This is a genomic window from Myxococcales bacterium (genome assembly GCA_023898405.1).
In the GTDB taxonomy this organism is placed as follows: Bacteria; Myxococcota; UBA727; order UBA727; family JABDBI01.
In genome coordinates this window covers 1,038,087-1,095,757 of record CP060221.1, presented here as the reverse complement: position 1 = coordinate 1,095,757, position 57,671 = coordinate 1,038,087, and the positions used below count along the sequence as shown (strand labels likewise).

The window sequence follows — 57,671 nt, the reverse complement described above, 5'->3', positions numbered from 1 at the left end:
AGCATCCACCACAAAAGTTGGTACGGCTAAACCAGAGGTGTGGCCTCGAAGTTTTTCCATAATATCGAGTCCAACCTGAATAGGAGTTCTAAAATGGCTGATACCTTGTGAAAGATCACATTGATAGATGTAATAAGGCCGCACACGCATAAGCAGTAATCGATGATTTAATTCTTTTACGATGCGGTAATCATCGTTGACACCTTTTAACAGCACCATCTGATTGCCAATCACGCACCCAGCGTCAGCAAGTTTTCTACATGCATCGAGTGTTTCAGCGCTACATTCTTTAGGGTGATTAAAATGAGTATTAACGAAAACAGGTTGATGTTGCTTGAGCATGTAGACAAAGTCGTCGGTTACTCTCTGCGGTAAAGTGACTAAGTTCCTTGTCCCCATACGAAAAATCTCAACATGAGGTATGGCTCTTAGTCGGCTTAAAATATAATCCAAACGTTCATCGGACAAGGAAAGGGGATCACCTCCGGAAATAACAATATCTCGTATAGATTTGGTGCGAGCAATGTAATCGATAGCTTCTTCAATCTGCTCCTTAGCGGTCATTGATGTCGGGTCAGATACTTTGCGCTTGCGTGTACAGTGGCGGCAGTAAACGGGGCAATTGTGCGTGGTGTAGAACAACACTCTATCAGGGTAGCGATGGGTAATTCCCTTAACAGGCATGTCAGCTTCTTCGCCCAAAGGATCTTCTAAATCTGACGGCAAAATATCTAACTCTCCCATTTGAGGAACGGATTGCAGTCTGATTGGGCAGTTGGGATTATCTTTGTCCATCAAAGAGGCATAGTAGGGAGTGACGCCCATATGAAAAAGCGAATCAGATTTTTCAAAAGCAAGCCGCTCTTGTGGGCTTACATTAATAATTCCTTCGAGCTGATCTATGCGCCTGAAACGTTTTCTTTGTTGCCATCGCCAATCATTCCACTCTGCATCTGTGATCGGTCCAATCCCTGCCTCAATGCGAGAAATAGGAGCATGCATGAAACGATCATAAAAGTGTGGAGGAATTGGCCTGTTTTTATCTGTTCCTTCTCCTCCAATGTCTGATGCATTTTTTGTTGATTCGGGTGGGTTGAAAACAAATCTAATGTCAAAAGAATCTTTTTTGGCTTGAGAAGAACATGATTTTATTTTGTGAGAGTATTTTGACTTTTTTTCTTTAACTTTATCGATAATTTCTGACACATTGATCCCCTATTTTTTGCTGTTTTTGTGGTGAACAAATTTATTTATGCTTGGGAACTTTATGTTTTTGTGACAATTCTATTAAGTATTGTTTGCTTGATTGTTCATTTGTGTGAGTGAGAAACAATTATGGAGTTTTGTGCATGAGCGATTTTAATTTGAGTGAACAGCTTGCTATGGCCTTGCAAAATAACTCAAGCGTTCTTCCGCTTACTTTTGCTTTTATCGCAGGCTTAGTAAGTACGCTGTCACCGTGCATTTATCCGCTCATTCCCATCACTTTGAGTGTTATGGGGGCTCGACGATACGAAAATCGTCTCACAGGATTCTTGGTGGCAAGCTGTTATGTTTTGGGGATGAGTATTGTTTATTCATGCTTAGGCATCATAAGTGCTTCTTTGGGAATTATTTCAGGCTCCCTGATGCAAAATTCACTGGTTCTTTTCATTATTGCCGGCATTTTTATTATTTTTTCCATGGCCATGTTTGGAGTGGTGAATATTGTTTTGCCACAAACATTTCTAAATAAACTGAGTTCATTGGGGGGAGCGGGTTTTAAAGGAGCTTTTATTATGGGTTTGGTAGCTGGAGTTATTGCGGCTCCATGCACGGGCCCAGTTTTAGGTTTTATCTTGACCTTGATTGCTCAAGAACAGCATATAAGTGCAGGTTTTTCATTAATGGCCTTTTTTTCCTTGGGAATGGGTTTGCCTTTTCTTTTGCTGGGAACTTTTTCCTCTCTGCTATCGCACATGCCCAAATCAGGTTTATGGATGGAAAAAGTTAAACAAGTCTTAGGGGCGCTTATTTTAGGAGCAGCTTTTTATTATCTTGGACTGGCAAACAGTTATATTAAAAATTTTTTCATTGTGTTTAGAGATCTTGGCGTAGAAGTTTTGGCAATGAATTTTTTAATGGGATTGTTTTTAGTTTTTGCCTCACCAAAATTTGTTATCAATACAATCTCCCGCACTGTTCCAAAAATTATTGGAGCATGTCTGATCGCCTTGAGTATTGCTGCACTGCTCAACACTCAAGACGAGAGCCACTTAGAAACTGCCCAGGATATCAACTGGCATGTTATCGATACAACATCACCTGCCAACCAATTTGATGAACTACTTATGATGGCTAAAGTGCGTAAACAAAAAGTTATGATCGATTTTTATGCTGATTGGTGTGTCGCTTGCCTTAAACTTTCTAATACAACCTTCAAGGATCCAGCGGTTAGAGAAAAATTCAAAGATTATTTTTTGATCAAAGTGGATGCAACTTCATCAAGCACGCAGTTAAATTATGTTCAGCAGCGCTACAATATAGTTGGCCTTCCTACACTGATTTTCTTGGATGAAAATGGCAAGCAGCTCTTTGATGCAAGTGTGGTTGGCTTTCTTGACTCGCAGACATTTATCGAGCATTTAAAAAGAATAGAAAGTAGATCAATTTAAGCTCAAATTTAATAACTATATTGAGCTGTTAGCTTTTTTTATTGGGCCCAATTCTTAAGCTTGCTGTCGGTTCTATTCAGAGCGGATTTGCTCAATTACACTGACCCTGGCTGTAGTGATAGCAATCTTAGGAATTAACTAGCTTTTAATTTCTTAAGATTGGTATGAGCAGCCTAAGCTTGGCATAAAATAATTTTTTAGCATCTTTGTTTGTGAATTACGCCTGCTATATGGCGTTTGATAATTATAGTTTTTGGGCAGTGAATATGGCAAAAATAATTGTAATAGGTGGTGGACATGCGGGTATAGAGGCAGCTCTATCTTCGGCGCGCATGGGAGTGCCAACCCTTCTCATCAGCGGAATGATCGATCGTATTGGAGCGATGAGTTGCAATCCTGCCATTGGTGGAGTGGGCAAGGGGCATCTGGTGCGAGAGATCGATGCGCTTGGTGGTGAGATGGCTAAGGCTGCTGATGCCACAGGAATTCACTTTAAGGTGCTCAATGCATCTCGTGGCCCTGCAGTTCAAGCGGTGCGATGTCAAAGCGATATGGAACGCTACCGGCAATATATGCACAAGGTGGTGATGACCACAGATAATTTGTTGGTCCGCCAGGATGATGTGGTTGGGCTGATAAGTGAGGATGGCAAGGTTAAGGGAGTTGAGACTCGCCATAGCGGCCATATTTATGCCGATAAAGTTATTATTACCACGGGAACTTTTTTGGGCGGCAAGCTCCATGTGGGAAAAGACGTGAGCGATGGAGGAAGAGCAGGTGAAGCTCCTCAAAAGGGACTTTCACAGTCATTGCTTTCTCTTGGATTTCGTTTGGGGCGACTTAAGACTGGTACGTGTCCAAGGCTTGATGGGCGCACTATCGATTTTAGCGTGTTAGAAGAACAGCTTCCTGAAATTCCCGCACCTCGTTTTGCTTTTGAAAATGAAGTACCGCCTTTGCCTCAGGTTTCTTGCAGAATCGCTCATACCAATGAGCGTACGCATCAGAGTATCAAGGATGGCATCAGCGAAGGTCTTGCGCCGATCTACAACGGACAGATCGATTCAAGTGGTCCGCGCTATTGCCCAAGCATTGAGGACAAAGTTATTCGCTTTGCTCAAAAAGAATCGCACTTGATATTTTTAGAGCCCCATGGGCTTGATACTCATGAGTATTATCCAAATGGATTGACGACTTCACTGCCGCCTGCTTTGCAGCTTAAATTTTTGCGCACAATGAAAGGTTTGGAAAATGTTGAAGTGACCCGCTGGGGTTATGCTGTCGATTACGACTTTGTCGATCCCACTCAACTTTATGCAACGCTCGAGACAAAAAAAATGAGCGGTCTTTATTTGGCTGGCCAAATAAATGGAACCACCGGATACGAAGAAGCTGCAGCCCAAGGATTGATTGCAGGTATCAATGCAGCCTTGTCGCTAAAAAATGAGGCACCGCTGATGTTGAGACGTGATCAGGCCTATATCGGCGTGTTGATCGATGATCTGGTCACCAAAGGTACCACCGAGCCTTATCGCATGTTTACTTCGCGCGCCGAACATCGCTTGACCTTGCGCGATGACAATGCCTATGCCCGCCTTATGCACGAGGGAGATCGCGTGGGGCTTTTGCCTAAAGAGCGCTTCTTGCGCATGAAAAATTTTGAATCTGAGGTGAGCGAGCTTATGGAAAAGTTTGCCCAACTTATGATTGAGCCAAGCGAGCACATTAATGCTTGTTTAAATGCGCTCAACTCACCTTCGCTTGTGGTGAAAACTAAACTTGCTCAGATAATTCGTAGGCCTGAAATTTCAGAATCAGCAGTGTTTTCTCTGTTGCCAGACAATTTTTTGGTGAGCGATAAGAGAGTGATTATTAGAGCTGCCATCGAAATAAAATACGAAGGCTACATCAAGCGCGCTCAGCTCAGCCAAGAAAAACAAAGGGCTTTGGAAAATAAACACATACCGAAGCATTTATTTGATAAGCAAACTCCTGGGTTAAGCAATGAAATTTTTGAAAAGCTCAAAAAATTTCAGCCCCAGACTTTAGGACAAGCATCTCGTATGCCAGGGATAACTCCCGCTGCTATCACCTTGCTTGCGGTAGAAATTCAAAGATCCTGCGAGGCACAAGATGTCTCTTGATATTGCCTGCCAAGATAGCATCTGCGCACTTTCTACTCCTCAAGGTTATGGTGCCTTGGCTATCGTGCGAATTTCTGGCCCTTTGACCATGCAGATTTTCTCGCAAATTTTTAGAAAACATAAAGGCGATATAGAAGCCATGCGAGCCATGCATGGTGCGGTGATAAGTCATGATGGCTCTATTATCGATGACGTCATGGCACTGTTATTTAAAGGAAAAAATAGTTTTACCGGTGAGGATAGTGCAGAGATACACTGTCATGGCAATCCGCTTATCATCGATCAAATCATAGAGAGAGTGTGTTCTTTGGGTGCAAGGTTGGCAAAGCCAGGAGAGTTTTCCATGCGCTCGGTGCTCAATGGCAAAATTGATTTGGTTCAGGCGGAGAGCATTGCTGATCTTATTCATGCTGAAACCACTGCGGCAAAAGAAGCAGCTTTGCAGGGCGTGCGTGGAGGTCTGGCTGACAAAACAAAGAGCATTAAAGAAATGATAATTTCCGTGCTGGCTGAAATGGAAGCGCGGATGGATTTTCCTGACGAAGAATTAGGCAGTTACGATAAAAATTTTTTGCTTGGGCGCATCGATGAAGGAGTTTTGCTCTTAAAAAAACTTCTTGATGGAGCAGATTATGGCATCAAGCTTCATGAGGGAGCACGTATTGTAATCTGCGGTTTGCCCAATGCGGGAAAATCAACTTTGCTCAATCAATTATCTGGCCAAGAGCGAGCCATAGTTCATGACAGTGCTGGCACCACACGAGATGTGTTGGAAGCTCGCATCGATCTTGATGGTGTGCCAGTGGTCTTGGTTGATGTGGCGGGCATTCGTGAAGTTGATTTAGAAAATGATATTGAAAAGATTGGGATCGATAAAGCACTTGACGAGTTAGACAAAGCTCATGCGGTGATCTGGTTGGGTGATGGTGGCAGTGAACATCCTTTTTCAGATGTTCGCATCAATGAAAAGTTAAAAGATATTCCAGCGCCTTTGCTCTACGTGCTCAATAAATCTGATGTGGCTTTGAAAAATTCGTCGGATGTGCTCACTATCTCAGCAAAATATGGCCACAACATCGATGAGTTGAAGCGTGCATTAAAAAAAATGATCGTCAAAGAAACTACTTCAGTGCGGGAAATCTATGTCACAAGGGCGCGTCAGCGTGAAGAGCTAAATGAAGCGCTCAACGGGCTTAAAGAATCGTATCGAGCATTGGAATTATCTTTGGTGGATGAGGTTGTTGCATCTGAGCTTAGAAGAGCTGGTTTAGCTTTTGAGCGGCTCTTTGGTATGGATCTATCTGAAAGCGTGCTCGATACAATTTTTAGTCAGTTTTGTATTGGAAAATAATTATGAAAAAGCCTGCAAAAATTGCCCTTGACCAACTGCTGGTGGAGCGATCGCTTGCGCCTGATCTGCAGCGTGCTCGTAGCTTGATCATGGCAGGTGAGGTGATCGTTGAAGATCATTGTGTGGATAAGGCGGGCACTAAATTTCGATCGGATGTTGTTCTACGTTTGCGTAGCCAAGAACATAATTTTGTCTCTCGCGGCGGGCTTAAACTTGAACATGCGCTCAAGCGTTGGAATATCGATGCGACTGATGCCATTTGTATGGATGTGGGAGCGTCCACTGGGGGATTTAGTGAAGTCTTGCTCCAGCATGGCGCCAAAAAAGTCTACGCCATTGACGTGGGTTATGGTCAGCTTGCGCATAAACTGCGCATCGATAAGCGCGTGGTTAATCTTGAACGAACTCATATTCTAAAACTTGATGATGAAATAATTTCTCCTAAACCATCACTTGTGGTGATCGATCTTAGTTTTATTTCGCTCACCAAAGTGCTGGGACGCATTGTAGAGCTGCTCTCAAAGCCTGCTTGTGTAATCGCTTTGGTTAAACCTCAGTTTGAAGCGAGCAAAGAAGATATCGGTGAAGGAGGTATCGTCACTGATGATGAAGTGCGAAAGGCTGCCGTGGAAAAAATTAAAATCTTCGCCCAAGAACTCGGCTTTGTGGTTAAGGGGGTAGAGACAAGCCCAATTTGTGGTGCTAAGGGAAACGTAGAATATTTGCTTGCTTTATTTATTGATTGAGAGAATTTATGTGTAAAAAAATTATCTTTTTATTTTTACTATGTGCAAATTTTTTATCAGCCTTTGAAGTTCAAGAAATACCAGAAGAAAATATTCAAAATGCAGAAGAAAATTTTTTTATTATGCTTGACAAAGAGGTTCATGAAATCAGGCCAGAAGAATTCTTTCGGTGCCTTTTTAGTTATAGTGAAAAGCTTTCAGTTATTAATGAAGAGATTAATTCATTTGTTTTGTTAGATTTGATTGCAAATACAATTAAAGAAAAGCAAAAAACACAAAAAATTTTTTCTTTGTATGAACAGTGGAAAGAAAATTTTACTCGTGATGAACAAAGTCAACAATTTTGGTTTGAATATATTTTTCTATCGCTCAATGCAAAACTTGATAATGAGGCTTTGCTCAAGAGTGCAGCCGAAAATTTAGAGCAGCTCGATCCCAATAAGGTGGGTAATCTTTACTATATAAATATCCTCTATCTTTTTTATTCAAACTCGCGTGAATATAACAACAAAGCCAAGGATTTTTTGCGAAATATAAGTATTGAAGATGTGTTCACTAAAAATGGGATGGCACGCATTGTATCGCAAATTATAACGATGCAAAATAGACTTGATTATAGTCGAGAATTCTTGGATATGGTTTTTGCTCAATTACCAAGCTTTGCAGAGAAAAACCCCCGACAATCTTTTGAAATTGTAACAGCATTTTTAATATCTCCTCACTATCAGTTGGGAGTCAAAGAATTCATAAAAACGAGCATGCCGCAGCAAGAGATAGATGGCGTCAAACCGGTAGTTTTTTGTATAAAAAATTGGCTGAGACTCAAAAACACCAAAGAAGCAGCTTGGGAGCTTTTTAATGAGTTGATCATGCAAAACCCCAAAGCAACATTTCAAGAAAAATATAATTTGATATTTGATCTTTTTCATACCAACCAGGCCTACGGGCAACAGACTTTGGGTTCATTGTGGGATTCAGCCACAAGACAAGAGCGCAGTGAGATACTTTTGTATTTGATAAACTATCGAGAAAATGGGGGTATCAAAGAGTTTCTATCCAGCACTATTGAAGATTATTTAAGCGATATCTACCTTTTTATCACAACAAAATCGCGGTGGAATCAAATGCTCAACTTGGTGGACTACCTGCTTAGGAGCCAAAGAGCAGATTTCAGTAGTCATGCACTAAGGTATTATAAAGACTCAAATCTGATACCTTTTGAGATAAAAGCCCGCATCTTATATGCAATTTTAAATGAAGCAAATAATGAGCCTTTGCTGGAACAGTTGCGATTGAACGCAATCGATATTGCACGCGAAGTTTATGAAATTTTTTCGCTGGCTAATCTGGAAATAAAACAAGAGCTTTTTGCTCAATTTGGCGCTTCAATTTTTTGCATTGATAAAAAAAATGAAAATTTTCTTATGATGAAAAATTATTTGCTCACTCAAGCCAAAGATGAAAAAAATCTTGTTTTTATGAGAAGAGATCTTGTTAAAGCCTTGAAGAGTAGTGCTGATAATGAACAAGTATTTTTTAGTGTCTGGGGAGAGCAGCTTTTTTGGGAAACAATGATTTGGCAGGAGAAATGGAATATTCATCCCAATGATGATGTCAAATATCATCCTCATACTCCAAGAACCCTTTTTAGAGCAAAATTTATCTTAGGCAAATTGACGCAATCCTTGAGAGAATTAAAAAATGAGGATGGATTTTTTGAGCAAGAAGGTGTTTTGAATAAAGCGCGCGAGCTTTTGATGGATCCAGCCTTCAAAAATAATTTTTCTCAAGAAATAGGTGCAGAGGAATTTGACCGCTATCACAGCGAAGCATTGGCTAATCTCAAAGAGAAATTGAGTAATGTTCACTTTTGGATGCTTCCGTGCTCAGAGTTTGAGGGTTATCACAACGGGGAAGTAGTGTCTTATGTGATTCGCTTTATTGCTCAGCAAAAAGATAGCGATTCATTTGCAGCTCTCCTTTCATCGCTTATGCAATCGCTCGCCAGTACTGAAGCTATGACTATGTGCAATGAAGGAGCAATTTCAGCTTTGCTTGTTGCTACTTTTGATAATTATTTCGAAAGAGAAGGGGGAGATCAAGTTCGCTTATATGAAGACCATCTAGATACGATCATAGCTCAAGCACGAAAACTTAAATCAGAGGCTATCTCATTTGCCGGTGCCTATTTTAAAGGTGATGAAAATAAACTCATGGCAGAAATCCTTGAGGATAGTAATTTAGCAGATTATCTAAAAGAAAATTTTTTGATCGATAAAGTATCCGGAAAAAATCACCACGATAAAACTTTGGCAGAAATTTTTTTGCTAGAACAAAATCAAGACCTAGAAAAAATCATTGAAAAATATCGCAACAACAAAGAGCCTCTTAGTGAACTTGAAGAAATAGTCATGGATAAATTTAACAGACTGATTTTTAGACCAATTTTTCTTCGCTGGTTGGGAGAAAAGTATCAAGACCTCGTCATATTTGACCCAGACTATAAAGGGCTTAAAAAATTAAGTTTTCCATGCTTTATCAAGGCCGTTGAAGATCTTTAAAAGTTAATGCGGACTTACAAATAAAATAACAACTTGCTATTACACGCTTTGTCTATCAACTCGAAAGGATAGCGTATGCAGCTTGTTCACAAAGTTCGTTTTGTTACTGCGGCGTCTTTATTTGATGGTCACGATGCGGCCATCCACGTCATGCGCCGTATTTTGCAATCTCAGGGCGCTGAAGTTATTCACCTGGGGCACAATCGTTCAGTATGGAGTGTGATCAAGGCGGCCATTGAAGAAGATGTGCAAGGCATTGCTGTATCGAGCTATCAGGGCGGGCATGTAGAATATTTTAGCTACATGCTTGAGCTGCTCAAAAAAAACGATGCAGCTGACATAAGTATTTTTGGCGGTGGTGGCGGCGTTATTGTTCCTGAAGAAATTACATTGCTGTGTGAGCGCGGAATCAAAAAAATTTATTCGCCCCAAGATGGTTTAAACATGGGTTTGGTCGGCATGATCCAAGATATGTTGGGGCAATGTGATAGATATGCTTCGTATCCCGTGAGCACACTCACTCTCGATAAGCCAAGCCGCAGAGAAATCGCTCGTACTATCAGTACACTTGAGCTTGGTTCAGATGAAAAAAACCCTGAATATCACACTGCTAAAAATGAATTACTAAAAGCCATAAAAGGGATTGGTGCAGCTAGAAAAAAAGCGCCGGTGATAGGTATAGCTGGTGTGGGAGGAGCGGGTAAAAGCTCATTGATCGATGAGATATTGGCTCGTTTCCTGCAGGCTTTTCCGCAAAAAAAGATAGCTGTTTTGAGTGTGGATCCCACCAAAATTAAAAGCGGTGGTGCACTCTTGGGTGATCGTATTCGTTTTAATAGCGCTGATAATGATCGTGTATTTGTGCGATCGATCGCCACGCGCGAAGCAAATATTTCTATTGCTCGCAGTGCTAAGGACATTGTTTCGTACCTAAAGGAACTTGATTTTGACCTGGTGCTTTTGGAAAGCGCAGGTATTGGTCAGAGCGATAGCAGCATCAATGAAGTGAGTGATGCATCAATCTATGTTATGACCCCCGAGTATGGTGCACAAAGTCAGCTTGAAAAAATCGATATGCTCGATAGTGCTCGATTGGTTGTCATCAATAAGTTTGACAGACCAGGAAGTCTTGATGCTTTGCGCGATGTAAAAAAAACCTTTCAAAGAAATCACAATTTATTTGATAAGAACTGGCAGGATATGCCGGTGTTTGGCACTAGCGCGCATATCTTTGGTGACTTGGGTACCAATCGTTTTTTCAACCGCTTTATAAAACTTTTGCAAGAGATCGATCCAAACAATGAGTGGCAGTGCGAGAGCTTGAGTGAAGGAGAGCCTGCATCACGAAGTCTCATTCCCAAAAAACGATCAAGATATTTATCGCAGCTTTCAGAGTGTGTTCGCGAGCACCATCAAAAAGTTGATAAGCAAGCACAGCTCTATGATCGTATCGAGAATTTGCAAGCTGTAGCTTTAGAGATCCATAACGATGCAGCCTTAAAAGAGCTCACACAAAAAATTGATGAGCTTAAAAATAATGTTGATATAGAAATGGATGAGCAGGTCGATAACTTTTTTAAAAAGCAAAAAGACTATCAAAATAATCGAGTAAGCTACCAAGTTCGTGAAAACAAAATCGATATCGATAATAACTTTGAATCGCTATCGCATTTATCCATGCCTAAAGTACAAACGCCACATATCAAGCGCAAAAGTGATGCGGCATATTTTGTTGGCAAAGAAAATTTGCCGGGATATTTTCCCTACACCGCGGGAGTGTTTCCTTTTAAGCGGGTTGATGAAGATCCAACCCGTATGTTTGCTGGCGAAGGATCGCCCGAGCGTACCAATAAGCGATTTCATTATTTAAGCCAAGGTCATGGTGCTACCAGATTATCGACGGCATTTGATTCAGTGACACTCTATGGGCACGATCCCGATGTGCGCCCAGATATTTATGGAAAGATCGGCAATGCAGGTGTTTCGGTCTGTTCTTTGGATGATGCCAAACGGCTTTATTCGGGCTTTGATCTGATCGATCCCAAAACTTCTGTCTCTATGACTATCAATGGCCCTGCACCAACCATGCTTGCTTTCTTTTTTAATGCAGCCATTGATTTTGAAGTGGAGTCGCAGCTTAGAAAGCAAGGGCGATGGGATGCTAGCAAAAAAGCGATTGATGATTGGTTTTTAAAGAAAAATATTTCTCAACCGCGCTATCGCCAACAATCCTTGCCTAAGGGACATAATGGCAATGGCTTAGGGTTTTTGGGACTTCCATCAAGTTTAATAGTTGATGAGCAGTTTTATCAAAATGTGAAGGATCATGTTTTAAAAAATGTTAGGGGAACTATTCAGGCGGACATTTTAAAAGAAGAACAAGCGCAAAACACTTGTATTTACTCGGTAGATTTTTCTTTGAGAATGATGGGTGATTGCCAAGAATATTTTATAAAAAATCAGATCAAGAATTTTTATAGTGTGAGCGTAAGCGGTTATCACATTGCTGAAGCGGGTGCTCACCCCATAACCCAGTTAGCGTTTACTTTGGCCAACGGCTTTACTTTGCTTGAATATTATCGGGCACGTGGGATGAAGGTCGATGACTTTGCTCACAACTTTAGTTTCTTTTTTTCAAATGGGATGGACCCTGAATATGCTGTGATAGGCCGTGTTGCACGCAGAATTTGGGCCATTGCTCTAAAAAATATCTATGGTGCTAACGAACGAAGTCAAAAGCTCAAATATCATATTCAAACCTCTGGGCGTTCATTGCATGCTCAGGAGATGGCCTTTAACGATATTCGGACTACGCTACAAGCATTTTATGCTATCAGCGATCATTGTAATTCTTTGCACACTAATGCATTTGATGAAGCTATTACCACTCCTACAGAAGAATCGGTGCGTAGAGCAGTAGCTATCCAGATGATCATCAATCATGAACTGGGAATGACCAAAAATGAAAATCCGCTTCAAGGATCTTATTTTATTGAAGATTTAACCAACAAAGTTGAAGAAGCGGTGTTAGGGGTCTTTGAGCAGCTGGATGCCCGCGGTGGGGTTTTGGGAGCGATGGAAACTATGTATCAACGCTCTAAAATTCAAGAGGAAAGTCTTGAGTATGAACACAAAAAACATTCGGGTGAGCTTAAAATTATTGGGGTCAATACATTTTTGCCCAAGTCCCAAGAAAAGCAGGAAAAAATTGAGTTAATGCGTTCTAGTAAAGAAGAAAAAGAGCTGCAGGTTGAGCAGGTTAGAAGAATGCATTCATGTTTTAGTGTGGAACGCAAAGATGCATTGAATAAACTTAAGCATGCAGTTTTGCATCAAGAAAATAGCTTTCCTTGTCTGATGGAAGCTGCCAAGTACGCAACTATTGGAGAAATCAGCCAAAGTTTCTTTGAGGTGGGCGGGGCCTATCGTAGAGCTATGTGAAATTTTAGAATTCGCTTGAATGCGGGCAGTAAAAGCAAGCCCAACCCCATTGCATTATACATTGGGTAGGCTAACTATGACAATGCGATCATGGAAATACGTGCCAGCAAAAGACATATTTGTTAGACATTGATCTGAATGACCAATTTTTGCTTTTGTTTAGGTTTAGGTTTAGGTTTTGGTGACTGCTTGAGGCAAAAGATTTTTAGCTTGAAATGAGCACGTATTTAAAGATTTTTAGTAAGCAAGGAGTATTATTATTATGCTTATCAGTAATTTAAGGATTTTTTTTCTAGCAGTGCTGACTGCATTTTTAGTGTCATGCGGCAATGGTGACGATGATAACCAAAACCAAGACCAAGGCAGTACTATTGAGCGGAGCTCAACTGAGCTTGGTGAAAACAGCTATAAGTTGATCGAAGAGCAAAAACTCAGTGTCGATAAAAAGAATAAGATCATAGGAGCGGTCAATACTGCCATCAAGTTGCATAAGAAAGATAAAACCGCCCGAGAAAATGCGATTAACAAAGCTGTCAAAGACAACGGTGGTTCCGATGCGCTTGCAAGTGAGTTGAATACTAAGGTAGCTGAAGAAAATCCTATCGCAGCTGAGACTGTCAAGCTTGACGATCAAGGTAGCCTCAGTAATGCTACCTACAAATTATTTAAGGATATTTGTGATGCGAACGCTGACAAATGCCAAAAACTCAATGACATTTTAGCTCAAGTAATAGAGATCAACGATCAAGAAACTGTAGCAAATGGTTCTACTCAAGTTACAAGAAATACCAAAATCGATAACTTGAACATCGTTCCTGCTGATTTGGCTGAAGGAGACGTAGCTCAGTTTAAAGGCAGACTCAAAACCACCATGCAAGCTCATGTAGGTCTTCTTTCAGGCGTGATCGAACTTACCAAAGTCGCTGATTCAGGTTTGAATCCGGATATTTACAACAAGATTATTGAACAACCCTTGAGAGGAGCACGTAGCGCCCAACAACTCAATGAAATTATAGTTGCGGTAAGAGATGCTATTACTGCTAATTCTCAGCCTAAGCCTGCTCGAAACACCGCTATCGAAAATGCTGTTGCAGCCCAAGGTGGTGCAAATGCAGCTTATTCTGACGCCATTAAAACTATTGTAGATCAAAAACATCAGGAAAATATTACGGCTGAGGCAGCTTCAGGTCTTAAGACTGCCACCTATACTGCTGTGGTAACTACGGCCAATACAAGTCTTAACAATACTCAAAGAAACGCTTTGATGGCAGCGGTTGTAGTTGCCAAAGATAAGGGCACAAGTACTGAGCGTAATACAGAGATTGAGAATGCTATCAAGGCTGTTCGTGGTATTGCTCCTGGTACTGCTTTGGCAGGTGAAGACACCACACTTGCTACAGCTATCAAGGCCGCAGTAGCAGCCGACTATCCTATCGAGGTAACAACTCAGGCAAAATCGGGTCTTGCTCAAAGTGTATGGGATGTCATCAATGCAAGCGGAAGAACAGCTGAGCAAAAAAATGCCATCATATCAGCAGTTGTAGCTGCAAAAAATTTGGCTGAAGCTCAACGCAGGACTCAGATTAGCCAAGCTGTGACTAGGAATGGTGGTACAGATGCTACACTTGCCAACAATATTATAACTGCTGTGACAGATGCATATGATCCTGCTGGCATGCTTGGGCTTGATACATCAGGTCTTGATGCAGTAATCTATTGGGCTATCAGAAATGCAGCCATCGATAATGCTCATAAAGTTACTCTGATTGGGGCTGATAATGCTCCTGGTACACTTCATCCTATTCGTGGTGCTATGGATACTCGCCCTCGTGATAAACGAACGCGCGATGCTGCGATCCTAGCTGCTGTTGATGGGTTGCGTATTGTTGATGCTACCCAAGTTTTGAACCTTAAAACTTCTCTCCTTGCTGCAGCTGATGCAGCCCAAGCTATTGATGCTTTGACCAGTGAAGCAGGATCGGGATTGGCAGCAGGCATCTACAATGCGATCGTTGGAACAGGTGATCCTGCTAATTTCCCTCGTAGTATCAGCAATGCTCAAATGAATGCAGTGATGGCTCCAGTAGATAATGCATTGAAGGTGAGACCGCTGACCCAAGATAATCGTGACAATGCTCTTAAAGCAGCAGTGCGCACAGTTTTGGGCTTGGATGCTGCAGCTGAGCTGAGCGCAACAAACAATGTGGATGCATTTAACTGGTATACCTTAATCAAAACAGCGGTCGATACAGCACATGCAATCACTGCGCTTGATGCTAAGCCTAATGATATGGCTCAGGCCATCTATGATGCCATCGTTGGACAAGCCGGCATCACCAATGCCGAGATGAACCAAGCGATCAGATCAAATGATTTGAAGAACGCTATAAAAGATAATCGCGGTGATAAGCCTGCTCGAGATACAGCCATCAAGGCGGCTTTGTCAGGAGCCGGAGTTTTGGGAAGAGCTCTTACTGGTGATACCTTGCTTTGGGCTGATGCAATCATCGCTGCAGCGGATACTACCTACGCTGATGCAGTTATCGCTAAGAATGCTGCAGCTCTCAATAGTTTGAATGAGGATGTATACAACCTAGTGATAGGCATGCCAGGAAAATCTAATGCCGAGATCAATAACGCGCTTGTAGTTCTTGCTTCATTGCTTGATCCTGCAACAATAACTCATCAAAATCGAGTGGAGGCTATTATCACTGATGCAGCGGGAAACTTTAGTGGCCTGAGTGCAGATGGAAAACGTAACTTGTTGCGCGCTATGGACCAACATCACCCTCTAACTGTTGCTGCTGGTCCTGACGTAAGCAAGGGTGTTGTAGAAAAAAATATGGTTGTTGGTGGTACGCCAGGTTTGGTAGTGCGGGTCGATGAGACCAATAATGACCTTATCAAGCCTTTTAAGATTTTTGGTGTAACTAAAAAGAAAAGAGTATTCTTGCCGAGTGCTATGCTAGCGGAGTTGCATGTTAAGGTTGGTGATGAGGTATGGTTTACCACTATCAGCCCAGCAGGTACTATGATTAATATAGGTCAAGCGGATGCAGTTAATGCTACTGGTAATGTTCCACTTATAACTGCACCTATTACTCACTATGTGATACATCCATAAGCTTTGTTGCTTGTGTGATGAAAGAGGCCCCATTTTTGGGGCCTTTTTTTATAGGCGTGCGTGTTTTAGACGCAGCGCATGATCCAAAAAAATAGTGGTGGTGGTGAGCTCTAGATCATGGGATAGGGGAGATACCACGCCTCCTACTGGAATGAGATGGTGGGCGTTTGGCAATGCGCCAAGCCATTTGCCAAATTTCATGGAACACAGGCTCACCAATCCATCGTTTTTTTCGTGACTATCAAAAGCTTGAGATGTTTTTTCTAAGAGATAACCAAACCAGTCACTGAGGCTTGTAGGAGAAGAACCAAAACTTCCCCATGAATAGAGTCTTTTATCGTGGTAATAATGCGGCCCTTCTTGGCACCAATTGCTTGATAAGCCATGAGGATAGCGTTGATTAAAATCTCTAAGAGCGCTGGTGGTGAGTGACTCAAGTGCCATCCACGCGTTTTGCCAGCCAAAATAGCCCGATAGAGCACCTATGCTAAAACCAAAAATATTGGCGAATGCCGTGGCGATATAGGCTCCAATGGGGTTTTCAGAGAGTTTTTCGTAGATGACATCGGCTACCTTTGACCCTCTGTGTGGTGAGCCAATAGTTGTGACCGAGGCTACGCTATCTGGATAATTTTCCAAAACATAACGGGCATCAAGCCCACCATGGCTATGACCGATGAGGTTGTATTTTTCATGCCCCCACATTAAGAGCTGTTGATAGAGCTGCTCTCCACGCTCATGAGTGGAGTTTGCCTGACTCACGTGAGCAATATAGACTTTGGCGCCACAGGCTTCTAGATTTTGTGGAATATCCCCCCAATAGCTCATCGATCCGATGTCACCGCCAAAACCAAAAAGACCGTGGCTTAAGACTATTGGATAAGTGGTGCTACAGTTCTCGTGCGAAGATTTAAGCGAAAGAGAAAGAATAAAGATCAAAAAAACAGATAACTTCATAGGTATCCCCCCTGAAATAAATATTCGCGAGTAAAAAATTTTGATAAAAAAAACCGCTCCAAGGAGCGGCCGATCGGTCTGCAAAAAGTTTAGAAAATTTTTATTGAATCTTAAAACGCCTAGGGATGAAGTGTTTTTCTTTTTTGGTTTCTAAAAGCAAAGTTTCAAGCACTAAAGCAATTTCTTTTGGTTTAAAAGGTTTTTTTAATACCGCAGAATCATTGTCAAAGGGAATGATTGTGGAGTTGTTGCTGCTAAAAAGCAGTACAGGAACGTTGATACCGAGCCTGCGAAGATGATGGATAGTCGTTTGGCCATCAATATAGGGGAGCTCAAGATCAAGCAAAATAACATCTGGGTGCGTGTCACAAGCAAGATCAATACATTCGTGACCGTTGCGGGCTTGTTCGGCATGAAAGCCAACTGATATCAGATACTCGAACAAAGTCATTCTTAGGTGGGGTTCTTGGTCACAGATGAGCACTCTTGGCTTAAACTTATTGTTTATGTAACTATCTACCTTCCACATGGAGGCGCCCCCTGTTAGCTTTGGACGGCGTAGATTAACAATTTTCAAAAAGCGCAACCAGTTGATTTTAGGATCGGGGACTAATGGCGGTAAAAAGCGCCTAGAATTTAAAAGGTTTTTTCAAAGTACTTAAGATCATGAGGATATTAAAGGTGGCACATGCTTGGTATTAATTCTGATTTACCTACTATTAAATTGACTAAATATTTTTTTACGCCGCTGGACAATGCTGTAGCAACAGCGCGGACGTGTTATTCATCTCGCATTATTTACGACGAAGATGTAAGCAAAAATGACCAAGCTAAAAATTTAAGAGATAAAATTGCACGAAGCACTTATTTGGCTGGCCATCACACTACTTTGCAGCATGCACATTTTCAATTCGCTATGTCTCAGGTAAGCAGGCATGCATTGTGGGGCTTTTTCCACTCCCATCCTTTTTATAATTCCGAACAAGTAAGTCAGCGCTATGTTGGTGTTAAAACAGGAAATTTTTTAATTCCACAATTTGACAATGAGCGATTAACGGCGCGCTATATCGCAGCACTTGAGCGCCAGCAAGATGCATACAATCAATTGTGTGTGATGCTGCATCCTGTGTGCGAAGAGCTTTATTTTCAAATCTACCGAGGAAGACTAAAGTCCAAAACAGATAAAAGATGGCAAAATGCTATTAAAAAACGTGCTCAGGAGGTGGCTCGTTATGTATTGCCTCTGGCTACCCATTCCCATCTTTACCACACCATCTCAGGCTTAAGTTTGCACCGCTATCATCGCTTGGCTCAGAGTTTTGACTGTCCATTTGAACAAAAAATTATCATAAAAAAAATGGTGGAAGAGGTTAACAAAATCGATCCACAGTTTTTTGCTTGGATCGAAGACTGCATGCCTTTGGAGCAAACTCTTGAAGCTCAGACCTTACAAAGACTCTCTTTGGAAAGGATCGATAGCAAAAATGCAGCATCATGCGCTTTATCGTTTGACGCATCGCTCAAAGGAAAAACAGCTCAGCTAATAAGCTCAAGTGAAAATCCCGAACAATTGATCGGTGATGCGGTGCGTCAGATTCTCTATTTGGGCAAAGAAAAATTATCAGACCAAGATGCGGTGGCATCACTGCTATCGCCCATAAAAAACAGTTATTTGGGTGAGCCGCTTAATCTGTTGAGCTTGAGTAAAATGGCTAAAGCTTTGGATATGGTGCACTTTACTTTTAATAAAAAAATGTCTCATGCAGCAGACTCACAGGCTCAGCGCCACCGCATGATCCCAGGCGCCAGGGCCATTTTTAGTCGCACTATCGATCTTGATAAACCTGACTACATTATTCCATCGCTATTTAAGCATGAAGCTGCTGCCCAGGCTTTAGAACTCTATGAACGTATACATGAGCAGACATGGGAAGATGCAAGGTGGCTTTATTCTCAGGGTGTTCAAGCAGAAGCACTACAGTATATGTTTAGCAATTCATTTCCGATTCGTTACACCGACTCAGGAACGCTGATGGACTATCTCCATAAGTGGACTACCCGCCTTTGCTATAATGCTCAAGAAGAAATTTGGGCCACTACCGTAGATGAAGTGATGGCGGTGAGAAAAAAATCTCCCATGATTGGCCAGTATTTAATGCCACCTTGTGGCACACGACAGTCTTCAGGGCATACGCCTATCTGTCCCGAGGGAGATCGTTTTTGTGGAGTTTTGGTTTGGAAAAAACCTATCGAAGAATACCATCGGGTTTTCTAATAGGATTAAAATCGCTAGAAAGAGCAAACATGCATGTAAGACTCTTTTGGTTTTTATAATCGAGAGCAACCATAGCCGGAGTTTGCATAGCATGGTTAACTTTGTTCAGGGTGCCAAAACCTCTATACATAAGTAGGACAAGTATTCGGTAGTCTTTGCCATAGCGAGCAAAATGATGGACAGCTGTATTTCCTTTATGATCTTCGCAATCGGCTCTGGCTTTGGTTTTATGCAAAATTTCAATTACCATAGGCAAATTGTTAGTCTTCACAGATTCATGCAAAAAACGACATGAGTTGCTTTGAGCAAAAGAAGCGTGGGAGAAAAAACAGAGTAAAAGTAAGGATCCCAAAAATTTTTTATAAAAGCTTTTCATGTTTTTTGTGCTTCCAAAAAAAAATGCTTACGCTGCGGTATTTCGGATTAGTCTGCTAAAAGTTGCGAGCAGATCTGGAATTTTTTATCAAAAATAATAATTCTGCCACGATGTAAGGGGATTGAGCTGCGTGTGTTTAAAAACGAGCAGTTTCATATTTTGCTATATGCATAACGGATTATATAACTCATTTTTTATTTGTTTCTTTGTAAATTTTATATCTCATTATGTGTGTTCCAAAAGCATTGTTAAATACTTTCAAAAGAGCCTCTAAAACTAATGAATGCTTTTATTTCAAATAATAATCGAGAGAGTTCATCCAGCAACACATTAGTATTTATGTCTGTTTTAACGCAGGGACCTACGCTTTCGTTTACCCAGCCATCTTTTAAGTAATCTTGGGCAATCAAGTCCTGGCGTTTAATATAGGGTTGGTTAGAAATAGTAAGAGATTTTCCTGGCAAAAGTTTTAGTTTCATAAAATCAATAAAGGTGTCTCTTGTATTTGCTCTTACTAATTTTTTATTTCCATCTAATTTCATCGGCGATGCTATTTCGATTATTTTTATTTGTTGGAAGCTTTGTTTATAAGGTTGAAATTTAATAATTTCGCGCATTAAATCGATCTCAGTTTCAGTGGTAGCCTCGGTTTTAAAATCAAACTTAAATGGTTTTACTTCGCTATTTTCATCTAATGGCCTGAGCGACCCCATCAATACTAATTTTTCAAAACTAATGCCTCTATTGATTTCCTCTACCAAAAAATCCAAACGTGACTTTATAGTTTGGTAGCTTGCTCCTAGGACAAATACATAATCATATTTTTGCGCAATAGGCCTAATTTCAGAATACAATCCTAAATTTTTAATTTCGCGGATTATTTTGCTCTGCAATTCTGGTCGAGATTCATTTAAATCTTTTCTTTCAAGGCCACTGCGTCTAAGCCATGCTTGCTGAGTGCAACTAACTACGCTCTTAAGATCTCTTGGGCAGGATACTTGGGTAAGTTTTAAAAGCTCTACAATTGGTTGAGTAACCAAGCCTCTTTCATCAACCAAGGTTCTCACATGAGACAAAGCACTTTGAGCCTGGTTTTTTTGGGTATTAAATAAGATGCTCTTGCAGCCAATAAATAATAACGAGCAAATGCCCAAAAAACTAAGTTGAAAAATATGCTTCACTTGATCTCCTATCCTAGTGCAGTAATGAAGGCTTGATAGACGAGAGCATTTTTAATATGGGCAATCCTCTAGCTGTTAGCCTTGAGCAGAGCAGGACCAAGAGCTCATAACATCAATAATGACAAGCATCAAAGGTACAAGGGCATAATTTATGATGGGCACAGGTACGATAGAATGTTCTTCAACTCCCTTATAATTTTGAAAAGCTATCAAAATAAATAAATCAACGCTATTAAATGCTTTAGAGGGCCAAAATTCGGAGGCATCATGACTAATATTATTTCAAGGAATCAAAGAATGACTACACATGGAAGCGTTTGGCCAGCGCAAAAAAGTGCTTGGGCTACATCGTTTGAAATTTTTTGTAAGAGCGTATTTAAAATCTATTGCCCTTTGCAAACTTTTGGGCGTGAAAATTTACCTTCTGTGCCTTTTATTATTTGTTCAAATCACGCAAGTCACCTTGATAGCAGTATGCTCATGGCGGCCACTGGTTTGGCGTTTCAAAAGATAGGCTTGATCGCTGCAAAAGATTATTTTTTTGATCAATCTCATCGTTTTTATTTGCACTACATGATGAATCTTGTACCCATTGCGCGTGGAAACGGTGGACGGGCTATTAAGGATAGCATTATTGCATGCCGATCTTTTCTTGATGAAGGTGGGCAGGCATTGATCATCTACCCTGAAGGGACGAGAACCATCACAGGTGTTATGGGTCGCTTTAAAGAAGGAGCAGCTATTTTAGCTCATGAACTTGATTTACCCATGGTACCTGCTTATGTGGGAGGCTCGTTCAATGCTCTCCCTAAAGGATCCTATTTCATTAAACCTCATCGCTTATGGGTGGCATTTGGTGAGCCGGTGATGGTGTCTGATTGGTTGAGTTACGACGAGAAAAATGATCGAAGGGCAACTTTCATTGCTTATCGTGAGGCGACTGCAGAAATTCAAAAACGTGTGCGTGACTTAGAGGATAAGAATGCTCATGACTAACAAACATTATTTGATAACAGGAGCTTCATCGGGCTTGGGGAGAGAGCTGGCCTTACAACTTGCCAAGGGAGGCAACGGATTAACGCTGGTTGCTCGTCGTTATGAGCTATTGTGTGAGCTCAAAGATGAGATTCTAAAAAAATCTCCCCAGCAAAAAATTTTGCTAATGAGCGCGGATGTGAGCGAAAAAGATTCGGTAAAAAAAATGGTGCAAGAAAGTATTGCTCAATTTGGCGCACTTGATTGTCTTATTGCCAATGCCGGTCGAAGTATGTGGAGTCGTTTTCGCGATGTGGATGATCCAGATGAACTTAAATCACTGATGGATTTAAATTATATGGGAGTAGTCTATAGCGCATTTTATGCTCTCGATCATCTGCGCCAAAGCAAAGGAAGTTTTGTAGCGATATCATCATTGCAAGGTGCTATTCCTGTTCCCTATCATAGTGGTTACGTGGCTTCTAAATATGCGGTCAATGGTTTTATTGAAACACTACGCCAAGAAGAGCCAGACATCCATTTTATGCTGGCAAATCCATCATGGATTGCCGGAACCGAACTGAGAAAAAAAGCCCTTGCCAGCTCGAGTAGCAACAGCATCAAAGTGAACACAACTCACGGCAAAAAGGTAATGGATGCAAAAAAATGTGCCGAAGCAGTTATCAAAGCCCTCGAGGAAAAGAAATTAAGTGTATTTTTGCCCAAAAAATATTCGCTTGTTCCATTACTGCGTTGTCTTGCGCCAGCTTTGATAGATACTATTGTGAAAACTAAGGTTGATTCTCAGTTGAGATAATAAGTTAAGAGACAGTCTCTTAATACTTTTAAATAGTCTCTAAGATTAAAAACATTAAAGGGACGCAATGCTATAAGTTCGAAGTTATCTGACGAGACGAGTCTGCAAGTTTTATAGCAAGCTCAATAGCCTTGCTGGTGGATTCGAAAGAAGCGTTGCCACTTCCTACAAGCTCATTGGCGGTGCCGTGTGCAGGACTCGTGCGTGGTACACTTAATCCTAAGGTGGCGTTGACTGCATTGTGGGCGAGCATCTTGTAAGGGATGAGTCCTTGGTCGTGATACATAGCAAGCACAACATCAGGAGCATATCGTTGATGGTAGGCAAAAAATCCATCGGCAGCATGAGGTCCGGTGATGTTATATCCTTCTTCATTACAAATTTTAATTGCGGGTATAATGTGTTCTATTTCTTCAGCCCCCAATAGGCCATTCTCACCCGCGTGAGGATTAAGCCCCAATACAGCGATGTTTATTTTTTTGGCGTTTTTGCCAAGAATTATGCTCGATTCGTGGGCTAGAGCAAAAATACGTTTTATTACGGCATCTTTATTAATAATTTGGGGGATTTTTTTTAAGGGGCTGTGAACGCTCATCATACTCATGATGAAGGGAGCGCCCAAAAAAGCCATGAATGCTTTTTGACCAGGTTTTGATAGATGATGGGAAAAATATTCAGTTTGGCCAGGCCATGGCCCATCCAAAAGCGAGGATAGGTCAGCTTTTTCAACGGGACCGGTGACGATGGCATTTATTTTTTTAGATAAAGCCAAATCGACAGCATTTTTTAATGATAAAGCAGCTCGTTGAGAAGTATTTAATGCTGATGGGTAATCGCGCAAATATTCCAAAGTTAAGCCTGGTTTTAGACAAACTTTATTGTTGCTCAAAAATTCTATGGTGCTTTTATTGCGAAACGCTGCCCGCTCCAATGATAGTTTGTCTGAGCACCATATAAAATTCGCATTAAAGTTGTGGTGTAGCAAAGAAGAGAGTAAAAGCTCTGGCCCTACTCCATTTTCTGAGCCTGGACACAATGCTAGCGTGTTGAACAATTGAGACATATTTGGCACCTAAGAGACTGTTAAAAATATCTTCAAAAATTATTAGGCAACTATTTACAAAGCAGTCTTTAAAAATATTTTTGCTAGATGCGCTTACCCATAGTTAAAAAGGCGTTAATCTACAAGTGATGCTTGTTTGTGCATGAATATTTAATTTGCCATTGCCTAAGCTGGAGTGAACTAATGTTACCTGAACTGTTTCGCATACCTTTTTTGGATTTACCTGTGCATACTTATGGCGCGCTCTATGTTCTAGGTTTGATTGCCGGTACCTTTGTAGCTTATCGTCAGGCTTTGCTAGGTAAAAAATATCACAACGATATTGTTGACTACGCATTTTGGGCTTTGGTAGGAGCGCTTTTAGGAGCAAGAGTCCTCTTTATTATTGTTGAATCCCATTACTATTTTGTGGAACAGCCTTTCACTGAGATTCCAGCCTTAGGAATTTCCATCCCTACAATTTTTGCGCTTTGGAAGGGGGGCTTTGTTTTTTGGGGGGGAGCTGTTGGCGGTGCTTTGGCGCTCGTTATTTTTTGTAAGAAAAGAAAATTGCCCATGGCTGAAATGGCAGATTTTTGTGCGCCTGGTTTGGCTATAGGCCACGCCATTGGGCGGCTTGGATGTGTGGCTGGTGGATGTTGCTTTGGAAATCCAGTCTATCATTTGGATCAGGCTGGCAATGTTATTGCTGATGTTCCTTTTGCTTTGGCATTTCCTCCAGGATCGATTGCTTTTAGTTCTCTTTATAATCAAGCTTCGGGCGAAACTTTGACGCTCATGAAAAAAATTGGCACGACTTTGCCCTTATTTCCTGTTCAGCTGGTGGAGTCTTTTGGCAATATCGCCATATTTTTCATTTTGATGTTGTTGATTCCGATGAAGCGAGCTCACGGGCAAATAACGCTTTTGTATTTCATTTTGTATTCGATCATGCGCTCTTTGACGGAAACACTTCGTGGCGATACAGCGCGTGGTTTTGTCATTGAGAATGTACTTTCAACCAGCCAGTTTATCTCAATCCTGATGTCAACTGCTGCTATAATTTTGATGGTGCTTTTGAGCAGAAGAAGTAAACAGCTCAGTTTAAGCTAAAGCTTGCTGTTCTATGAACTCTAAATAGGCTTATTGAAATATTTAGGGAACAGCTGTTGTTTTTGAAGTAACCAGGGCTCGAGCATTAACCATCGAATGAAAATTAAAAGGGAAAGCTATGAAAAAAATTGCTTTGCTTAGTGTAGCGTGCTTTTTGTTTACTTCATTAGGGCTTTTAGCAAATGGATTCCAAGAAATTCTAGATGCTACTAGCAAAATCCAAGAAAAAATAAAAACTAATAAAGAAAGTTTTTGTGCTGAATTCGGGGAATTTAAAAAGGTTAGAAACCTAATTTTATTAGATGAAGACACTGATCGATGGACCTGTAAAAGCATCACGAGCCCTTCATACCTTGATTATTTAAGTAAAATAGATCAATTTTGTGCTGACAATGAGCAAAGTGATTTGAGTATGATTAAGGATCACGTAGATAATCTTTTAGTTGAGCTTTTTTTAGAATAAATGCGAGAGCCTCGAGCGGGAGATCTTGATTAATCGACTCAGCTCTTCTTCAGCTTTCTCAAGTATTAAAATTTTTGGCCTAAATAATTTGCGAAATAAACTAAAACTGTAATACCGGGTTTAAATAATATCTTTGAATATATAAATGCCGCTTTTGAAGACCAAACTCACCCTTTTTAGGCTACGGGATTTTTACTGTGAAAATTATATTTTTATTTTTTTTTAGTTTCACACTGAAGACTCAAGATTTTAACACTTTAAACGGTGAAAGAGTCCCCAAAGTTGAATTTCAGACTGTTCAATGGGCTGGTAAATATGTTTTTCCTAATGAGCTAGAACCAGGATTATTTAATAGCGAAGCTTTGGATGAGGTAGAAAACTTATTGGTATCGGTTGGCACAATTCGTACACTTATTATGTTTTCTTGGTGTCAAAATATTACTCATCTACTGATGACAGATATAGATAAAAAAATAGTTGATTTTAATCGTGCTCACTTAGCTTATATAAAGTGGCTATCACAAATTTACCCGAATAATTTAACTGCCCAAAGAATGCATTATATGGCTAATTTTTTAGGCCATGAACCTCTAGCTGAGGAAGTAAATGAGTGGGCGCAACTAAACCTTAGCTTTAATCAAATGCAAGTGGAAATACAAAAAAAAGTTTTAGACGATATTCTGATGCCCTATTGTAATGGAAACCCTTTTTTAAAAACTAAAGTTAATCAAAAGTATCTGAACTATCATTTAAAATTTGACAATATTTTTAATTATAAAACAGTTAAAAATCAAAAAAAATATTACTGGGAAAGTGACGATTATTGGGGGAAAATTGTTAATGCTATAGAACACCAACAAATTGCTGTTACCAATCTTAATATTGTGTGTGATATTGAAACCTTGAATGTATTCATTTCACAAATAAATTTAAAAATTGGGGCAATGGATGTTTCAAATATTCCAAATTTTTGTGGGGTTAACAGCATAGAATGGTGGGAAAATTTACATAAAATAGAAGCAGATAGAGTGTTTTTTACCAGAGTAATTGAAAAAGGAAAATTTGAATATTCAGTCAAAGAGTTTATAGATTTTAGGCTTTGGCTTTATTTTGGCAATTAAGCAGCTTTATTCTCTTGTAGACGTGATGATTTTATTAACCGATAGTGCTCAAAATTTGGGCGATAGAAATAATTTAAGCTGATTGTTCGCTCTTTAGTTATTAAAAGGAGAAGAGACTATTATATAAGAGTTACAGTATGATTAGAATTATTATGTTTTTTAAAATTACCTTTATTTTAGCTATGTTGCTGCAAGCAGTTGGCGTGCATGCTGATTCAACTGAGTGGCCAGACACAACACTTACTTTTGTAAACAATAGCAAACGAGTTGTGAGTGTCAGTGTACCGCAGAAAAATGGTACTACCTGGAGCCAATCTCTCTTAAGTGAAGCAGTGAGCTCTGTTACGCTCAAAATTCCATTTGGTGCTTTTATACAGGTAAAAGAACTGTATGGCACAGCGACAACTTCATGTGAATTGAATGTCATGGAAGCAACTGAAGATGAAAAGAAAAAAAATAGAATTGAAATTACTGAAGCTGTATGCCCTCACTCACCTGTAAAGCTTAGTTGTCGACAATCATATTAAATTTAGGGGCTGTAGTAGCTAAGCGTTAATGTTTAGTGTGTTTATACCAGTATTTTAGCTGTTTTAGAAGCTGTTGGTGATTGCCTCCGTTGAAGCGCCATTCACATTCCTTAAGAAACCAATAAAAATTATCCTGTTTTATCCCATTAAACTTACGCAGATTGCGTTTGGCTTGGTTCCAGAAGTTCTCAATCCCATTGATATGGTTTTGCTTATCAGCAAACAGCTTGGAATGATTAATGCGCATATGGTGAAATGCAGATACATCTAAGGCATTATATGATTTAAAGGTATCTGTATAAACTATGCTGTCCGGAAGAACTTTCTCTTCTACAATAGGCAGAAGAGTTTCTGTTTTTGCATTAGGAATGATGGCTGTGTAAACCTTGCCACCTCGCTTAAGAAGGCCAAAAACAGCTACTTTACCTCCAGCTCCACGTCCTCTCTTGCCTTTTCGAACTCCGCCAAAATAACTTTCATCTACTTCAATTTCTCCGCTTAAGTCATAGCTTGGAAGTTTGCTGGCTATTAATTTTCTTAACCTTAAGAAGAAATTACTGGTTATTATTCAATCTAATACAGCCAGTAATTTCTCCGCTTAAGTCATAGCTTGGAAGTTTGCTGGCTATTAATTTTCTTAACCTTAAGAAGAAATTACTGGCTGTATTAGATTGAATAATAACCAGTTCTGATGCTGCTCTGGCGGTTACACCAGCAACAAATAATTTTATCAGTTCGCTCTGCTGGCGCACTGTTAAACGGCTGCGTCTCTTATACATTGAAGTAGCTTACCCTTAATTGGGCTTAGCTACTACAGCCCCTAAATTTATTTTCCAAAAAGCCACGCAACTAATTAAAGCATTCTCTTACTGTTTCATCATCCTAATAAAGCATGTGTGAAATAATTTGTCGAAAAAAATAATTTTTTTAAAACAAAATTTCAAAATTAGTTACAAATCAAGCATAAAAGTTGATTTAGCTCAAACTTTGTTGAGCTAACTATCTATAAAAGCTGGTTATTATTTAGCCATCAGTAATTCATGTGAAGTTATGAGTGATTAACTAATAGCCAAAAAAAATGAGGAAAAGATGAAACTTACAAAAATAATTTTTGTTCCAATGGCAATTTTTGCTTTGTCTTTTAACGCTCTAGCTGGTTCTGAAAATAAGGACATTAATGAAAAAACTTTTGATATCGGAGAGAAAGAATCAGCAACTCTAGGAAGGGCAATCTATATTTGGGCTCCTCCAAAGAGTTTTGATGAGTCATACGAAAAAAAATTCGATAAATAATGCATATAGCCCGAAAATATTCGGGCTTTTACTTGGAAAAATTGATGAATTGCAGGCTTAAAAAAATTATATTCTCAGCGGGTATTGTTGGAGTTTTTTTGCATAATTTTTTTATAGTTATATCGATGTTTCCACAGAATCCATTGTCGTTAAAATACGCCAATACAGCGATAGACTATAGCAATAGTATAGCTCCACAACAGTGGTATTTTTTTACTCCTGTTCCATCTAATGCATTTCGTTTAGAAATTAGATCTCGCAATCAAGATGAGGAATTTTCCATGTATAGAGCTCCAATACAAGAGGCAATTAAAAAGCATCATCGCAATTTAATTGGGGGAGCAGAAAAAGAGCTCTACATTCAGATGGAATTAGCACGGAGTTTAGGCACAGCGATCGATGGCAAAAAAGATAGTGTAACAGGTCCTCTTGAAGAACTTCTTGAAGAAAAAATGTATGAACGACTGCAAAAATTTATTAGATACTACGCAGGAAACCAGGATATCGCTCAGTGGCGATTATTTAAAGTAGTGGCCGTACCCTTTAGCAAGCGCAAAAGCCAAGAGCTCCTAGATGAAAAGCTTATCTATCAGAGTGAAGAAATGCTGCTATAAAGGAGAAGAGCAATGTTTCAACATATCAAAATATCTTTAAATCATTGGGCAGATTCATTTGTTAAACGAGATAAGGCGCTTCGTTTGTTTGAAATTTGTTTGAGTGTATGGGTCATATTTCATGCATTTAAAATATACAGCATTCGTGGATTGCTGACCTCTGAGTATGGGTTTTGCTCTCCGTATTCAGGTGTTTATCCCCTTGGTTTGAGTCCAGACTTGCTAAGCCCTTTAATAAAAAAATATTTTTACCCTCTTATTTTGGTTCAGGTTGGCATTGCTGCATCTATAATTTTTCGTCCTAGTAATATGGTTGCTAGATTAGTTTTGTGGTCATCTTCTGTGTGTATGCTCACTGCCTGTGATTCCATCATTGATGGGGGCACTATCTTACTGAGAATTATTTTATTTTTGTATATCTTTTGCGATGCAAAAGGTATTGAAAAAAGCAGAAGCGATCCATACCAAAAATGGCTATTTTGTTTGCTGGTTTTAAGCATGCAAATGCAGATTGTTTTTGTTTATATTCAAGCGAGTATTTCAAAAATTCGTGCTGATGCTTGGGTTGATGGTGTTGCCATGTATTATATTTTGCAGATTCCTGAATATGCCAACCAAGCAATCACTCAGTATCTTTTGGAGCATGACTGGATTTTGGTGAGTGTTGCTTATGGTACCATTTTCTTTCAGGCTCTATTTGCTTTTGCTATGACCTCTAGGATACTTCGTCCCTTCTGGTTAGCGGTGGGAGTCTGTTTGCATTTGGCAATTGCATTCACTATGGGGCTCTTTACCTTTGGGATGCTCATGATCATTTTCTATATACTATTTTTATCCAACCGCGACGTTGAAAAAATAGTTATGTTTTTAAAACCAAAAAATAGTATGTGGCCTAAGCTCAAACCGTTAATTAAGGTATGAAAATTAATCGAAAAATCGTTTTATAATAATTAAATTTTTTGCAAAAGAGAAAGGAAAGCAGGGCCTGCTTTATCTTTGTGCGGCATGATTTCCACGCCCCAGGGAGTGATATTTCCTAAGGGAGTTTTTAAGGGCACGAGCGAAAGCAGATCACCCTTTTTTTTCAGCACACGCTTTATGATCTCTTCGTTTTCATTTTTATTGATGCTGCATGTGGAATACATGATAAAGCCATTCTTTTTTGTAGCCATTAAGGCTGAACAAAGAAGAGCGTACTGGCGATGGGGAAGATTTTTTCTCAAACCTGAAAACTGGTTGAGCAAAGTAGGGTTCTTGATTAGGTGTGCTTCGCTTGAGCAAGGAGCATCGAGCAAAACTGCATCATAGTGCTCAGGCTGTTTAAGTCCAATCAACGAAGCATCTTTTGCTGCAAAATCTAAAGCTATGTCATTGGGCAGATAATCTTTGACAACTTTTTTTAAGCGGTGAGCGCGAGCATGGGAAAGATCATTGGCCACAAATGAAACATTTTTTACTCTGAGAAATACGGAAGCAAGCAATTTTCCACCTGGCGCAGAGCACATATCCAAGAAATTAGATCCAGGGTGTTGGGGAAGAAGGCTTGGGGCTAGTAAAGAAGATCGATCAAGAAAGTAGTGGCTGAGCAGACTGTCTATGCGTTCGGGTTTTAGGTGGCTTTGGCAAATTTTTTGTCCTAGAAAATTAGTGATGGGTGCATCGATATATGAAGTGATATTTTCTTCGGGAATAAAAGGATTGATCAGGGCTACTTTTTCCTCATGCTCCATTAGTGATTCGATAATCATTGTGGTGTCGGCCCCGTATTGGGGTTTATAGGCTTCGATAAATTTTTCAATATTGTTCATTATGTTTATGTTACTGCTTAATTTTTTGTGTGGAACGTTTTAAATGTGAGTAGCACAAAGCGCTGTGAATTAAAAAACTTACACAGAGCATGCCAAGTGAGCTGGCTATCTGAAAAGCGATAATGCAATGAAAAGATATACTGAGAATCACTGAGGCGATGCTTAAGATAATCGATGGAGCTCTCAGACAAAGAGGAAAATTAATTGCAAGCATTCCCAATAAACTGATAGGTCCCAAGGGAGAATTTTTTAGCAGTTCTGGTAAATAATTTTGTTGAGATAAAAGAAATGAGCAAAGGCAAAAAAGAGTGAGCAGACAAAAAATTAAGACGCTGCTTGCCGCCATGTCCTTGGCATTTTTTTTGTGAAGATCGAACTTGGAACCACTGGCATTACAACAATTTTCAACGGCACTGTTCATTAGCTCAAATGACAAAAGCCCAGCCATGAGAATAAGCGCCATTATCTGTTGTAGAAAGCTGAAATTGAGTAAAAGAGTTCCAAGTATTACCAATAAAGAACATAAAATCAGAATGCGAAAATTGCGTTCATTCAATAAAGCATATTTTAGGCCCATGAAGGCAAAGTGAAAGCTTTTAAGAAAGGATTTCATAATATGGCCAGAAAACAGGGGAAATAGTCGCTCTAGAAAAAACTAGAGCGACATAATGCATTTAAATTTGAGCTGCTTCTTCAGAAGAGGCAGGAAGTTTGATTGATTTCTTTTTGATTTTATCAGGCATCAAGGCTGCCTCTAATACGTCATCAACATTTTTAGCAAAGACAAATTTGATCTCTGAACGGACATTTTTCGGGATATCATCGAGATCTTTTTGATTGCGTGCAGGCATGATCACTTGTTTTATACCGGCTCTGTGAGCAGCTAACACTTTTTCTTTAATACCGCCAACAGGAAGAACCAGGCCGCGCAATGTTACTTCGCCAGTCATGGCGATATTTGCTCGAGTACGTCTTCCGGTAAGAAGCGAAACCAAGGCTGTGATGATTGTCACACCAGCCGAAGGTCCATCTTTAGGAATAGCACCAGCTGGAAAGTGAATGTGGATATCGGTTTTATCCAAAAAATGCTCATTGACAGATGAGGCCAAAGAAAAATCTGAAGCTTTACTGCGTACCCACGATAGAGCAGTTTGGGCAGATTCTTTCATTACTTCACCCAATTTTCCGGTGAGAATGAGAGAGCCCTTTCCTCCCATGCGGGTAGCTTCGATGAAAAGCAAATCACCGCCCGCTGCAGTCCAGGCAAGCCCAGTAGCAATACCAGGAATAGAAGTGCGTTCAGCGCTTTCGTTATAAAAACGCTCAGGCCCAAGTATTTTTTCCACGTAGGCTTTATCTACTACAACTTTTCCAAAAGCCTTGTCTGGGTATTCTTGCTTATGTTTGGCTACCAAAACAGCGATATAACGACAGACAGCAGCTACTTCACGTTCAAAATTTCTGACACCTGCTTCGCGTGTATAGCCATGGGCGATGAGCATGATACTTTCATCTGGTATTTCAATATCATCGTCGCTAATACCGTGGGCAAGAATTTGCTTAGGAATCAAATGGCGCTTGGCAATATTGAGTTTTTCTTCATAGGTATAACCAGGGAGCTCTATAACCTCCATACGGTCTTTTAGAGCTGCAGGAATAGTATCTGTTTCATTAGCTGTAGCTATGAATAAGACTTTCGATAGATCAAAGGGAACGTCTAAATAATGATCGCTAAAGGTACTATTTTGTTCTGGATCGAGTACTTCAAGCAAAGCGCTGGAAGGATCACCTCTAAAATCGTTGCCAAGTTTATCGATCTCATCGAGCAAAAATACCGGGTTGTGCATTCCGGCTTTTTTCATGCCCTGAATAATACGGCCAGGAAGCGCTCCAATGTAAGTCCGTCTGTGGCCACGAATTTCTGCTTCATCACGTACACCACCTAAGGACATACGATAAAACTTTCTACCCAATGCCTGAGCGATTGAGCGGCCCAAAGAAGTTTTACCAACGCCAGGAGGTCCCAAGAAGCATAAAATGGGGCCCTTCATGTCATCTTTAAGTTTTCTGACAGCCAGATACTCTATGATACGCTTTTTGATTCTATCCAAACCATAGTGATCATGGTCTAGAATCTTCTTTGCATTCGTCAAGTTGAGATTGTCTTTGCTTGACTTTGTCCAAGGTAAATCAGCAAGCCAATCAAGATAGGTGCGAGCAACAGTGTACTCGGCTTGACTAGGTTGCATATTGCTCATTCTTTTAAGTTCTCTCTTCGCAGCCTTTTGGGCTTCTTCAGAAAGTTCAGCATCTTTAAGTCGTTTTTTGAGTTCTTCTAGGCCATTTTCTTCATCGTCTTTTTCACCGAGTTCTTCGCGAATGGCTTTGAGTTGTTGACGCAGATAGTACTCTCGTTGCGTCTTGCTCATTTCACCTTTTACTTGGGTGTTGATTTTATTTGAAAGCTTGAGCACCTCAAATTGACGGTTGAGAAGTTCGAGCACTTTTACCAATCGCTTTTTGAGAGCTACCGCCTCCAAGACATCTTGCTTTTCTTCAATAGTAGCATCGATATTGGCGGTGATAAGGTCAGCCAAATGTCCAGGTGCGCTGATGGAATCGAGCAACTGTTTGGCCATAACCGGAATTTCAGGCAAAAGATCAATTACTTCTCGCGCTGTGTTCCGTAAATTTAATGACAGAGCTTCAACTTCAACATCATTGCTGTCTTCATCAACGAGGGGGGAAACTTTTGCTGTAAAAAAAGGATCTGTTTGGTTAAATTCATCTACCTTAAAACGACAGACCCCTTCAACGACAATATTGAATCCATCTTTCCCAGCTCGCGCAAGTTTGATGATACGAGCAGCGGTACCAACTTTGTACATGTCTTCTAGGCCAGGATCATCGATCTCGGGCGCACGCTGAGTGATAATACCCAATAAGCTTTTTTCTTTGGTAGCCTCTTCAATGAGTCGAATGGTCTTAGTGCGGCCAATGGTAAGTGGCATCACTGCGCCAGGAAAAAAGACGCTATTCCGCAAAGGTAAAATAGGCAGTTCGCTTGGCAAATTGCTGGGAGCGGCTGTATCAGGGTGTGGTTTTTGTCCCGTCACCATGGCCTCCATTTGATTTTATGTACTGCAGACTAAGTATAGATGGAAAGATGGATAAGGCAAGTACGCTGCTATGTCTAGCGGCAAGATCTTCATATTGTTTGATTTTTTAATTGTTAGCAAAAAGTTCATGCCAAATATTTTATTCTCTTTAGGAAAGCAGCTAAGAGCTTTATTTTGCAGATTGATTGGTACGACTTAAGCCTAAGTTCGGTGGTTCTAATTCTCTGAGATAAAAGCACGTAAGATTCCATTGGTATCAGTTATGGTGCTGGCCACTACTTTTGCTTGGCCATAAAAACTGTTTTTTGCCGAATAAATGGTGATGAAAGCATTTTTAATTACTGCTTCACGTTTTGGCGCAAAGATCTTTCCAACCAAAACCCGAGGAGAATCAAGATTTATGTTGAGTGAATTTGTTTTAGGGAAGTCGAAGGTGAGCCAATGATGTGCAAGCTTACTACCTGGAGCGGGGATAATATGAGCGAGATAACGTCCTTCATCGAGTGTTAAAGGTGAGCATTGATTTTGATTAGAGGTTTCAAAGCCAAAATTCCTTTGACAAATGTGACCATCGATATTGGTTATCGCCGTCAGCTTAAAGAGCATGTCATCAAAAATATCTTCTGTGGCAAAGTCTCCTATATTCCCGATGCGCAGGAGCTCAACTTGGGCTCCACTTACTTTGTTATTGTTGCTATCGCTAATGGTTCCGTGAAAATATTGGCGTAAAGGAAGCTCTATTTTAATATTATTTTTTGGAGCAGTTTCTAGGTTAAAGTTTTTGATAAGTTTCATAGCAAAAGGGCTGGCAAACGGCGGAATAACTGCAATGTCATATGATCCCTGATAAAGCTGATTGAAAGTTGTGAGTCCCGAGCTATCCACCTGCTTCTTGATAAAAGAAGTGCCAAGGCCAACCTTAGCCCTCATAAAGACAGTTGCATGGGCAATGACAGACTGATCGGCACCTACAATTTCTAAAGTGGCAGGAAATGGTGGATAGAGTTGGCCAAGATCAATATCGCCAATATTAATATCAGTCCCAAGTATATTTTTGTCTAATTTTATTTTTACCCTTGGCAAGGCAATCTCTGGATCCTGCGCTTCAATAATAAGGGTTAATGGGAGATCTTTAGGTGGTGCCAAAAATGTATCAGAGAGCTCTATAACAATAGTGCCATTTTTTTTAATGGACTCTACCGAAGAAACCAATCGATTACCTTGAGTGATTTTAGCTTTGATCTGTGGAATTTGAAAGTTTGCCATCAGGCTTGTATCGCTAGAGGAAACGCGTCCCATAAGTTTTGGTTTTTCTTTGGCGACGTTAAAGCTCAGATTTGTATCTTTATTGAGCGGTCCTGGGCTTAGAAAAATAGGAGCTCGGTTGTAGAGCCCATTAGGATTGAGAACAAACACATAATCGAGATCTGCCTGAACCATGATAGAAAAGCTTTGGTCACTTTTAAGTTTAGATCTTATGAGCGGCAGCGGTGGTGATAGGTAATTTAGTTTGTTGGCAACAGGAATGGCGATGATATCGGCGAAAAAGGATGTAGGGTTGTGTTCTTTTTGTGCATCAAGTTTAAGAAATGCTGAAGCTCCCTGTGCAAAACCGCTGACTGTTATGTATCTGTTGAGTTCTAGTCCTTGAGCGAGCATTTTTGGTTCTACATTGTAAAATATTTGGGGCGGTTGGCCAATGGCATCGACCTCAATGTGAAATTTTCCATACTTAAAAACATTAAGTTCGTGCTCTTTACAAAAATCTCCACAATCAAAAAATGCGCTGTCTGCATTGATATCATCGTTGAATATTCCTTTGGAGCAGGAAAGAGAAACGCCCAGGAAACACGCAAGTAAAAATCCTAGACCCAAAGGTTTTGAGTTAGCACGGATCATTATTGAAGTTGACGATCCAATACGCATAATCCACATGATTTTTTCCATCTTGTTTGCTTTCATCTAGATATCGACTTTCGGGAATTTGCCAGACCACGTCCGACACAAAGAATTCGATCAAATGAGGCCTGCTAAAAAAATCTTTTATTGCTTTAGGTTCAAAATGAGACAGCAAGAATTGCTCGTCGATAGTGAGCGTGATGATACCTGAATCACGAAATTCCGGAGCAATTGTAGACTGAGGGAGCACGAGCCGATTATCCAAAAACCATAAGTAATACAGCGTATCGTTGGGGTTTTTATCCTTGATAGGAGGTACTTTAAAAACTACACTGCAATTTTTTCCTAGACTAATAGTATTTATCAAGCTCGAAGGGTGCGGGCTTAAATATTGAGTATCGATTACCGGCGGAAATGAATGTAATTCATTTAACATGCTCTCTTCATCCATCTTTACGTAATCAACACAGCCAATCAAGGATACCTGTAAGAAGCACACTAATTCCAGGTAAAATCTCTTCACGAATTCCTCGAAAAAATAGGTCAATATTCTGGTGTTGCTTAACATCTTACAACATAAGTAATGAACAAAATTACATTGAGCAGTCTTTGGAATTCAACTGTCCAATTCCTTCTTTAATCCTTCTAGGTGCCGAAAAATAGTTCGCGGATCAACGCCAAGTTCGTGTGCAGTCTTAGTCCTGTTGTGGGCATTTCTTTCCAGCGATTCGTGGATATACTGAGAACGGAAGCGTTCAAGAGCATCTGCTAAAGGTAAGATGCCATTTTCCATATCAGCTTTGATGCCCAAGTCATTCACACTAATGCGATTGTGATCGCTCATGACTACCGCTCTTCGAATACGGTTTTCCAGTTGCCGTATATTTCCAGGCCATTGAAAATTGAGAATGGTATTTTGTGCTTCTTGATCTAAGCCTATGACTTCTTTGCCATAGATTTTGGCATATTTTTGTAGGAAAAAATTAGCAATAACCAATACATCGTTGCCTCTTTCTCTGAGAGGAGGTGCTGTTATTTGAACGATGTTGAGCCGGTAGTAAAGATCTTGACGAAAAGCCTGAGCTTTGACCATTTCCATTAAGTCGCGATTGCTTGCAGCGATAACTCGAATATTTATTTCTTCGCTTTTGTTATCGCCAATTTTGCTTATGCGGTTTTCGCTTAAAACCTCCATAATTTTTATTTGCAAATGCAATGGCAGTTCACTGATTTCATCTAAAAAGATGGTGCCGTTATGTGCCATCTGAATTTTTCCAATACGGCTTTGGGTGGCACCACTAAACGCCCCCCTGACATGCCCGAATAATTCACTCTCTAGCAAATTTTCTGGTATGGCATTGCAGTTAACAATAATAAAAGAGTTCTCTTTTCTGAGTGAGCGGTTATGTATTTCGCGTGCAATTTGCTCTTTTCCTGTTCCTGTTTCACCTGTTATCAACACATTCACATCGGTGGATGCAATTTTTTCAACCTGACGAAAAATATGCTGCATACTTGAGCAGCCGCCAATCAAACCACCAAATTTAGTGAATTCTAGGCTGTCTTGCAAAGATTTTGTATGGTTTTTGAGAGCGTTGATATGAAGAGCATTCTGCACGAGCATAGCTGCTTGGCTGGAGTAGATGGTCATGAGCTCTAAACTTTTTTGGTTAAATGCATGGGTAAAAGAGTTATTGGCAACATAGATTGCGCCAAAAATATGTCCTTGATATATCAGGGGAACGCACATCACAGAAGTCAAACGATAGTTGATAACTGATAAAGAGCTTGAAAATTCTTGATCGTTGAGGGCATCGCTAATTATTACTGGTTCTTTTTGGCTAATAACTTTTTTTACGATAGAGTCACTCATTGGGCTTAAGCATTCCATGGGTTCTTTGCTATCGATTGATTCCTGAACTTTTCTTTTGGGAACGCCATCTTCTATCAAAACTAAAAAGCCATGCTCAGCGCCTGTAAGTTGAGTAATTTCTTTGAGTAAGGTTGAAAGAAGCGTATCAATATCTTTTTCTTTGGCGATTCTTTGCGAGAAATTGAGCAATCTTTTGTAGGCGAGCACTTGATCATACTCATCATTTTTTTTGTTTTCTGTGGAGATATGTTCTTGATCGTGAGCTCTAAAAGTGAGTAGGTCTGATCCCAAACTAAAACTTTCATTATCAATTAGAGTGAATTTCTTTGATGGAAATCCTTTTACAAGGGCTGCAGGTTCGTGTTCGGGTATAGAGAGAGTAAAAGAATTTCCGCTTTGGCTAATATAAGCTGCCAATGCTGGAGCGTTGGGGTCGAGAAGCTCGATATCTACGCCTTCACCTCGGCCAACTATAGAAAGACGTTTGAACAAGCTAATACTTTTTTTGCCGCCTATAGCGTCAGAAATTTCGATAGAGGCCATGTTACATCCTTAGAGGTTGAGGTGCCGTTTAATTAATGTGTAACGAAGGAGCTATTTCATTTGTAGTTTCATGCTTTGAAGTATCATTTGAATAAGTGATGAGTGCATCGACAATCGAAGCACCCAATGAAACAACAAAGGTTCCCAGCGCGACATACTGGATAATTTGAGCGGCCTCAAAACGAGATTTATACTCAGGTTTGCTCAATCGAGAGGACCCAAATTCATCTAAATAGCTTTGTTTCCACCAATATGCACCAATATTGCCTAAAAGGCTAAGGCCTTGCAGGGATAAATAAACAGAAGCCTTGATCGGCGAGTTTAAAAGATAGTGATTGATACCAAAAGGAAACAAAGTATTGGAAATCGGCATTTTGGGTTTTGTTAAATTAATTTTTTGTTGTGTCTTAGCTTGGGCATTAACTAGGGGTTGAGAAATTTTTATAGATGCAAGTTGTTTATTTTTTTCTTCGATAACTTTTAGTTCGCGCTCAGCAAGCTGCATGACATCGCTCGGTGTATCAAAGGCATCAAAGCGATAATGAGGATCTAAAAAATAAAGTTCACGTATGTTTTCGATTGCGCCAGTTTTATCCCCACTTTCATTGAGAGAAATAGCACGAATTTTTAGAGCAATTTTCATATCGTCGCTATCATCAAAATCTTTTCTGACATCAATATCAGAAAGTTGTTCTATCGCTTGCTTGTAATGGCCTCGGTTGAAAAGTGTGGTTGCACTATGGAGATGTTCTTTGGGGCTGCTTTCACCAAAGACATTACAACAAAGCAAGCAAACAAATAATCCAAGAGAAAAAGTACGCACGGTATGCCTCTTGCTATTTAATTTTTCATCTACTTCTTAAAAGCACATGATAGCAATATTGCATGCCTGTGAATTAATAAAATCTTTTAGCTAAGAGATAAGACGCGTTATCCATGGCAGAAGGAGTAGCGTTGCAAACGAAAAAATTCAACAATAAAAATATTAAAATAATATTGTGTGGTTATTTGATGTGCGTGTTTTTTGTTTTTTTAAAAAAATACTAGATTGGTGTCAAATTTACTTTTAATAGTTTTATTTTGCCGGCGGTAAACTCTATATCATTAACGTAGGGTTTGAATCCTTCAAGATAGATTAAAACTTTTTCTTTGATAGCATGAGTTCGGTCAGGCAGTGTTATCACAATGGGTTTTTTGGTGCTTTGATGGGCTGTTCCCTTAAAACTCGAATTAATTGCAACATTGGCATCCTGTAAACACTGTACAACTAGAAATGCAGGCTTAGTTTTGTTGAGAACAATGGAAAGCTCTACGGGCTCTGTGATCTTATCGATTTTAACCAATTTTTCTACTGTTGCAGCATACTTGTGGGTAAAGCTCAATTTGTGGGAACCTAAAGGCAGCTGTAAACTTATGCTCTTTTGATTTTTGGCCAGCAGTTTTCCATCAATGAAAATATTGGCAAAAGGCCAAATAACAACATCAATTTTTTGTTTACTCTTAGTTGAAATTGTTTCTTTTTTAGGTGGCTCCTTTTTTATGGGAGGTGGTGTTTTTTCTTGTTCAGATTGAATTTGAGGAAGAGCTTCAGTCTTAGTTTCTATGATTGGCTCCGACAGCATAGATTGAGCTTCTTTGGCTGAAATAATTACTTCTTGAGTGACCATAGTTTTTGAAATATTGGGCAAGGATTGAGAAGAATTTTTGGGCCATAAGTAAAATGCCACGGCAGCAATTAGAAAAATGGCAGATAGGGCAAGGGTTTTTTTAAAAAAATAATTTGAAGTTGGGCGCTTAGAATTTGGTAGGGCATCGAGTCTGCATTGAAGTTCCAAAGCTTTTATTGTTTGCTTTTGGGCTTCGTATTCAGATTTTTTTTGGGCAATCTGTTGGCTGATAGTGCGTTTTATGTCCGATAAAGACTTTTTCATTGCCACTGCTTGAGAAAAACTTTTGTCCTCTATTGCAACTCCAAAGTCTTTCAAAGCTCGTTGGATAGCACTGATAAGTGCGCTTGCTGACTGAAAACGAAAGGAGGGATTTTTATTCATACCCTTCTCTACGAGCAAGGCCAAGCTATCAGATACAAAAGGAGATAGAAGCTGTGCTTTTGGGGCAGGTTGATCCACAATGGCTTTTAAAAGCGCGTGAGGAGAGTTGCCATTGAAAGGGAGTTTTTTGCTTAGAAGCCAAAAAAATACTACCGACAACGAATAGATATCTGAGGCAACGGATGCTTTGTTTCCATTGATAATTTCTGGAGCTAAATGGGCTAAGGATCCAAGCAAAGTTCCTGCTTGGGTAAGATTTTCTTCGCTGCCAATACTGGCAATACCAAAGTCCATAAGTTTAATTTGGCCTTCGGTTGTGAGCATGATGTTTTCAGGTTTTATATCTCTGTGAATAATAGCTTTTTGATGAGCGTGCTCTAAGGCATGTGCGATCTGAATAATAATAAGTGCAGCAAACTCTGGTGCATCCAAAATATTATTTTTTTTAGCCCAGTCTTTAAGGGTTTGTCCAGAAACAAGTTCAGTTACGATATAAAGCAAGTTATTGTCATGGTCCGAGTAGCCCATATCATAAATTTGTACGATATTTGGATGAGTTAAGCGTGCGACAACTTGAGCCTCTCTTAAAAATCTGGCTCTATATTCATCGCTTTCAGCTAAAAATGGATGAAGAATTTTAATAGCGACAGAACGCTCAAGTCTGGTATCGAATCCTTCATAGACAACGCTCATGCCGCCTTGCCCAATTTTTTTGACAAGGCGATAGTTGCCTATATTTTTCGGCATATCTTTGCTAGCTATTTCTGTGATCATCTAAGATGCGTCCTTTACTTATGCCGTTCTTCTTTGTATTGAGAGCTTAAAAGTCCTTTTATAAATGGGGTGCACATGAGCGAATCGCTTATATCGCTATTTGATGACTCTGTGGCGCGCTTTCATAAGCGCCCTGCCATCCAGTATTTTTGCACCAAAAATAACAAATGGGTAGTTAGGAATTGGCAAGAACTCTCTGCTGATGTCGCTCGTTTAGCAAATGCTTTAAAAGCAGCTTCAGTTACAGCGGGGCAAAGAGTCGCATTGCTCTCTTTGACACGACCAGAGTGGGTTATTGCTGATTTGGCAATAATAAAAACAGGGGCCATCGTTGTACCAATTTACCATTCAAGTTTAACTGATCAGGTCAGCTATATTCTGTCTGATGCTGGAGTTAAAGTTATATTTGTAGAAAACCAAAATCAACTTGATAAGCTTAGAGCTTTACAAGGAGCTGATAGTCAGCTTGATTTAGTGATTATTTTTGACAAAGTCGAAGGAGAGCTCCGTCAAAACGAGCTTTATTATCAAAACTTTGTTGAAAACCAAGCTGATGAGTTTGAATCTATATCGGTTGAAAAGGATGCTATTGCATCTTTGGTTTATACTTCAGGTACTACGGGAGAGCCCAAAGGGGCTATGATCAGCCACGATAATATTCTTTACGAAGCTCATGTTATCGATAAGTTGGGGATCATAAACGAAGAAGATGTGCAGATGCTTTTTTTGCCTCTAGCACATATTTTCGCTCGCGTGCTGGAATATGCATGGATTCGAACGGGGCATTTACTGGCCTTCGCTCAAAGCATCGATAAATTGATGGATGATATGGCAGTGGTTAGACCAACCTTTATGGCTGGAGTGCCGCGCATTTATGAAAAAATTCGAGCTAAAATAATTGAGACAGCTTTGGCTTCTTCGGGCATTAAAAAACTAATTGCTCAAGGAGCACTTCATGAAGCTGATAAGCTTGCTCTTGGCGGAGAGAGCGGCGGATGGAAGTTATTTTTAGCAAAAAAATTGGTGTTTGATAAAATTGGCAAAAGCCTGCAGGCTAAATTTGGCAATCGATTAAGATTTCTTATTTCAGGTGGGGCTCAGTTGGCTCCAGAAGTATCAACTTTTTTTCAGCTGTGTGGTGTTGTGTTGTGTGAAGGCTATGGGCTGACTGAAACCACAGCTGCTACATGCCTCAATCTTCCGTGGGCACTGCGCCACGGCACAGTTGGGCGTCCTTTGCCTGGATGCGATGTGCGATTGAGTGATGAAAAAGAAATTATAGTCCGCGGCCGTGGAGTATTTTTGGGTTTTTGGGGTAAGGCTGAGCAAACTAAAGAAGTTTTGGGGCAAGATGGCTGGTTCAAAACCGGAGATATCGGTGAGATTGACAAAGATGGCTTTGTTAAAATTGTTGATCGCAAGAAAGATATTATTGTTACCTCTCAAGGCAAAAATATTGCTCCGCAGCGTGTTGAAAATCTGATTAAATCTAAAAGCCCTAGCATTGCTCATGTGGTAGTGATTGGCGATAAAAGACCTTATCTTACAGCCTTGGTCGCTCTTGATAAAGCCAATGCAGCACAGTTGGCGTTCTCTGACGCATCTCATAATATTTTGTTGAGTGAGCTGGCTGCTCATGCCAATGTTTATCAAGAAGTAAAAAATGCTATTGCTCAGGCAAATAATTCATTAGCTAATTTTGAGCAGATCAAACGATTCTATATACTCGATCGAGAGTTTGAAGTGGGCAAACAATTAACACCGACACTCAAAGTAAAACGTAAAGCGTGTGCTGAAGAATTCAAAGCTGAAATTAAAGTACTTTACGCATGAGTGAGGGGTCTCGCTAGGGGTTTTTCGAAGTGAACTATTGTAAAAATGGCGGCTCTTTTATCAGTCGCAATCGCCTTGTTTGGTTGCTCTTGGTATTGGGTGTAGGGCTCTTTCTCGATCAAACATCTAAAATATGGGCTCAAAATACACTTGCCCGCCCTTACTCCATTGAGGAAGAAGTTGAGGTGGATGGGGTAACCCAAACAGTAACAAAAGAGGTTTTCTATCCTTTTAAAGTTATTGAGGTGGTACCTAACTTTTTTAATTTTATGTACAAAGAAAACCCTGCAGCTGCCTTTAGCTTGACCCAGAGTATCCCAGCCTGGATCAGGCGCCCTATGCTGATTAGCATAAGTGTTTTAGCAACAATATTTTTTGTGTTTTGGTATTTTCGTATGAAGTCGCAGGATGGTTTTTTGCTCGCTTGTTTTAGTTTCATTTTGGCCGGTGCGCTGGGAAATTTAGCCGATCGTATTCGCTTAGGCTACGTAATAGACTTTCTCGATGTTCATGCTGGATTATTGGGCTATCCTCATCTTCACTGGCCTACTTTTAATATTGCCGATAGTTTTATTGTGGTGGGAGCCATAGGGGTTTTGGCTGGTGGTATTTTTAGCCAAAAAAAACTGAAAGTAGCACCATAGCTACCCATAACGTACAACTAAACCACCCAGTTCAGTTGTACTTAGCAAGGAGGGAAGAGTATTGTGTGATAGCTCTTGTAAGCTAACTTCTATTTCTTTTTGTAACTCATTACAAAGGTGTAAATCTTATCGCTCAAGGTCTTTGGTAATTCAACTACATTTAAGTACCTAGCAACCTCTTTTACAGTTTCTCTAAAAGCATCTTCGGCTAGCACACTCGAGGGATCCAGGGGGTCTGCTCCAGGTAGTCCAAAATAGTTTGATATTGTGTCTAGGGTTAAATCAACAATGGCATCGGATAAACTATCACTCATAGTGCTGTACAAACCTTTTACAAAATTATCAAACGCTTGCGTGTTGGTATAGTACTTACTCAACTTAAAAAGTTTGTCATAAGTTCTTTTGCTAATATCAACAGTATAGTTCCCTAAATTATAAACGTAACTACTCGCAGACTGGATAAAACTTTGTCCCCAATAGAAATCCCCTATTTGGTCGTTTAGATTTAAACTGGGCCTCAACTCACTAGCAAGGTATTGAGTTCTTTCGTTATTAGTGGCCATCACATTAATACCTAAAGTAAGACCGAAAAATAAAACGCATAATTTTGTATTTTTATTGCTCATAAAACTCTCTAGAATACTTATTTGGTTGTGTGTGTTTATGTAGTATTTAAAGTGGAGTGATTCACTGAATATATTGAAAATGTAATTAAATAGTTGAAAATGATGAATAAAGCTTTGATTTCTTAGTTTATTTTAAATGATTAAGGGGGAATAGATCGTATAGGGAAGTTGGAGCTATTTTTCAATCTGTTAGGGAAGCAATGGCTGCGCTAATTGGCTCTAAAAATTTCGATCATGGTGAGCTAAATTAGTGGTGGCAAGAGAAATCCATGCGGTTGTGTCCAGAAAATATTGAAAGGCTTCTTAATAAATTTTTTCACTAAGTCCTCGCGTGCGCTGTGGAATCGTTCAAAAATTTATTAAGAAGCCTTTCAATATTTTCTGGACATCACCAATTCATGCTCCAGTATGGACCCTCCGACATTACTGTTTGATAAACGCTAGTTTTCGTTTCTAAAAGGAAAAGCATAAAAATTAAATTTAGTCGACGCCAAAGATTAGTGAGCACCAATCATCCTTCTGATCTTGCCTGATAAAACGAGCGCCAAGACCTTGATAAACTTTGATTACGCCTTGGGCCAGTTCCAATAAAATTCCGCTCAAGATTATGCTTCCGTGCTTTTTGCAGCTAGCAAAAATATTGTCAGCCATATGAATCAGTACTGGGGCAAGTATATTGGCTACCACAAGGTCGTAGTGATCTTTTGGGTAGATATACTCTTCATCCACATGAAGCCAGTCGATATCGACATTATTTTTTTTGGCGTTTTGCGAGGCTGTAATGAGAGCATCATTATCTGTCTCTGTACCGAGGACATGTTTTATACCAAGCTTTTTCATCAAAATAGCTAAGATACCAGAGCCAGTACCAATATCCAAAGCATCCCACCCTTTGCTTTTGGGATCAGCCGACATTATTTCATAAATATTTTTTAGGCAAAGCTGCGTGGTTTGGTGCTTTCCAGTACCAAACGCATTTTCAGGATCCATTTCGATATATAAAGATCCACGTGGATTTTTTTTGAACTCATCAATTTCAAATGATGGGACAATAAAAATATTTGGTTTGACCATAAAAGTAGTACACGATTTCACAAAATTGGCTTGCCAGTCTTCTTCTAAAAACTGACTCCACTTGATGGGTGCATAACTCAAACCACAATTACCAAAAAAATTTTTAAGCTGTTGCTCAACTATATTTTCCAAGTCAGGCGCTGGCTCAAAATAGGCTAAGATTTTTATTTGATCATCGGGATACTTTTTTTGCCCTTCAGGTCCCAGGCCATCATCGCATTCAATGCCGATAGCACCGCTCTCTAAAAAAGCATTTTGGGCCACTTCAAGTGTAGTCGAAGTAGCCCAATATTCAGCGAGTATCCAAATCTTTGGCAAAGATCGCATGTTTAACCAATTTTACCAGATAAGATAAAGGCCATGATCAAACCAAACAAAACCAAGGACTCGATCAAAGCCATACCGAGGATCATAGGCACGAAAATTTTGCCTGATGCGCCTGGGTTGCGAGCAATACCTTCAAGAGCTGCAGCAGCTGCACGACCCTGTCCAATAGCCCCTCCCATAGCTGGCAATGCTATAGCGATCGATGCTGCGATTGCATATCCCGCCAAATGACTACTGGAATCACTTCCATTACCTGCAAGAGCAGAACCAGCTGCAAAAAATACAGGAATAGCTGTTATAAAAAATTTGATCATGCTTCTCATCTAGATTCTCCCACATCAAGTGTGCTTAAGTGCAGCAACGAAATTAATGGCTTTCCTCTTGGGTGTGTAGCGATATGTACACACATGTCAAGAGACAAAAAACCACAGTTTGAATAATACAAACCAACAATCCTAAAAGATAAAAGGGTAAAGGCAATAACAGAGGAAAAACTCCAGCAAAGGCGAAAAGAACCTTGTGATCGCCGATCATATTGCCCGCCAAACGGATTCCTAAACTTAATGGACGCACCAAAAGTCCAATCAACTCAACGGGAAATAACAAAGGTGATAAAAACCATCCCCACCATGCCCCCAAGGGGTTGGCTAAGTGAGTGATATGTCCCATTCCATGGACGCGTAGACCATGAATATTAAAATAAGCAAAGACAACTAAACCACAGCCAATGGTGGTATTGAGGTTGTCTGTTGGCGGCACAAAACCTGGGACCAAACCAAGCAGGTTGGAGCACAAAATAAAAAGAGCAGAAGTGCCCACCAAGGGAACGTAGCGTTTGTAATCTTTGCCGATGATGTCGCGCATCAGTGAAAATAAAACCGTCAGAAAAACCTCAAAAAGATTGATAAGCGTAATCTTAGGAGAGGGGATGATATTTTTTTCTAGATTTTTAAGTCTTTTGTGTGCAACAAGCGAAACCAAGGCAAGAATAATAAAAACTAAAACTGATGCAAAAATATGATGCATGGTTTCAAAGATTCGATCTTTGGGAAGCAAGCCGCTGCGAAAGATCACCGTATGGGCGAAATTTTCCTGAAAGAAATCCTTTAGCTGTTCGTACCAAGGCAATAAGTGATACCAAGATAAATGATGATCCATAGCTATGCCCTTCTTGGGTGTTTTAAAAAATTTCTTTACTACCTTGGTGGTTTGACTTTATTCGCCTTTAAGGTCAAGCGGGCATCAGCCTCTTAGAGCAATTATTGTGGCAAAAATTAATGGAGAGCAAAGACCAAGAGCAAAACCTAAAAGATAATCGTTATGATTAAGTGCAAGAAAAAGTGCTGCACCGCACAAAATCAAAAATGTTAGCAGAGGCCATAGTACCACCGTTTTAGAGGATTTTTTTACAGCCACAAAGTAAAAAGCATAAGCCAAAGCAAAGACATTTATGCTTGCGAGTAAAGTACCAAGCATAGCTCCAATGAGAGTTTTGATTAAAAAATAAAAATTTAAATACCAACAAAAAAATATTGCAGTGCTCAATAAAATTAAGACGACAAGTGTTGTGAGCAGGACTGTTTTTCGATAGATCGCTATATCAGCGAGGGAATTTTCATTCATCATCTTTTTTATTCTTTTCTAAATATGCCTTGCTAAAAAGCCAAATGCGCTTTATTGCGGCAATAAGCCCAACCAACACACCTATGAGTAAGCCATAGGGCGAAGAGTTAAAGTGTTTATCTGCGAAGTAGCCAATGAGGGCTCCAATGACAATAGCAAGGCCAAACTCCAGTCCAACGGCACTCGTTTTTAGATAGATTCTATATGCTTTAGCCTGCTCTTTGCGCCAATTTTCAAGCTGCTCTTTGAGTTTGTCAGATTTTTTCATGTATTCCCTTATAGACCATTGCAGTCAATTACTTTGGTACAAAATTTAATCAAATGCCCTCTGAAAGAGGAAATACTTAAATTGGCCAGCACCTTGTTCTTGCAGCATGTCATGAAAAAATTTTTTTGGATCAAGTCATTGGTGCCCATAGGTGGGATCTTGATTTAACAGCGTCGATTATAGATAACAAGCTGTTGATTAAAACCCCTATGCTATTATTAGCCGTGCTGAAGTCAAACGTTTTTTAAGTATTTGAATTTAAAGTTAAATAAAAATCACGAAGCTGAGGCAGCAATTAAAAATTGTTCGAAAAATGTTTTCAGATCATGGGGCAAAGGCATCGATTTTTTATTGGTCAAATCCATGCACACGATGGTGATTAAGGCCGAGAAATATAGATCATGTCCGTTAGAAAATTTGTACCTGGTAAGCAAAGAAGAATTTTTTATGAGCTCAACTGCAAACTTCACAGTGATAGTATCGCCATAGAAAAATGGTTTTTTATAATCAGCTTCGATATGAACGGTGGGAAAACCAATTTTTCTCGTATTGATAAGATCCGGATAAGTGAGAGGCGCTTTTTGGTTGAAAAGATCTTCGAAACTTTTATGGCAAAAGTGAAAAAAACGAGGATAGTATACTATGCCAGCACCATCGACATCATCGAAACGCACCAGATGTTGGCAAGTAAACATGGCTACTCCTAAAGAGCTTCGGCTCCACCAATAATTTCCATGAGTTCTTTGGTGATGGCTGCCTGGCGTGCACGATTGTACTGCAGTGTCAGTTTTTCTGTCATTTCTTTGGCATTTCTTGTGGCGTTATCCATAGCGCTCATACGTGCGCCTTGCTCGGAAGCAAATGATTCAAGAAATGATTGATAAAGTCTGGTGGCAAAATGGCGCGGAACAAGAGATTCAAGCAAATCTTCCTGCGCTGGTTCGTAGAGATAATCAGTGGGCAAGTGAGCACTATCGAGCTCTTCTCGAACAATGGGTAAAAGTTGCTCTACTGCCACTTGTTGAGTGATAGCAGACTTAAATTCATTGTAGATCAGATAAACCGCATCGATTTCTTTTGATAAAAATCTTGCGCATAATTCATCAGCGATTTGATTGGCACTGCTTACATCAAATACCTTGGCATCGGGTTGATAGTGTTTGCGAATAGTAAAACCTGCCCGGGTTAAGCCTTCGAAACCTTTTTTGCCAATAGTTGAAATACTAAGGTTTTCAAATTCATCATCATGATCAATAACGAAGCGCTGTGTCATACGGACAACCGAGCTATTGAGCGCTCCGCATAATCCGCGATCAGAAGTAAGAGCTAAAATCTCAACGTTTTTTTTGTGGGGCCGATTATAGAGCAGAGGGTGCGCTTTGGCATTGCTTGCTTCTACTCTTAAGGCCAATGCGGAAATTAACTCAGAGAGTTTTTGCGCGTAGGCTCTTGGTTTTACCACCGCTTCTTGGGCGCGGCGTAATTTACTCGCTGCCACCATTTTCATGGCGCGTGTAATTTTTTCGGTGCTTTTAACGCTTTTGATGCGATTTTTGGTTTCCCTTAAGGAGGCCATAAGACACTCTCCTGAATTTTAAACTTTCTTAAAAGCTTTTAGGCCACAGAATCTCGTCTGTGGCGCGCAGTAGTTGGTTAATCTATGGAATCGGCTTTGGCCAGTTTGCCATCAAAAGAATTATCAAATTCTTTTAATGCCTTATCAATGCGCTTACGCATAGCATCATCTATTTTATTTTTAGGATTTTGCCCGATATCTTTTAGGATATCGTTATGCTCACTGCGCATAAACAAGATGAGCTCTTTAGCATAACGATAGATTTCAGATGATTGATACTTGCGTACCCAGGTAGCTTTGGTTTTAGGATCTGCTACTTGTGTCACTGCATAAATTTGGATGATCTGTTCTTCAACAGGCATAGGCTCATATTGATCTTGCTTTAGTAATTCGAACAAACGTTTACCACGAGCAAGTTGTTCAAGCGTTGTTTTATCAAGATCAGATCCAAACTGAGCAAATGCAGCCAAGGCTCGGTATTGAGCCAAGTCAAGTCGCATTGAACCTGCAAGCTGACGCATACCGGCAACCTGCGCTGAGCCACCAACACGGGAAACGGATAAACCAACATTCACCGCAGGGCGTTGACCTGAGTAAAAGAGCTCTGTTTCTAAGAATATCTGCCCATCGGTAATGGAGATAACGTTGGTGGGAATATAAGCCGATACGTCGCCAGCTTGTGTTTCTACAATAGGCAAAGCGGTGAGGCTTCCACCACCTTTTTTAATTTCAGGATAGGCTTTAAGTTCCTCTGGGTTGCTAGTAATTTTTGCAGCACGTTCAAGAAGACGAGAGTGAAGATAAAAAACATCCCCAGGAAATGCCTCGCGACCAGGAGGACGTCGCAGAAGCAAGGAAAGTTGTCGATAAGCGACTGCTTGCTTTGATAAGTCATCATAGACAATGAGAGCATGCTCACCTTGATCCCGCCAATATTCAGCGATAGCGCAACCTGTATAAGGAGCCAAAAATTGCAAAGGAGCAGGATCAGAAGCGGTAGCCGATACGATTACTGTATAATCGAGCGCATTAGCACGGCGTAAACGCTCCATCACTTGAGCAACGGTGGATTGTTTCTGACCGATTGCTACATAAACGCATTTTACTCCGGTGTGGCGTTGGTTAATGATGGTATCGATAGCGATAGCTGTTTTACCAGTTTGTCGGTCACCGATAATCAATTCACGTTGACCACGGCCGATGGGGATCATTGCGTCGATGGCTTTGATGCCCGTCTGCATAGGCTCTTTTACTGGCTCACGAGCGATAATACCTGGAGCCTTGGATTCAATACGCCTTTTTTGAGTAGAGTTGATAGGCCCTAAGTCATCGATAGGCTCACCCAAACCGTTGACGACTCGGCCTAGGATTTCGTCACCCACAGCAACATCGGCGATTCGTCCAGTCCTTTTTACATTGCTTCCTTCTTTGATACCTGCATCGGAACCCATGATAGCGATACCAACGCTGTCTTGGTCGAGGTTGAGCACCAAACCTTTTACGCCATTGTGAAATTCAACAAGCTCACCAGCTTGTGCATTTTCTAGTCCGTAAACTCGAGCGACACCGTCACCAACGGTTAAAACAGTACCAGTCTCTATGGCTTTGGTTTTGCTATCAAAATCTCTAATTTCGTCTCTAATAATTTGCGAAATTTCTTCGGCTCTTAGCTTCATAATGTAACCACCTAAAAAATCAAAAAGTTATTTTGCCTAAATTCTGAGTTCGTGACCGATAGCCATAAGTTTGGCTTTTAAACTGCCATCAAAAATAGTGCCAGCAACTTCAATGCGCATTCCGCCAAGCAAGGATGGATCCACATAAGAATCCACCAAGATAGTTTTTTTGAGTGAAGCTCCTAAAGTATCCGTGATCTCTCTGATCTCTTCTTGGCTTGCTGGGAGTGCGCTAATAATTTTCACTCTGATTCGTGCTTTTTGTGAGTCGATCAATGTCACGAGGGCCTCATACATGAGAGCAATAAGCGCAATACGATTTTTATCGATCACGAGCAATAAAAAATGATGCAGGTTTTTGTGCATTTTTGCTTGGCTTGCAATTTTATCGATCACAGCGCGGCGCTCTAATGGAGAAAAGCTCGGATCTTCAAACACACGTTTCAATTCAGCTGAAGTTTTTATCAAATCGATAAACGATTTTAATTCACTCAATACATCATCAAGCTCGTCTGTATTTAAAGACAACAGTAAGCCCTTAGCGTAACGACGAGCAATAACTTGTTGGTACATCATTAGTTTATTTCCCTCGCATGAGTAGAAAGATCATTGAGCAATTGTTTTTTAAGATGTTGATCGATCTCATCTTGCTGAGTTTGGCTAAGCTTTTTTTGGGCGCCAAGAATAGCAAGCTCCATAACCTCTTGAGCCAGCTTATGTTTGCTGCGGACATAATTAGCGCGAATAGTATCTTCGGTATCTTGCATGATGCGGGATTCAACTTCTTTAGCAAGCCGTATTTTTTCTTTTTTTTCTGCCTCAGCTTGCTCTCTAAAATGTTCCTTCATTTCATCGATCTGTTGAGAGAGACTTTTGAGTTTGTGTTCGTACTCTTCAAGCTGCTTTTGGCTTTGAGCCTTGGCTCGTTGACCTTCCTCAATAGCTCGTTTGATATCTTTAGAGCGAGTCTCAAGATAGAGTGAAAGCGGTTTTTGAATGATCCGTCCCATGGCATAAATAAAAATTAAAAATGTCAAAGTAAGCCAGCCAAGCGCCGGAGCATCTTTGTACTCAGAGCCTAAATGCCACCAATTGATGCCATGGCTCGTTTCACTAGCATAAACCAAAGGCTCTACGAGCAAGCCGAAAAGAAAATAGATTATGCTGTTCTTAGTCATTTTTGCTTTCCCTTTATGCTTTCTGAGTCGTCAGGGTCTTAATAATTTCTTGCGAGAGAAGTTCGCTCATTGAACTGACTTGTTTTCTTACATGTTGTTCTTCTTCTTTCAGCAAAAGATCAGCTTGATCGAGCTTTTCTTTTGCCTCTTTTCTCACATGGTCGAGCAGTTCATTCTGTTCTTTATCGGTTTGATGTTTGAGAGAAGCCAACATTGATCGAGCTTCGAAACGAGCCTTTTCGAATGCTGTTTCAAACTCTGTGGCTTTAGCTTGAGCAAGCTCGCTCATTGCCAATGCTTCAGTCTTGGCGCCGCTAATTCTATGTTCTCTCTCATCAAATAATGCCAAAATAGGCTTAAAAAGTGTCCGCGATAACCATAGCAAGAGGGTCATGAATATGAATATCTGCACGAAAATTGTTGCATTGAGTTCCACGAAGTTTACCTTAAGCTTTTGGATCCTACCTGCATCGGCTGTAGCGATATTCAATAATCGTGTCAAGGCAAAGACAGGTAAATCCAGTTTGAAATAATGATCTTAAAGTTTAAACACAAGAGGCATGATATTGATAGCGACAGCTAATCCTATGCTATGCCAAAGACATGGCAAATGAGTTTTTTTAATTTTATATTTCGTGGATTTTCTTCAAGTAGGCTGTGCATTTTTGCAATATTTATTTTGAGCCATTGTGATATTTCATTGTGGCTTAAAAAATGTGCGATCCCTTGGCTGTCTTCCAGATCATCTTTAAGTTGGAAGCTTTCTCCAAAAATTCTGCCAAAGACTCGAGCTTTTTCAATGGAGCTTTTTTCTACGCCAAGACTGAGTGCTGCAAGAGTAGTGCATGCCTCAAAAAGCCGCCCAGTTTTGGCTTGATTGATGCAGATCCAGTCGTCTTTAGTTTTTGGCCCTTCTTTGGTTGTCAGATCTTGTGCCTGGCCGCTTACCAGGCCATATCTTCCACAAGCAAGAGCCAACTCTTGGCATTGAAGCGCTGCATTGACTGGAGCATGGCTGAGCGCAAAAAAGGCATCAGCAAGCAAGGCATCTCCAGCTAGTATTGCGGTTGCTTCATCAAATCTTTTATGGGTGCTGAGGCGACCGCGGCGGTAATCATCGTTATCCATGGCGGGAAGATCATCGTGAATAAGCGAATAAGTATGCACATATTCGACGGCTAAAGCAGCGGGCAGGGCTTTTTTAAAAGTATTGTGCGAAGTTAAATAGTGAGCATAACTAAAGATGAGCAAAGGCCTTAAACGTTTTCCTCCAGAGCTGAGAGAGTAGTTGATACTTTCATTCAAAATTTTTGATGAAAAACCTGAGCTTTTTTGGGCTTTTCTAAGCTCATTCTCAAATAAAGATTTGAGTTCTTGGATTTCAGTTGCTGTCATTGGCCGATCCATTACAAAGACTTGGGTCAATATTTTTTTTGCTGCCGTCTGCTAAAATCTCTTCCATACGACCTTCCATAGTTGCAAGTTTTTGTTCAGCAAGACGAACAAGCTTTACCCCTAACTCATAAGCTTTCATACTTTCTTCAAGAGGCAAGTCGCCATTTTCGAGTACAGCGAGTGTTTTTTTAAGTTCATCCATTAAAGTTTCAAAACTGGCATTATTGAGATCTATCGTCATATTTACTCCATTGTTATGCGGGCTTTTCGGTGTCCGTCCTGAAATCTGATATTAATTATTTGTTGGTGATAGGTTTGGCTTGCCTTGGTAAGAACGCCACCCTCATTGCTTTCTATCAGGGTAAAGCCACGCGCAAGTACATTAAGCGGTGAAAGGGCTTCAAGCCGTACTAGTTTTTCCTGCAAAGATTGACGTTTGTTTTTTACTATCTTTTTTATTTGCTCGTTTAATTTTTCACTCATTGCCGCAGCTTTTTGATGGGATATTTCAAATTTGTGCCGAGGGTTTCTTGATAAAAGTTGGTTTTTTAAATTATGAAGCTGTTCCTGGCGAGCACGCAAAAGTTGATGAGGAGCACGTTTTTGCAGGCGCTGGCTTAGATCATCAAGCAGTTGCCAATGGCGAAATAAAAATGTTTTAGGCTCTTTGATCCGTTTTTGTTGGTTCAAAAGGCGAAGTTGATATTTAGTGAGAATAGCTTTTTGTCGAGCATGAAGTTGAAAGAGGGCTGAGGTAAAATTTTGTTGCAAGTCACTTAAAAGCGGCGTTACTATTTGGGCTGCATGCGTGGGAGTTGCAGCGCGCATATCAGCCACTAAGTCGCTGATGGAGGTATCAGTTTCATGTCCAACCGCGCTGATAACCGGTGTCTTTGCTGCAAAAATTGCCCGAGCGACCAACTCTTCGTTGAAAGCCCACAGATCTTCCAGTGAACCACCACCGCGACCAACAATGATCACATCACACTCTTGGCTTTCATCAAGCAGTTTGAGAGCCGAGGCAATTTCTTCTTTAGCACCTAGGCCCTGAACTTTGGCGAAGGCGCACAATACATGGGCTTTTGGTAAACGATTTTTAATAATGCGCAGCATATCTCTGAGGGCAGCGCCGTGCGATGAAGTAACAATGCCAATGCATTGATTGAGCAGTTTAACACTTTTTTTGTGTTCGGCTAAAAAGAGCCCTTCTTGGGAGAGCCTTTCTTTGAGTTGTTCATAGGCGAGAGCTAAGGCACCAGCGCCTAGGGGCTCCATTTTTTCTGCGATGAGCTGTAGACGAGTATTTGCCTGATAAATGTTGAGGCGGCCACTGATGATCACCTGCATGCCATCGGTGATATCGAAGGGGATGCGGGAAAAGTGAGGTTTAAACATTATGGCAGGAATGAGAGCATTTTCATCTTTGAAGTCAAAGTAGCAATGTCCAGAACGCCATATTTTCCAAGCGCTGATCTCTCCTATGACGCGAACAAAACGATGTTGCTTCTCAATATCTTTTTTGAGAAGGGCGACCAGCTCACTGACTTTAAGGGGTTTTTGTTCTTCTACTGTTTCGATAAACATTTTTTTACCCCTTGGCCAAGTTAAAAAACTATATAAGATTGCTTGTTAGCACCTGAGGCTAGCAGATGGGCTTTTAAGAGCAAGCGGTAAAAAAATATGAGTGATATGCAAGAGAAGGGAAAAAAAATCAAAATAATAAATGGGGTAGTGGTAAAAGCCACACAAGAAACTCCTGATACCTGGACTTTGGATATTTTTGTTGATGATCAGCACAAGGACTATAAGGCTGGGCAATTTATCAGTATTAATCCCCATCAATTCCCAGAGCTGCGCGATTTTATAAATTATTTTGAAGGCCAAAAATCCAAAGTTGAGCCGATTCGTGCCTATTCTTTAACCTCTGCTCCTCACGAAAAATATATATCGATCACGATAAAACCTGAAAATTACCATCCAGGTCCCGATGCTTACCCTCCTTTGCTTTCTCCATTTTTGGCATCAGACATCATGGTGGGGCGTGAAATAGAATTTACCGGTTATGCTGGAGCCTATATTATTCCTGATGATTTGAGACCAAACACCGATCATCTCATTCATTTAGTGGCAGGTTCAGGAGTGGTACCAAGTTTTTCTATTATCAAAGATGAACTGTTGGGCAAAAAAAGTTCTTTTAAGCACACTTTAGTGAGTGTTAATAAAACCAAGGATGATATCATTTTCCATCGCCAACTAGAGGAGCTGAGAACTAAGTTTCCCGAGCGTTTCCAGGTGTATTATTTTCTTACCCGAGATGAAAAGTCTAATGATTTAGCTCCTCATTATTTTATGGGGAGGCCGAAAAATGAATTCATTGAACAGTTGGTGATGGATAAAGCTAAAACACTCTTTTTTGCTTGTGGACCAGCGCTCACCAAGTGGCAAAAAAAAGCTGCTCAAGATCCTAAAAGTTTGAAGCCGCGTTTTATGGAATGGGTGCAAGACATTATATATAAAATGGAGATAGATAGACACCGCTTCAGACGCGAGATCTACGGCTGAGAGAATGTTTGAAAATAATTTTTTGCTGAGCTGAGAAAACATTTTTGTCCATGATCACTTGTCATCCTCGCGCAGGCGGGGATCCAGCAAAAACACCTAGCCTAGTTAAAATCAATAATGTAAATCGTCCTATTGATGATTATTTTCCTCGATCGATCTTAATTTCAATTACCTCCACTTTTTAATACATTTTTCCTTGTAGCTTGTTCGCTTGCCGTAAATCCTACGAGACGAGTCGTTGCTAACCCCGACACTGAGTGTGCCATTTTTTAAACATAGAATAGAGACCTAATAGTGCTCTATTGGGATCCTTGTCTGTGCGGGGATGACAAGAGATCGTGCTCAAAGCAATGGCGGTTGAACACGCTTTGGCTTGGTTAAACAAATCAATTAGTCTTTCAAAAGACTGTGAACAAATGCTTGCTTCTACTAGAATTTGATATTCAGTTAGGAATTGTAAATGTTTTGATTAAATGGCTAAATAAGGCCAATTTTTGATTTTCAATAGTCTTTTAGATCTTTTTATTAATCGGCAAGTGTTCAACTTTCTTTAGGCTTAAGAATATTACTTTTGATTCGCCAAAGAGCTTCGTCGATCACATCCTTGGTGGTATGTGGGGCGAATGAAAAGCGGATAGTAGCTTTTTGTTGTTCAGTATCTATCCCCATGCGCTTGAGAGCAAAACTTCCTTCGGGAGCAAGCCCTGAACATGCAGAACCAAAGCCAACACTTAAGCCCGCCATATCGCAGGCGATGCGCAAAGCGTCTGGGTATGGATGAGCAAAACTTATAGCGCTGGTGTTGGAGAGGCGTTTTTGTGATTGCCCAATGATGTGGCACTCGAGCGATTTAAGCTCAGTTTCAAAATAATTTCTTAAAGGTTCCAAAGCTAGATTTTGCATTCTTGTGCGCTTAATAACACGAGAAGCCTCACCAAAAGCAGCGATCAACAGAGCGCTTTCGGTGCCAGGTCTAAAACCTCGTTCTTGTCCACCGCCTTGCCACGGTGCTTTAAGATTTTTTGCTAAGCCTCGCATTACTATGCCGCCTGAACCAGCAAAGCCTCCCATTTTTTGGGCAGAAAAAGTCATCACATCAATTCTTTCATGGCAGAAAGTATTTTTACGCGCAAAACTTTGAGAAATATCTGACATCACCAAAGTGGAAGGATTGGTATTTCTGAGAAGCTCATCAAAATCAGGCATGATACCTGTTTCGTTATGGGCTTCGCAACAGATCAAGATATCAGCATATTTGATTTTTTCGAGATCGATGAATGCGCCGTTTTTGTCAATCTCAAGCAATTCAAGACTGATCAATTGCTGGTCAGCTACCCCCAAAACTGATTTTAAAAGAGAGGGGTGTTCAAAAGGAGACATGATAACTTTAGGAATACGACATTCTTGGCGTGCCTTGAGCATGACAGCATCAACAAATAAGCGATTTGCCTCAGAAGCGCCTGAACCAAAAATTACGTCACGAGATTTACATCCCAATGCTTGAGCAACATGTTCACGAGCATCATCAATGAGCGAGCGCAGCCGCCTACCCTCTTCATGGAATGATGAAGGATTGCCGATTAAGCCTGCTAATTCTATTATTTTTTGTTGAGCCTCAGGGCAAGGTGGACAAGAGCCATTGGCATCAAGATATAAGCGCTCCATTTTAAAAACTTCCCAAAGAAGTTGATTGTAATAAGGATTTTTTTAGAAAAAAGGGGGAAGAAGGTGGCAAAGAATCTTTCACCAAAGTCCGTAAAATTTTTCCAGAATGAAGGCGTTTGCTTAGAGAAACTAAATAAATTTAAGCTGTTAGCTCAGATGAGTTCGAATAATAAATATTATTATCACCCATTTCTCTTTTAGTATGCTTTGATAGACTTATGCTTCGGAGGTTTATAGGATGGCTAAGCGGGATACGACAGCGGTGCTTCATTGCTCTTTTTGTAAGAAAAGCCAACATGAAGTAAAGAAATTGGTGGCAGGGCCGGGTGTATATGTTTGCGATGAATGTATTAAGTTGTGCAATAAAATTATTGAAGAAGAT

52 protein-coding genes and 1 pseudogene (2 of these 53 cut by a window edge) are annotated in these 57,671 nt (G+C 40.3%); 21 read left to right on the top strand and 32 right to left on the bottom strand.

The window, feature by feature from the left end; all coding sequences use genetic code 11:
- Nucleotides 1-1,002 carry the 5' portion of a KamA family radical SAM protein gene (locus H6731_05005; GenBank protein USN51943.1) on the bottom strand. Its footprint begins 114 nt before the window's first position, so the window shows 1,002 of its 1,116 coding nt (coding positions 1-1,002); the start codon lies at nt 1,000-1,002; its stop codon lies beyond the left edge, outside the window.
- A 347-nt stretch (nt 1,003-1,349) separates the two neighbouring features.
- Between H6731_05005 and H6731_05000 the strand changes: the two genes are divergently transcribed.
- The 7 genes from H6731_05000 to H6731_04970 all read left to right on the top strand — a co-directional run bounded on the left by H6731_05000 (nt 1,350) and on the right by H6731_04970 (nt 16,021).
- Nucleotides 1,350-2,654: a thioredoxin family protein gene (locus tag H6731_05000; GenBank protein ID USN51768.1), complete on the top strand. Its 1,305-nt coding sequence runs from the start codon at nt 1,350-1,352 to the stop codon at nt 2,652-2,654.
- Nucleotides 2,655-2,920: 266 nt separating this feature from the next.
- Complete coding sequence (mnmG, locus tag H6731_04995) at nt 2,921-4,798, top strand: tRNA uridine-5-carboxymethylaminomethyl(34) synthesis enzyme MnmG (protein ID USN51767.1); 1,878 nt, start codon at nt 2,921-2,923, stop codon at nt 4,796-4,798.
- A complete protein-coding gene (gene mnmE / locus H6731_04990; GenBank protein USN51766.1) occupies nt 4,788-6,149 on the top strand; it encodes a tRNA uridine-5-carboxymethylaminomethyl(34) synthesis GTPase MnmE in 1,362 nt (453 codons plus the stop codon). Before mnmG ends, mnmE begins: the two co-directional genes overlap by 11 nt.
- A gap of 2 nt (nt 6,150-6,151) precedes the next feature.
- Nucleotides 6,152-6,895 carry a TlyA family RNA methyltransferase gene (locus H6731_04985; GenBank protein ID USN51765.1) on the top strand — a complete coding sequence of 248 codons (744 nt, stop codon included), beginning with the start codon at nt 6,152-6,154 and terminating at the stop codon, nt 6,893-6,895.
- A gap of 8 nt (nt 6,896-6,903) precedes the next feature.
- Nucleotides 6,904-9,456: a hypothetical protein gene (locus H6731_04980; protein ID USN51764.1), complete on the top strand. Its 2,553-nt coding sequence runs from the start codon at nt 6,904-6,906 to the stop codon at nt 9,454-9,456.
- Between the two features lie 75 nt (nt 9,457-9,531).
- Nucleotides 9,532-12,897 (top strand): cobalamin B12-binding domain-containing protein, encoded by a 3,366-nt coding sequence (locus H6731_04975; GenBank protein ID USN51763.1) that lies wholly within the window; start codon nt 9,532-9,534, stop codon nt 12,895-12,897.
- A 262-nt stretch (nt 12,898-13,159) separates the two neighbouring features.
- Nucleotides 13,160-16,021: a hypothetical protein gene (locus H6731_04970; GenBank protein USN51762.1), complete on the top strand. Its 2,862-nt coding sequence runs from the start codon at nt 13,160-13,162 to the stop codon at nt 16,019-16,021.
- A gap of 48 nt (nt 16,022-16,069) precedes the next feature.
- Here H6731_04970 and H6731_04965 read toward each other — a convergent pair whose 3' ends face one another.
- The gene (locus H6731_04965; protein ID USN51761.1) at nt 16,070-16,978 is read right to left on the bottom strand and encodes a triacylglycerol lipase; all 909 of its coding nucleotides are present in this window, start codon (nt 16,976-16,978) and stop codon (nt 16,070-16,072) included.
- 100 nt (nt 16,979-17,078) lie between these two features.
- The gene (locus H6731_04960) at nt 17,079-17,507 is read right to left on the bottom strand and encodes a response regulator (GenBank protein ID USN51760.1); all 429 of its coding nucleotides are present in this window, start codon (nt 17,505-17,507) and stop codon (nt 17,079-17,081) included.
- 159 nt (nt 17,508-17,666) lie between these two features.
- Here H6731_04960 and H6731_04955 point away from each other — a divergent pair, with 159 nt between their 5' ends.
- Nucleotides 17,667-19,253 carry an FAD-dependent thymidylate synthase gene (locus H6731_04955; GenBank protein ID USN51759.1) on the top strand — a complete coding sequence of 529 codons (1,587 nt, stop codon included), beginning with the start codon at nt 17,667-17,669 and terminating at the stop codon, nt 19,251-19,253.
- Here H6731_04955 and H6731_04950 read toward each other — a convergent pair.
- Both H6731_04950 and H6731_04945 read right to left on the bottom strand, forming a co-directional pair.
- Entirely contained in the window at nt 19,225-19,629 is a 405-nt protein-coding gene (locus H6731_04950; GenBank protein ID USN51758.1) for a hypothetical protein, read from the bottom strand. The genes H6731_04955 and H6731_04950 overlap by 29 nt on opposite strands.
- A 248-nt stretch (nt 19,630-19,877) precedes the next feature.
- Nucleotides 19,878-20,810: a hypothetical protein gene (locus tag H6731_04945; protein ID USN51757.1), complete on the bottom strand. Its 933-nt coding sequence runs from the start codon at nt 20,808-20,810 to the stop codon at nt 19,878-19,880.
- A 267-nt stretch (nt 20,811-21,077) separates the two neighbouring features.
- Here H6731_04945 and H6731_04940 point away from each other — a divergent pair, with 267 nt between their 5' ends.
- Together H6731_04940 and H6731_04935 are read left to right on the top strand one after the other, a co-directional pair.
- Nucleotides 21,078-21,806: a 1-acyl-sn-glycerol-3-phosphate acyltransferase gene (locus H6731_04940; protein ID USN51756.1), complete on the top strand. Its 729-nt coding sequence runs from the start codon at nt 21,078-21,080 to the stop codon at nt 21,804-21,806.
- Nucleotides 21,799-22,602 carry an SDR family oxidoreductase gene (locus H6731_04935; GenBank protein ID USN51755.1) on the top strand — a complete coding sequence of 268 codons (804 nt, stop codon included), beginning with the start codon at nt 21,799-21,801 and terminating at the stop codon, nt 22,600-22,602. Before H6731_04940 ends, H6731_04935 begins: the two co-directional genes overlap by 8 nt.
- 70 nt (nt 22,603-22,672) lie before the next feature.
- On the opposite strand, the gene H6731_04930 is transcribed toward H6731_04935, so the two are convergent.
- Nucleotides 22,673-23,665 carry a 4-hydroxythreonine-4-phosphate dehydrogenase PdxA gene (locus H6731_04930; GenBank protein USN51754.1) on the bottom strand — a complete coding sequence of 331 codons (993 nt, stop codon included), beginning with the start codon at nt 23,663-23,665 and terminating at the stop codon, nt 22,673-22,675.
- A 183-nt stretch (nt 23,666-23,848) separates the two neighbouring features.
- Here H6731_04930 and lgt point away from each other — a divergent pair, with 183 nt between their 5' ends.
- The 4 genes from lgt to H6731_04910 all read left to right on the top strand — a co-directional run bounded on the left by lgt (nt 23,849) and on the right by H6731_04910 (nt 26,868).
- Nucleotides 23,849-24,757, top strand: coding sequence for a prolipoprotein diacylglyceryl transferase (gene lgt / locus H6731_04925; protein ID USN51753.1), 909 nt, complete (start codon nt 23,849-23,851; stop codon nt 24,755-24,757).
- 118 nt (nt 24,758-24,875) lie between these two features.
- Nucleotides 24,876-25,220, top strand: a complete 345-nt coding sequence (locus tag H6731_04920) for a hypothetical protein (protein ID USN51752.1) — start codon at nt 24,876-24,878, stop codon at nt 25,218-25,220.
- A gap of 197 nt (nt 25,221-25,417) precedes the next feature.
- Nucleotides 25,418-26,341: a hypothetical protein gene (locus tag H6731_04915; protein USN51751.1), complete on the top strand. Its 924-nt coding sequence runs from the start codon at nt 25,418-25,420 to the stop codon at nt 26,339-26,341.
- Nucleotides 26,342-26,478: 137 nt separating this feature from the next.
- A complete protein-coding gene (locus tag H6731_04910) occupies nt 26,479-26,868 on the top strand; it encodes a hypothetical protein (GenBank protein USN51750.1) in 390 nt (129 codons plus the stop codon).
- A 25-nt stretch (nt 26,869-26,893) separates the two neighbouring features.
- On the opposite strand, the pseudogene H6731_04905 reads toward H6731_04910, so the two are convergent.
- A pseudogene (locus H6731_04905) lies at nt 26,894-27,373 on the bottom strand (IS1595 family transposase).
- A 49-nt stretch (nt 27,374-27,422) separates the two neighbouring features.
- Entirely contained in the window at nt 27,423-27,647 is a 225-nt protein-coding gene (locus H6731_04900; protein ID USN51749.1) for a hypothetical protein, read from the bottom strand.
- 310 nt (nt 27,648-27,957) lie between these two features.
- Here H6731_04900 and H6731_04895 point away from each other — a divergent pair, with 310 nt between their 5' ends.
- The 3 genes from H6731_04895 to H6731_04885 all read left to right on the top strand — a co-directional run bounded on the left by H6731_04895 (nt 27,958) and on the right by H6731_04885 (nt 29,696).
- Entirely contained in the window at nt 27,958-28,161 is a 204-nt protein-coding gene (locus H6731_04895; protein USN51748.1) for a hypothetical protein, read from the top strand.
- 98 nt (nt 28,162-28,259) lie between these two features.
- Complete coding sequence (locus tag H6731_04890) at nt 28,260-28,775, top strand: hypothetical protein (GenBank protein ID USN51747.1); 516 nt, start codon at nt 28,260-28,262, stop codon at nt 28,773-28,775.
- Between the two features lie 12 nt (nt 28,776-28,787).
- Complete coding sequence (locus tag H6731_04885) at nt 28,788-29,696, top strand: HTTM domain-containing protein (GenBank protein USN51746.1); 909 nt, start codon at nt 28,788-28,790, stop codon at nt 29,694-29,696.
- 29 nt (nt 29,697-29,725) lie between these two features.
- On the opposite strand, the gene H6731_04880 is transcribed toward H6731_04885, so the two are convergent.
- From H6731_04880 to H6731_04845, 8 genes are all read right to left on the bottom strand, one after another.
- Entirely contained in the window at nt 29,726-30,583 is an 858-nt protein-coding gene (locus H6731_04880) for a hypothetical protein (GenBank protein USN51745.1), read from the bottom strand.
- Between the two features lie 10 nt (nt 30,584-30,593).
- The gene (locus H6731_04875) at nt 30,594-31,196 is read right to left on the bottom strand and encodes a diacylglycerol kinase (GenBank protein ID USN51744.1); all 603 of its coding nucleotides are present in this window, start codon (nt 31,194-31,196) and stop codon (nt 30,594-30,596) included.
- Nucleotides 31,197-31,257: 61 nt separating this feature from the next.
- On the bottom strand, nt 31,258-33,711 hold the full coding sequence (lon, locus tag H6731_04870) for an endopeptidase La (protein USN51743.1): 2,454 nt from the start codon (nt 33,709-33,711) through the stop codon (nt 31,258-31,260).
- Nucleotides 33,712-33,918: 207 nt separating this feature from the next.
- A complete protein-coding gene (locus H6731_04865) occupies nt 33,919-35,637 on the bottom strand; it encodes a hypothetical protein (protein USN51742.1) in 1,719 nt (572 codons plus the stop codon).
- On the bottom strand, nt 35,588-36,124 hold the full coding sequence (locus H6731_04860) for a hypothetical protein (protein ID USN51741.1): 537 nt from the start codon (nt 36,122-36,124) through the stop codon (nt 35,588-35,590). Before H6731_04860 ends, H6731_04865 begins: the two co-directional genes overlap by 50 nt.
- A 93-nt stretch (nt 36,125-36,217) precedes the next feature.
- On the bottom strand, nt 36,218-38,017 hold the full coding sequence (locus H6731_04855; protein ID USN51740.1) for a sigma 54-interacting transcriptional regulator: 1,800 nt from the start codon (nt 38,015-38,017) through the stop codon (nt 36,218-36,220).
- Nucleotides 38,018-38,045: 28 nt separating this feature from the next.
- The gene (locus H6731_04850) at nt 38,046-38,840 is read right to left on the bottom strand and encodes a hypothetical protein (GenBank protein ID USN51739.1); all 795 of its coding nucleotides are present in this window, start codon (nt 38,838-38,840) and stop codon (nt 38,046-38,048) included.
- A 220-nt stretch (nt 38,841-39,060) separates the two neighbouring features.
- Entirely contained in the window at nt 39,061-40,842 is a 1,782-nt protein-coding gene (locus H6731_04845) for a serine/threonine protein kinase (GenBank protein USN51738.1), read from the bottom strand.
- 75 nt (nt 40,843-40,917) lie between these two features.
- Here H6731_04845 and H6731_04840 point away from each other — a divergent pair, with 75 nt between their 5' ends.
- Together H6731_04840 and lspA are read left to right on the top strand one after the other, a co-directional pair.
- Nucleotides 40,918-42,675, top strand: a complete 1,758-nt coding sequence (locus H6731_04840; GenBank protein ID USN51737.1) for a long-chain fatty acid--CoA ligase — start codon at nt 40,918-40,920, stop codon at nt 42,673-42,675.
- A 29-nt stretch (nt 42,676-42,704) separates the two neighbouring features.
- Nucleotides 42,705-43,319, top strand: coding sequence for a signal peptidase II (gene lspA / locus H6731_04835; protein ID USN51736.1), 615 nt, complete (start codon nt 42,705-42,707; stop codon nt 43,317-43,319).
- Between the two features lie 89 nt (nt 43,320-43,408).
- Here lspA and H6731_04830 read toward each other — a convergent pair whose 3' ends face one another.
- From H6731_04830 to xseA, 15 genes are all read right to left on the bottom strand, one after another.
- Nucleotides 43,409-43,945: a hypothetical protein gene (locus H6731_04830; protein ID USN51735.1), complete on the bottom strand. Its 537-nt coding sequence runs from the start codon at nt 43,943-43,945 to the stop codon at nt 43,409-43,411.
- A gap of 480 nt (nt 43,946-44,425) precedes the next feature.
- Complete coding sequence (locus H6731_04825; GenBank protein ID USN51734.1) at nt 44,426-45,346, bottom strand: 50S ribosomal protein L11 methyltransferase; 921 nt, start codon at nt 45,344-45,346, stop codon at nt 44,426-44,428.
- 2 nt (nt 45,347-45,348) lie between these two features.
- Entirely contained in the window at nt 45,349-45,660 is a 312-nt protein-coding gene (locus tag H6731_04820) for an ATP synthase F0 subunit C (GenBank protein USN51733.1), read from the bottom strand.
- A gap of 52 nt (nt 45,661-45,712) precedes the next feature.
- Entirely contained in the window at nt 45,713-46,504 is a 792-nt protein-coding gene (gene atpB / locus H6731_04815) for a F0F1 ATP synthase subunit A (GenBank protein USN51732.1), read from the bottom strand.
- A gap of 84 nt (nt 46,505-46,588) precedes the next feature.
- Nucleotides 46,589-46,972, bottom strand: coding sequence for a hypothetical protein (locus H6731_04810; GenBank protein ID USN51731.1), 384 nt, complete (start codon nt 46,970-46,972; stop codon nt 46,589-46,591).
- Nucleotides 46,962-47,237, bottom strand: a complete 276-nt coding sequence (locus tag H6731_04805; GenBank protein USN51730.1) for an AtpZ/AtpI family protein — start codon at nt 47,235-47,237, stop codon at nt 46,962-46,964. The genes H6731_04810 and H6731_04805 overlap by 11 nt, the downstream gene beginning before the upstream one ends.
- A 275-nt stretch (nt 47,238-47,512) precedes the next feature.
- Nucleotides 47,513-47,932 (bottom strand): acyl-CoA thioesterase, encoded by a 420-nt coding sequence (locus H6731_04800; GenBank protein USN51729.1) that lies wholly within the window; start codon nt 47,930-47,932, stop codon nt 47,513-47,515.
- A gap of 8 nt (nt 47,933-47,940) precedes the next feature.
- Nucleotides 47,941-48,813 (bottom strand): ATP synthase F1 subunit gamma, encoded by an 873-nt coding sequence (gene atpG / locus H6731_04795; GenBank protein USN51728.1) that lies wholly within the window; start codon nt 48,811-48,813, stop codon nt 47,941-47,943.
- A gap of 77 nt (nt 48,814-48,890) precedes the next feature.
- On the bottom strand, nt 48,891-50,489 hold the full coding sequence (locus H6731_04790; protein USN51727.1) for a F0F1 ATP synthase subunit alpha: 1,599 nt from the start codon (nt 50,487-50,489) through the stop codon (nt 48,891-48,893).
- A 36-nt stretch (nt 50,490-50,525) separates the two neighbouring features.
- Nucleotides 50,526-51,065 carry an ATP synthase F1 subunit delta gene (atpH, locus tag H6731_04785; protein USN51726.1) on the bottom strand — a complete coding sequence of 180 codons (540 nt, stop codon included), beginning with the start codon at nt 51,063-51,065 and terminating at the stop codon, nt 50,526-50,528.
- A complete protein-coding gene (locus tag H6731_04780) occupies nt 51,065-51,667 on the bottom strand; it encodes an ATP synthase F0 subunit B (protein ID USN51725.1) in 603 nt (200 codons plus the stop codon). Before H6731_04780 ends, atpH begins: the two co-directional genes overlap by 1 nt.
- 13 nt (nt 51,668-51,680) lie before the next feature.
- The gene (locus tag H6731_04775) at nt 51,681-52,169 is read right to left on the bottom strand and encodes an ATP synthase F0 subunit B (protein ID USN51724.1); all 489 of its coding nucleotides are present in this window, start codon (nt 52,167-52,169) and stop codon (nt 51,681-51,683) included.
- 83 nt (nt 52,170-52,252) lie between these two features.
- Complete coding sequence (locus tag H6731_04770) at nt 52,253-53,062, bottom strand: polyprenyl synthetase family protein (GenBank protein USN51723.1); 810 nt, start codon at nt 53,060-53,062, stop codon at nt 52,253-52,255.
- A complete protein-coding gene (gene xseB / locus H6731_04765; GenBank protein ID USN51722.1) occupies nt 53,049-53,303 on the bottom strand; it encodes an exodeoxyribonuclease VII small subunit in 255 nt (84 codons plus the stop codon). The genes H6731_04770 and xseB overlap by 14 nt, the downstream gene beginning before the upstream one ends.
- A gap of 2 nt (nt 53,304-53,305) precedes the next feature.
- Nucleotides 53,306-54,646, bottom strand: a complete 1,341-nt coding sequence (gene xseA / locus H6731_04760) for an exodeoxyribonuclease VII large subunit (GenBank protein ID USN51721.1) — start codon at nt 54,644-54,646, stop codon at nt 53,306-53,308.
- A gap of 96 nt (nt 54,647-54,742) precedes the next feature.
- Between xseA and H6731_04755 the strand changes: the two genes are divergently transcribed.
- On the top strand, nt 54,743-55,624 hold the full coding sequence (locus H6731_04755) for an oxidoreductase (protein USN51720.1): 882 nt from the start codon (nt 54,743-54,745) through the stop codon (nt 55,622-55,624).
- A 540-nt stretch (nt 55,625-56,164) separates the two neighbouring features.
- Here H6731_04755 and H6731_04750 read toward each other — a convergent pair.
- Complete coding sequence (locus H6731_04750; protein ID USN51719.1) at nt 56,165-57,289, bottom strand: aminotransferase class V-fold PLP-dependent enzyme; 1,125 nt, start codon at nt 57,287-57,289, stop codon at nt 56,165-56,167.
- Between the two features lie 238 nt (nt 57,290-57,527).
- On the opposite strand from H6731_04750, the gene clpX reads away from it, so the two are divergent.
- A protein-coding gene (clpX, locus tag H6731_04745; protein USN51718.1) for an ATP-dependent Clp protease ATP-binding subunit ClpX crosses the window boundary here: on the top strand, nt 57,528-57,671 show its start. Its footprint extends 1,104 nt past the window's final position; 144 of the gene's 1,248 nt are visible here — the first part of the coding sequence; it begins with the start codon at nt 57,528-57,530; the stop codon falls past the right edge of the window.

Coding starts and splice junctions, on each gene's coding strand:
- mnmE (USN51766.1), top strand. CDS start 4,788: ATGTCTCTTGATATTGCCTGCCAAGATAGCATCTGCGCACTTTCTACT.
- H6731_04855 (USN51740.1), bottom strand. CDS start 38,017: ATGGCCTCTATCGAAATTTCTGACGCTATAGGCGGCAAAAAAAGTATT.
- lgt (USN51753.1), top strand. CDS start 23,849: ATGTTACCTGAACTGTTTCGCATACCTTTTTTGGATTTACCTGTGCAT.
- H6731_04770 (USN51723.1), bottom strand. CDS start 53,062: ATGACAGCAACTGAAATCCAAGAACTCAAATCTTTATTTGAGAATGAG.
- lon (USN51743.1), bottom strand. CDS start 33,711: ATGGAGGCCATGGTGACGGGACAAAAACCACACCCTGATACAGCCGCT.
- H6731_04780 (USN51725.1), bottom strand. CDS start 51,667: ATGACTAAGAACAGCATAATCTATTTTCTTTTCGGCTTGCTCGTAGAG.
- xseA (USN51721.1), bottom strand. CDS start 54,646: ATGTTTATCGAAACAGTAGAAGAACAAAAACCCCTTAAAGTCAGTGAG.
- H6731_04950 (USN51758.1), bottom strand. CDS start 19,629: ATGAAAAGCTTTTATAAAAAATTTTTGGGATCCTTACTTTTACTCTGT.
- H6731_04755 (USN51720.1), top strand. CDS start 54,743: ATGAGTGATATGCAAGAGAAGGGAAAAAAAATCAAAATAATAAATGGG.
- H6731_04970 (USN51762.1), top strand. CDS start 13,160: ATGCTTATCAGTAATTTAAGGATTTTTTTTCTAGCAGTGCTGACTGCA.
- H6731_04885 (USN51746.1), top strand. CDS start 28,788: ATGTTTCAACATATCAAAATATCTTTAAATCATTGGGCAGATTCATTT.
- xseB (USN51722.1), bottom strand. CDS start 53,303: ATGACGATAGATCTCAATAATGCCAGTTTTGAAACTTTAATGGATGAA.
- atpH (USN51726.1), bottom strand. CDS start 51,065: ATGATGTACCAACAAGTTATTGCTCGTCGTTACGCTAAGGGCTTACTG.
- H6731_04840 (USN51737.1), top strand. CDS start 40,918: ATGAGCGAATCGCTTATATCGCTATTTGATGACTCTGTGGCGCGCTTT.
- H6731_04750 (USN51719.1), bottom strand. CDS start 57,289: ATGGAGCGCTTATATCTTGATGCCAATGGCTCTTGTCCACCTTGCCCT.
- H6731_04910 (USN51750.1), top strand. CDS start 26,479: ATGATTAGAATTATTATGTTTTTTAAAATTACCTTTATTTTAGCTATG.
- H6731_04790 (USN51727.1), bottom strand. CDS start 50,489: ATGAAGCTAAGAGCCGAAGAAATTTCGCAAATTATTAGAGACGAAATT.
- H6731_04805 (USN51730.1), bottom strand. CDS start 47,237: ATGAAAAAATCTGACAAACTCAAAGAGCAGCTTGAAAATTGGCGCAAA.
- H6731_04825 (USN51734.1), bottom strand. CDS start 45,346: ATGCGATCTTTGCCAAAGATTTGGATACTCGCTGAATATTGGGCTACT.
- H6731_04920 (USN51752.1), top strand. CDS start 24,876: ATGAAAAAAATTGCTTTGCTTAGTGTAGCGTGCTTTTTGTTTACTTCA.
- atpG (USN51728.1), bottom strand. CDS start 48,813: ATGGCCTCCTTAAGGGAAACCAAAAATCGCATCAAAAGCGTTAAAAGC.
- H6731_04955 (USN51759.1), top strand. CDS start 17,667: ATGCTTGGTATTAATTCTGATTTACCTACTATTAAATTGACTAAATAT.
- H6731_04865 (USN51742.1), bottom strand. CDS start 35,637: ATGTGGATTATGCGTATTGGATCGTCAACTTCAATAATGATCCGTGCT.
- H6731_04985 (USN51765.1), top strand. CDS start 6,152: ATGAAAAAGCCTGCAAAAATTGCCCTTGACCAACTGCTGGTGGAGCGA.
- H6731_04800 (USN51729.1), bottom strand. CDS start 47,932: ATGTTTACTTGCCAACATCTGGTGCGTTTCGATGATGTCGATGGTGCT.
- H6731_04820 (USN51733.1), bottom strand. CDS start 45,660: ATGATCAAATTTTTTATAACAGCTATTCCTGTATTTTTTGCAGCTGGT.
- H6731_05000 (USN51768.1), top strand. CDS start 1,350: ATGAGCGATTTTAATTTGAGTGAACAGCTTGCTATGGCCTTGCAAAAT.
- H6731_04980 (USN51764.1), top strand. CDS start 6,904: ATGTGTAAAAAAATTATCTTTTTATTTTTACTATGTGCAAATTTTTTA.
- H6731_04845 (USN51738.1), bottom strand. CDS start 40,842: ATGATCACAGAAATAGCTAGCAAAGATATGCCGAAAAATATAGGCAAC.
- H6731_04880 (USN51745.1), bottom strand. CDS start 30,583: ATGAACAATATTGAAAAATTTATCGAAGCCTATAAACCCCAATACGGG.
- H6731_04930 (USN51754.1), bottom strand. CDS start 23,665: ATGTCTCAATTGTTCAACACGCTAGCATTGTGTCCAGGCTCAGAAAAT.
- H6731_04830 (USN51735.1), bottom strand. CDS start 43,945: ATGAGCAATAAAAATACAAAATTATGCGTTTTATTTTTCGGTCTTACT.
- H6731_04810 (USN51731.1), bottom strand. CDS start 46,972: ATGATGAATGAAAATTCCCTCGCTGATATAGCGATCTATCGAAAAACA.
- mnmG (USN51767.1), top strand. CDS start 2,921: ATGGCAAAAATAATTGTAATAGGTGGTGGACATGCGGGTATAGAGGCA.
- H6731_04875 (USN51744.1), bottom strand. CDS start 31,196: ATGAAATCCTTTCTTAAAAGCTTTCACTTTGCCTTCATGGGCCTAAAA.
- H6731_04940 (USN51756.1), top strand. CDS start 21,078: ATGACTAATATTATTTCAAGGAATCAAAGAATGACTACACATGGAAGC.
- H6731_04975 (USN51763.1), top strand. CDS start 9,532: ATGCAGCTTGTTCACAAAGTTCGTTTTGTTACTGCGGCGTCTTTATTT.
- atpB (USN51732.1), bottom strand. CDS start 46,504: ATGGATCATCATTTATCTTGGTATCACTTATTGCCTTGGTACGAACAG.
- H6731_04960 (USN51760.1), bottom strand. CDS start 17,507: ATGTGGAAGGTAGATAGTTACATAAACAATAAGTTTAAGCCAAGAGTG.
- H6731_04965 (USN51761.1), bottom strand. CDS start 16,978: ATGAAGTTATCTGTTTTTTTGATCTTTATTCTTTCTCTTTCGCTTAAA.
- H6731_04900 (USN51749.1), bottom strand. CDS start 27,647: ATGTATAAGAGACGCAGCCGTTTAACAGTGCGCCAGCAGAGCGAACTG.
- H6731_04895 (USN51748.1), top strand. CDS start 27,958: ATGAAACTTACAAAAATAATTTTTGTTCCAATGGCAATTTTTGCTTTG.
- H6731_04935 (USN51755.1), top strand. CDS start 21,799: ATGACTAACAAACATTATTTGATAACAGGAGCTTCATCGGGCTTGGGG.